The following is a 57,671-nucleotide window of genomic DNA, read 5'->3' on the forward strand; positions in this document are numbered from 1 at the left end:
TGGGCAACATCGACCGTAACCCCAGTTCCTTGATAATCTTGCGAATCGGGGCGCAAAATAATAATCAACGAATCGGAGATCGCAATCGAGAGCAAGGTTTCTTCATTCAAGCCCGGGTGGGTATCGATCAACAATACATCGAGGTTAAGTTCTTCGACCAAGCGATGAAACCCATCGTTGAGCAAACCCACATCGTAGCCTTCGCGCAGTACGCGGGCAATTTCGCCAGCCTTGATGCTCGAAGGGATGAGGAAAATGCGACCTGAGCTCAAGCCTTTGACGGTTGAACTGACATCATAGGCCGCTTGTTTGATTTCGCATTTGCCCCATAGATAATCGTTGAGCGAATATTTCATGTCATCTTCATTCATGCCGAATAGGACGTGAATGCCAGGCGACATAATATCGGTATCAATTACGCCAACTCGGCGACCAGTTGCGGCGATTAAGCTGGCAAGGTTAGCGGTCGTATTCGATTTACCCGTGCCACCCCGAAACGAGTGGATTGAAATTATCTTTGACATGCAGGTGCTCCTGTAAAAATGGCAAGTGCTGGTGTACACGGAGGGTAACGTGGTTCATCATAGCGCATCATAGCCCAATAATCAACGCGCTTAATACCTACCCATATAGTATGCAATACCATTAAATAAATAGCTTCAAGATATTAAGTTTTGTAAGATTCTCAACAAGGGTGCTGATTTAGCTTGATTCTTTCAATCGCATATTAAAGACGTTGAGCATGGGGTTAGCATGATGAATTGTCACGAGGATTAGAATATTAAAGAGGATTGGGTGGTCTATGGTGTAATCAAGCCGAGTGGGTTGATTGCTCAAAACAACTACCCAGCAAGCGCACGGCATGAGTCAATACTTCTTCGGAGTAGCGGGCGAAACATAGTCGAATAGCATTATGCGTTGGATTGGCTTGATTAAGATAAAAGGCTTGGCCGGGGAAAATTACTATACCACGTTGCAAGGCGCGTTGAAATAACCGCATCACAGGCTGATCGGCTGGCAAACTCAGCCAACTATAAAAACCACCATCAGCGATCGTCGCCTGAACTTCGGCAGGTAAATAGCGTTGAATGGCCTCAAGCAGGGCATCGCGGCGTTGTTTGTAGATATCCGTAACCCAAGCTAATTGTTCGTGGTATTCGCCAGCATGCAGATATTCGGCCAACATTTGTTGGCTAAACGATTCGTTGCTGCCGCTCGTAATCGTTTTTAAACTGACAAGTTGCTGCTGAAGCAGGCCATTAGCAACGATAAATCCAATTCGTAGGCCTGGCATCAACGATTTAGAATATGAGCCAATGTAAATCACATTCGGATCAAAAGCCCGTAAGGCTGGCTGACTTGGGCCAGTTAAGCCTAAATCGCTATAGGTTGCATCCTCGATAATTGGGATGGCCTGCTGATTGGCCCAGTTTAATAATTGATAGCGTTGGTCGCTGGCCCAGCGCATACCAGTGGGGTTATGATAATCGGGCACAACTAAAATAAAACGTGGATGGCTTGAGCCTGTGTGCAAAGCTGCATTTAAACTTGCCCAATCTGGCCCATTATGGCTGACTGCAAAGCCATTGAGCCGAATGCCCGCTTGTTGTAAATTGAGCAAGGTCGTATGAAACGAGGGTTCTTCGATCAAACCGCTATCGCCTGCCACAGCTAATGCTTGAGTTACCAAATTAATCGCTTCGTTCGCTCCGTTAGTGATAATCAATTGTTCAGCACTGGTTTGAATGCCATGACGTGCTAAATCATTGGCAATCGCTTGACGTAATGGGTAAAAGCCCTGTGGATGGGTGTAATTCCAAGCAGTTTGGGGGTTGCGGCGGGCAATCCGTTGTTGTAACTGGGCAAAGCGCTGGCTTGGAAACATATCTGGGGCTGGTACGCCTAAGGCCAGCGAAATCATGCCCTCAGCATGGTTTAATCGCCACAATTCAGCAATCAGCTGATCGTTGGCTAGCGTTGGGGTAATTAATGCTTGGGGTTGGGGTGCTTGCAGAGTTTGATCAAACAAGCCTGAGCAAATATAACTGCCGCTGCCGTGCAGGGTCTGAATGATGCCGCGTGCCCGTAGTTCATCAAAAGCGGTTACTATCGTTGAGCGATGTAGATTCAGGTGCTCGGCCAATTGACGAGACGATGGCAGTCGTTGCTCGGCCTGCAACTGGCCAGCCCGCGCCAATGCCGTAATATGATCGGCTATTTGCAAATACAATGGGCGAGTCAAGTTGGGGTTGAGTGGAATTGCGAGCATGCAAAATCCTTTTTTGATCCACAAAGAGCACGAAGTTTTATTTTAGCCACGAATTGCACGAATGACACGAAACATTGTATAGCTACAGATTGATAGCAATATTTGTTCTCTATTGGTCAATGCGCTCTAATCCCTGATCCCTGACTCCTCGCCCCTCACCTTCTCTACGTCAAAATCTGATCTCCAGTCCCCAACTCCTATGTTCTTTGCTCTATGTTCTATGTTCTCTTGCAACCCATTCTATTGCCTGCCAAGCTAGCTCAACATCGGCGGCTGTGGTGCGCCAATTTGAGAAGGCCGCGCGAATCGCTGGTTGCCCAGCATAGACGGTTGCGGTCATAAACACCGCTCCGGTAGCCCGCACTGCATCAAGATAAGCCTGAATTGTAGTGCTATCAGGATTGCCCACCAAACTGAAACAAACGACGTTCATTCGCACAGGCGCGACCAAGCGAAACAGCGGCGAATCGCTGATATAGCTAGCCAGTAGTTGGGCCAAATCGCAATCGCGTTCAACCATTTCTTGGTAGCCAGCCGAACCATAAGCCATAAGCGTAAACCATGCTGGCAGTGCTCGCCAACGACGTGAATTTTCGGGCGTGCGATGAAAAAAGCCTGGATTTTCGCCAATTGGGCTGAGATAGGCCGCGCTATTATGAAACACTTCAACTTGCAAGGCGCTATGGCGAGTGAATTGCATGGCTGAATCATACGGCACATTGAGCCATTTGTGAGCATCGATCGTCAGTGAATCGGCATGCTCAAGCCCACGCACCAAGTGAGCAAAACGCGGCGAACAGGCGGCAAAGCCCCCAAAGGCCGCATCAACATGCAACCAGAAATTGAATTCCTGCTTGAGTTCCGCGATTGCCATAAGATCGTCAAAATCGACACTATTGACCGTGCCTGCATTAGCAACAACGATCGCTGGTTGATTGGCTGGCAAGGCTTGGAGTGCTTGGCGCAATGCTGTGATATCAACCGCCTCGCGTTCAGACTGCAAGGTGATTGTTTGTAGCTGTTGGCGACCCATGCCCAACATTGACATGGCCTTATAAATGCTTGAGTGGGGTGCGCCGCTCAATACAGGAATTGGCGCAAGCCCCGATAATCCCATACGGGCAACATCGTGGTTGAGTTGCTGGGCTGCCCATTGCCGCCCAATCGCCAAGCCCACAAAATTGGCCATGGTTGCCCCAGAAACGAATGCGCCGCTAAAACTCGTGGGCAAGCCAAATAATTCGCGCAACATGCTGATGGCTTCATTTTCAACCCGAATCGCGGCGGTTTCGGTTGTGCCACTCGGATTTTGATCGAAGGCACTGACCAGCCAATCGCCCGCTAGCGCTGCTGGAGTCGCGCCGCCAGTCACGAAGCCCCAATAGCGTGGGCCAGTGCTACCAGTTAATGTATCGCTGTAGCGAGCCAAAAAATGCTCAAGCGTTTGTTCGGCTCCTAAACCATTGGTTGGTAATTGATCAGGCTGATCGATTTGCGATGCAACCCCAACCGGACGTTGTGGTAAATCGTGCAGAAATTGTTTGGCGGTGGCAAGGGTCTGCGCTAAAATGTGGTCGATTTGGGCGGCATCGTGAGCTAAAACTGGATGCATTGGGCTACCTCAATTAATTCAGAACTAGCTTGAGCATAACAAACACAAGTGGCTTGGTTAAGCACCACTTTTGAGCATTTAACCAAACCACTTTTGATCCACAAAGGGGTCAGGGACTAGGGATCAGGGGTCAGGAAATTTCATCTAGGTTGAATTTAATCCACGAAGGACACGAAGAATTATTTTAGCCACAGATTAGCCACAGATTATGATGATTATTTTGCTGTTCCCCAAACCTTGTACCAGCTTTGAATCCTAACTCCTCACATGCTCTGCGCCTCTGCGTCAAAATTTAATCCCTAGTCTCCTGACCCCTAGCCCCTGAAACCTGACCCCTAACTTCTATGTTCTTTGCTCTATGTTCTATATTCTCTAGCCCCTGAAACCTGACCCCTAGCCCCTGCTTGACAATCGTGCTGAGGTTTTGTATAGTGTTCATCGAAGCGTTTCGACTATGCGTTTCGACTACACGCTTCGATAAACTAAGCTAAACGCCACAAGCGAGAACGGGGGGCATTGTGCCAACGATGGTCGATGTCGCGAAACGAGCCGGGGTTGCGCTCAGCACCGTCTCATATGCACTCAATGGAACGAGGCCGATCTCTGAAGAAACCCGCCAGCGGATCTATGCCGCAATGGAAGAGCTGGGTTACAAGCCCCATGCCTTAGCTCGCGGTTTGGCCAGCAAGCGCAGCAAAATTATTGCCCTGCTTTTCCCCACGCCTGAACGCGGCTTAGGCTTAACTGAGCTTGAGTTCGTGACCAGTGCGGCGGAAGCGGCCCGCAATAAAGGCTACCACTTGGTTTTATGGTCGTTGCCCACCGATTCCAGCGAGCTACGCCAACTCTTGCAACAAGGCCTTGTCGATGGCGTGTTGGTGATGGAAGTCCACCTCAATGATCCACGGATTGAATTACTGCGTGAACTTGAATTTCCCTTCAGCATGATTGGACGTTGTGCCGAAAGCAATGGCATGAGCTATGTTGATATCGATTTTGATCGCACGACCCAACTCGCCGTAAATTGCCTCGCTGAGCTTGGCCACAGCCAAATTGGCTTTATCAATCATTCGCAAGAAGCGTTTGAGGCTGGTTACGGCCCGACCGTGCGGGTGGCGCAACGCTTCAATGAGGCGATTGCTGCCGCTCAATTACAGGGTGTGAGCAGCTTTTGCCACGATTCAGTTGCCGCAGGCTACGAAACCTTCAACCAACTGTTAACCGATCATCCTGATTTGAGTGGCTTGATTGTGATGAATGAACGGGCGATTCCAGGCATTATTCAAGCTGTCAGTGAACGTGGCTGGTCAATTCCTGACGATATTTCACTGATTTCGCTGGTTTCTTCGGCACGGGTTGCCGAAATGACCTTACCAACCTTGACGACTTTAGAGCCACCAATCGCCGAGCTTGGGGCGTTAGGGGTCGATTTACTCATCCAACAACTCGAAGCCCAAGATCGCGAGTTGCCTCAAGCACTCTTGCCATGTCAATTAGTTGTGCGCGGTAGTACCGGTCAAGCGCGGCGCACAGAACGATAGTTCACCACCGCTCACTCGTCGGCTGAAATTAACAATGACTATGGTAACGCTCCCAAGGAGGACACAGATGTCCACATCGAAGTCAACGTTCCGACTCTCTTTTATCTTAGTGTTGGTTTTGCTCACCAGCATCTTGGCGGCTTGCGGCTCTGAGACCGCTACCACTGCGCCAAGCGGCAGCACCACCAGCAATGAGCCACGCACAATTAAACTTTGGCACTACGAAGGTGCTAACAGCGCCATGGGCATCGCTTGGGCTGAGTCAATCAAACAATTTCAAGCATCACACCCTGGTGTAACGATTCAGTTTGAAGAAAAAGGCTTTGAGCAAATTCGCCAAACCGCTGGCATGGTGCTCAACTCTGATGAAACCCCCGATATTTTGGAATACAACAAAGGTAATGCAACTGCTGGCTTGCTTTCCACCCAAGGCTTGCTGACCGATCTTTCTGAGGTGGCGACCCAACGCGGTTGGGATAAATTGCTCAGCTCCAGTTTGCAAACCACCGCCCGCTACGATGAAAAAGGCGTGATGGGCGCTGGCAAATGGTTTGGCGTGCCCAACTATGCCGAATATGTCATGGTTTATTACAACAAAGATATGTTCGCCAAGGCCAACTTGCAAGTGCCAACCACTTTGGCCGAATTTGAAGCCGTCATGGATGCCTTTGTGCAACAAGGGGTCACGCCGCTCTCGGTCGGCGCTGCTGAATATCCCGCCCAACAGATTTTCTATGAATTGGTGCTCAGCCAAGCTGATCGCGAATTTGTTAATGCCTTCCAACTCTATCAAGGTGATGTCGATTTCCGTGGCCCCGAGTTTACCTATGGCGCAGAAAAAATGGCCGAGTGGGTCAGCAAAGGCTATATCAGCAAAGATGCAACGGGCATCAAAGCCGAAGATATGGGCGTGGCCTTCACCAATGGCACATTCCCAATCATGATTTCGGGCAGCTGGTGGTATGGTCGCTTTACCGACGAAATTAAGGGTTTTGAATGGGGCACGTTCTTGTTCCCTGGTAACAAATTGCACCCCGGCTCAAGCGGCAACATCTGGGCCGTGCCAACCAATGCCAAAAACAAAGATCTGGTCTACGATTTCATCGATATCACGATGAGCCAAGATATTCAGACCTTGTTGGGTAACTCTGGTGGCGTGCCAGTCAACGCCGACGTGAGCAAAATCACCAACGAAAAGAACAAAGAGTTGATTCAAAACTTCGATGCAATCTCCAAGGCCGATGGCTTAGCCTTCTACCCCGACTGGCCAGCCCCAGGTTTCTACGATGTCTTGGTTGCCAATGTTCAAGAGTTGATCGATGGCACCAAAACACCCAGCGAAATGCTCGATGCAATCGCTATTCCATATCAAGAAAATCGGGCAACCTTAGGTAAGTAGGGTTTAGAGGCCAGCTGTCAGGAGTCAGGGGTCAGGACAGTAATCCTCAGTCTGCTCCCTCACCCCCAGCCCCTCTCCCACTGCGGCGGGAGAGGGGAGCATCGAGCGCGATTCCCCCTCGCCTCGCGGGCGGGAGCGGGGGTTAGGGGGTGAGGGCATGCAGTTCATTGCCAAATCAATGAACCATTACAACTAATACATAGGGTCTTTTGGCTAGGATTTAGGAAAAAGGATAGCGATTCTGACCCCCGACCCCTAGCCCCTGACCCCTGATTTTCCAATCGAAAGGTTACGGCAATGATGCTTAAACGTTCAACAAACAGCGGCTACTGGTGGTTTTTGCTACCTGGCTTGATTTTGTTTGTGATGGTTATCGCCATTCCCTTCTTGATGAATATTGGCACAAGTTTTACCACGTGGCAGGGTGTCGGCACGCCAAAATGGGCTGGTCTCGATAACTATGCCCGCTTGTTCCGTGATAGCACCTTTTGGGCATCATTCCGTAACAACTTGGCGATGCTGATTGCCATGACGATTGTGCCAACCTTGCTGGGTTTGTTGCTGGCAGCGGTGCTCTACGATTACATTGGCAATAAATTTGGCTCTGGCACGGCTAGCTTTTTTCGCGCAGCCTTTTATCTGCCGCAAATTTTGCCCGTGGCGATTGCTGGCGTGGTTTGGGCTTGGATTCTGCACCCCAACTATGGGGCGCTGAATGGCTTTCTCGAAACGCTTGGCCTCGAGAATTTGACTCGCAACTGGCTTGGTAATCGCCAAACTGCCTTGCCCAGCGTCATGATGATTATGGTTTGGTTCCAACTGGGCTATCCGCTGGTGATTTTCATGGCTGGTTTGCAGCGCATCGACCCTGAAATTTACGAGGCAGCGGTGCTCGATGGCGCAAGCTGGTTTGATCGCTTTCGCTTTATCACGGTGCACCTAATTCGGCCTGAGATTTTTGTCGTGCTGCTGACCACCACGATTGCCTCGCTTAAAGTTTTTGGTCAAATTTATGTGCTGACCCGTGGCGGCCCGGGCAATGCCACCTTGGTTCCCTCTTACTTTGCCTATCAAAACTTCTTCGAGAAGGCTAATGTTGGCTATGGTGCAGCGATTGCCACCGTCATGACCTTGATCATCATAGTGCTGACGATCATCTTTATTCGTCGCCAATCCGCCGAGGAGCTTTAAGATGACCAGCCTACCTTTGAAATCAACCCTCAAAAAACCACATCAGGCTGGTTTTGGCCGCTATCTTGTGTTGGCTGCCTTGATTATTGCTGTGCTGATTGTGCTGTTGCCATTTGCAATTGTGGTGATCAACGCCTTTAAAACGCCAACCGATTATGCTAGCAACGGCCCACTGAGTTGGCCAAGCGAATGGTCGATTGATGGGATCGTGGCGTTTTGGCAGCGGGTCGATTATAGCCAGAAGTTGCTTAATAGCTTGTTGATTAGCGCTAGTGTGGCGGTGATAGGTGTGCTGTTGTCGTTGCTGAATGCCTTTGCGCTTGGCATTGGCCGAATCAAAGGCCGCGTTTGGCTGTTGATTCTATTTATGGTTGCCAACACCCTGCCCCAAGAATCACTGGTTTATCCGTTGTACTACCTCTCCAAAGAATTCGATCTCTACAACACGCGCTTTGTAGTGATCTTGATTTTCTCAGTGATTCAGAGCGCCTTTGGCACTTACTTGCTTTCATCAGTATTCAGTACGTTTCCCAAAGAGATGCTCGAAGCGGCAATGTTGGATGGCTGCAACAAACTGCAACTCTTGTTTAAGATTATTGTTCCGGTCAGTCGGCCAACGCTTTCGGTGCTCTTCACCTTCTTTTTCATCTGGACATGGAATGAATTTTTCCTGCCGTTGATTTTGTTGATTAGCAACGATCGCCAAACGGTGCCGATTGCGGTGGGTGTGCTGCAAGGCCAACGCAACATGGAAGCCACCTTATCCAGTGCTTCAGCCTTGTTGGGGATTTTGCCATGCTTCATTTTCTTCTTGATCTTCCAACGCACCCTGACCAAAGGCATCGCCGCAGGCAGTGTGAAGTAGTGACGAGGGTTCAGGGTTCAGGGTTCAGGGTTCAGGAAATAAAGATCAGGCAACATAAAACATAGGGAGCCTTAACGCATAGGCGCAGAGAACGAAAGGATGAAGGATGAACCCATTGTTCTTCGCGTTCTTCGCGCTCTTCGCGGTTCCGCCCTTCGTGTCCTTCGTGTCCTTCGTGGATCAACATAAGGATTAAACAATGAAATTTACTGATGGGTATTGGATGATGCGTGAGGGCGTTAATGCGCTCTTTGCATCACAGGCCTATGATGGCCAAATAAACGATACAACGCTGACGGTCTATGCACCAGGCAAACGGATTAATCATCGGGGCGATACCCTGAACCTAGGCACAATTACTGCCCGTTTTTCCTCGCCCATGCCCGATGTGATTCGGGTCAAACTAACCCATTTTGAAGGTCAACGTTCACTTGGTCCCAATTTTGCCATTGCTGAATCGGCTAATGAGAGTGTTAGCACCAGCGAAGATCAACAAGAATTTCGCTTGACCAGCGGCAAATTGAGCGTGCAAATCCCCAAAACTGGCGATTGGAGTATTAATTTTTGGGCTGAAAACCGCCGCGTCACCAGCAGTGGGCGCAAAGGCGTTGGCTACATTAGCATGGCCGATGCTGGCGAATTTATGCACGAGCAATTATCGCTCGGCGTTGGTGAGCAAGTTTATGGCTTGGGCGAGCGTTTTACCGCCTTCGTCAAAAATGGCCAATCAGTCGATGTTTGGAACCAAGATGGTGGCACTGGCAGCGAGCAAGCCTACAAAAATGTGCCATTTTATCTGACCAATCGTGGCTATGGGGTATTCGTCAATCAGCCCGAAAACGTCGCTTTTGAAATTGCCTCGGAAAAAGTTTCGCGGGTGCAATTTAGCGTACCAGGCCAAAGCCTCGAATATTTTGTGATCTATGGCCCAACCCCCAAGGAGATTCTCGAAAAACTTACCGCCTTGACTGGCCGCCCAGCCTTGCCGCCAGCATGGTCATTTGGTTTATGGCTCACCACCTCGTTTACCACTTCGTATGATGAGCAAACCGTCACCAGTTTTATCCAAGGTATGGCCGACCGCGATTTGCCCCTACACGTCTTCCACTTCGATTGTTTTTGGATGCGCGAGTTCCACTGGTGCGATCTCGAATGGGATTCACGCACCTTCCCTGATCCTGAGGGCATGCTCAAACGGCTCAAAGATCGTGGTTTGAAGATTTGTGTTTGGATTAATCCTTACATTGCTCAACGTTCGGCGATGTTCCGCGAAGGTATGGAGCATGGCTACTTGGTGAAGAAACCCAACGGCGATGTGTGGCAATCGGATATGTGGCAATCGGGCATGGGCTTGGTTGATTTTACCAATCCCGCAGCTTGTGCTTGGTATGCGGCCAAACTCAAAGGCCTGCTCGATATGGGCGTAGATTGTTTCAAAACCGACTTTGGCGAACGGATTCCAACCGATGTAGCCTATTTCGATGGCTCCGACCCGCAGCGGATGCACAATTACTACACTCATCTTTACAACAAAACCGTGTTTGATTTGTTGAAAACTGAACGCGGCGAAAACGATGCAGTAGTGTTTGCCCGCTCGGCAACTGCTGGTGGTCAGCAATTCCCAGTGCACTGGGGTGGCGATTGCGAATCGACCTTCGAATCGATGGCTGAAAGTTTGCGCGGCGGTTTATCGTTAGGGCTTTCAGGCTTTGGCTTCTGGAGCCACGATATTGGTGGCTTCGAGGGCATGCCACCAGTTGAAATTTACAAACGCTGGATTGCCTTTGGCATGCTTTCATCCCATAGCCGTTTGCATGGCAACCATACCTATCGTGTGCCATGGATTTACGATGAAGAAGCGGTTGATGTGCTGCGCTACTTCACCAAACTCAAATCACGCTTGATGCCATACCTCTATGGTGCTGCTGTGACCGCTTCCAACAGTGGGATTCCAGTGATGCGGGCCATGTTGTTGGAATTCCCCAACGACCCGACCTGCGATTTCCTTGATCGCCAATATATGTTGGGTGATTCGTTGTTGGTTGCGCCAGTATTCGCCTACGACAACACCGTAACCTACTATGTGCCTGCTGGGCGCTGGACGCAAATTACGACTGGCGCAGTCGTCGAAGGCCCACGCTGGGTCACCGAAACTCACGATATGCTGAGCCTGCCATTATTGGCTCGCCCCAACAGCTTGATTGCGGTTGGCAACAACAGCGAGCGCCCCGACTACGACTATAGCAGCGGCGTGACCCTGAATTTGTACCAATTGGGCGATGGTCAAGCAGCCTACACCATGGTTCCTGCCACCAATGGCGATATTGCTGCCTCGTGGAGTGCTCGCCGCGATGGTGACACGATCAGCATCGTACAAGAAGGCCAAGCCAGTGATTGGCAAGTCGTGCTGGTTGGCGTGCAACAAGTCGCCAGCGCCGATGGAGCCTTAGTCGAGCAACATCCGTTGGGTATCCAACTTACCGCCCTCGATCAAGCAACCAATTTGGTGGTGAAGTTGAAGTAGGTTTTAGGGGTCAGAGACCAGGGGCTAGGGATCAGGCTATAGGCTATGGATTAGAAGCGAGCATCGGTGAAATTTGTGGCTGTCTTGCCTCCTGACCCCTGACAACTGGCATCTTCGTGCTCTTCGTGGATCAAATTAAGGAATCAATATCATGACACAACATAAATTTACCTTCGGATTATGGACAGTTGGCAATGTTGGGCGCGACCCATTTGGCGAGCCAGTGCGCAAAACGCTCTCGCCAGTTGAGATTGTACATCTTTTGGCAGAAGTTGGGGCGTGGGGAGTTAATTTTCACGATAATGATTTAGTGCCGATTGATGCCAATGCCAGCCAAAAAGCCCAAATTGTGGCCGATTTCAAGCAAGCGCTCAAGGATACGGGCTTGGTTGTGCCGATGGCAACCACTAATTTATTCGGTCACCCAGCCTTCAAAGATGGCGCGTTCACCAGTAACGATCCAGCAGTACGAGCCTATGCCTTGCAAAAAACCATGGCCGCAATGGATTTAGGCGCTGAATTTGGGGCTAAAACCTATGTTTTTTGGGGTGGGCGTGAAGGCAGCGAAACTGATGCTTCGAAAAACCTGCTCGAAGGCTTGAAGTGGTTCCGCGAAGCGCTGAACTTTTTGTGCGAATATAGCAATGCCCAAGGCTATGGCTATCGGTTTGCCTTGGAAGCCAAGCCCAACGAACCACGTGGCGATATCTTCTTGCCGACCACCGGAGCAATGTTGGGCTTTATTCAGACCCTCGATCAGCCTGAGATGGTGGGTGTGAATCCCGAAGTTGCCCACGAAACCATGGCTGGCCTGAATTTTACCCATGCCGTGGCGCAGGCGCTTGACGCTGGCAAATTGTTCCATATCGATCTTAACGATCAAAATAGTGGCCGCTACGACCAAGATTATCGCTTTGGAGCGCAAAACTACAAACAAAGCTTTTTCTTGGTGAAATTGCTGCATGATGCTGGCTACGATGGCCCATTGCATTTCGATGCCCATGCTTACCGCAGCGAAGATCTTGAGGGAGTTAAAGATTTTGCCCGTGGTTGTATGCGCACCTACCAAATTTTGGCCGAAAAAGTTCAGCGTTTCAACGCCGACCCAGAGATTCAAGCCTTGTTAGCTCAAATCAACGCGCCAAATGCCGATGTTGAGCAATTCCGTGGTGGCTACACGCCCGAACGTGCCGCTGCGCTCAAAGCCTATCAATTTGATCGTCAAGCGCTTGGCGAACGTGGCCTCGGCTACGAAAAGCTCGATCAACTGACCTTTGAGTTGTTGATGGGAGCCAGATAGAAAGTCAAAAGGCAGAAGTCAAAAGTCAAAAATAACTACCAATAGTCGTTCTTTGTGTTCTTCGTGGTTTCGCGTTATTGATCCACGAAGAGCACGAAGGTTATTTTAGCCACAGATTTCACGGATTTATCTAGGTTAATGTTCCGATATATAGCCCAAAGCTTATAGCCTCATATTCTCAGCGCTAATATCCTGACCCCCAGCCCCTGATCCCTCGCCCCTCACCCGCAAATTGCCAAGATATGCTATGCTAGAAGCTACAATGTTGCTTGCAATGGGGCAAACAACGAGCTATACAGCACACACGAGGTAGAACAAGCCATGATTGATTGGACCGAAAATTACGGGTTTTTGCTGAATGAACAGCACGATATGCTGCGTAAAACTGTGCGCGATTTTGCTGAAAAAGAAGTCGCACCCTACATCCAAGAATGGGATCGTAAGGGCGCTGGTGAGCATGCCGGAACTGCCGAGCATATGTTGCCAATTATCAAACGCATGGGTGAACTCGGTTTTCTCGGGGTGTGTCTACCACAAAAATATGGCGGCGCAGGCTTCGATTATTTGGGGCTAGCAGTCGTTTGTGAAGAATTAGAGCGGGTTGATACATCGCTGCGGGTGATTCTCAGCGTGCATACTGGCCTCAACTCATTAGCCGTATTTCAATGGGGCACTGAAGAACAAAAACAAAAATATCTTGTACCTCAAGCGACTGGCGCAAAAATTGCTGCCTATTGTCTGACCGAGCCAAACGCTGGCACCGACGTTGCTGGCATGCAATCAACCGCTGTGCTCGAAGGCGATCACTATATTCTCAACGGCGAAAAAACCTGGATTAGCCTCTCGGATTTGGCCGACCATTTCTTGGTGGTAGCCTACACCGACAAAGGCAAAAAACAACGCGGCATGACCGCGTTTATCGTCGAACGCAGTTTTGAAGGCGTTTCAACCATGCCAATTCATGGCAAGTTGGGCGTGCGGGCTGGCAACACTGGTAGCGTCGTATTCGAAAATGTGCGCGTACCGGTTGCCAATCGCTTGGGCGAAGAAGGCGAAGGTTTCAAAATTGCTATGACGGCGCTGGATAATGGCCGCTACACCGTGGCAACTGGCGCAACTGGCTTGATCCAAGCTGCCTTGGAAGCATCGGTCAAGTATGCCAAAGAGCGCGAAACCTTCGGCGTGCCGATTGGTCAACACCAATTGGTCAAGCGCATGATTAGCCATATGGTACTGAAGTTGGAAACATCCCGGTTGTTGTGCTATCGCGCTGGCTGGCTCAAAAACCAAGGCATTCGCAACACCCGCGAAACTACCTTGGCCAAATGGCATGCCACCGTCGAAAGCTTCAACTGCGCCAACGATGCAATTCAAATTCACGGTGCTTATGGCTTTAGCGACGAGTATCCAGTTGAACGCTATTTGCGCAATAGCCGTGGCGCGGTGATATACGAAGGAACCCGCGAGTTGCAAGAATTGTTACAAGCAGATTTTGCGCTCTCAGAGCGGGAAAACAAGCCTTTGCGCTGTGAACTCCCAGCCTATGATGAAGAGGCTTGGAACGCCTAAACAGCCTTGGCTGTCGGAGCGAACACCACCGCGAGCAAGGTTTTTTGAGCTTGTTCGCGGTGGTCGTGTTTTTAAGGAGGAAGTATGTCGCGTTGGATTATTATCGTTGTTCTGATCTTTTCAGGTTTTTCTGCTCAATTTGTTCAGCAAGCGAACCCTGATCTCTCCCCTAGTGCCGTTCCGGCTGGCTTCACCCAAACCGTGGTTGTCCCCGCTAGTAGCCTTGATGCCCCAACCGCGTTTACATGGCTGCCCTCTGGTGAGATGTTGATTACTCAGCAAAATGGTCAGTTGTTGGGTTGGAATGGCACAAGCACGCGCACCGTAATGAGCCTTGGCAATCGAGTTTGCTACGATTTTGAGCGAGGTTTGTTGGGCATCGCGGTTGATCCGCAATTTACCACTAGCCGCCCATATGTGTATGTTTACTATACCTTCAATAAATTTAACCAGACTTCAAACAACTGCCCTCGTCAGAGCACAACCGTTAATCCAGTGAATCGTGTTTCACGCTTTACTTGGAGCAATAATGTACTCGATATCAACTCAGAATCGGTCTTGATTGATAATATTGGTTCATACAACGGCAATCATAATGCTGGCGATGTTGCGTTTGGCAAAGATGGCAAGTTGTATGTGAGCGTTGGCGATGGCGGCTGCGATTATCTTGATAGCGGTTGTGGTGGCTCAAACGATGCTTCACGTGAACAACACACCTTGCTTGGCAAAATTCTGCGCATCAATCCCGATGGCACGATTCCCAGTGATAATCCGTTTATTGGCAGTGGTACGGCGCGTTGTAACACTGGCTCAGTTGCCAGCGGCACGATTTGCCAAGAAACTTGGGCTTGGGGTTTTCGCAATCCCTATCGCATGACTTTCGATCCCAATGCCAGCGGCGTGCGTTTGTTTGTCAACGATGTTGGTCAAAATGTGCGCGAAGAAATCGACGAAGTTGTTGCGGGCAAGGATTATGGCTGGAATTGTCGCGAAGGTACACGGGTCAATAATTCGACTGGGCCATGTTCGCCAACGCCCGCCAATATGGTTGACCCGATTTATGAATATAGCCATGGCAACGCTGGCGCACCATTTACCAACTGCAATTCGATCACTGGTGGCGCTTTTGTGCCCGCCAATACCTTCCCCAGCAATTACAGCGGCTATATGTTTGGCGATTATGTTTGTGGCAAAATTTTTATGATTTCTGCCCAAGCACCCTACAATTCTGTCCTGACTTTCTCGGATGATCCTGGGTCGGTCACGCATATGGCATTTGGCCCTAACGGCGGTCGCCAAGCCTTATTTTATGCGACCTATGCCAATGGCGGCGAAATTCGCCGAATTAGCTATGATGGTAGCAGCAGCTTGAATTCAGCTTTTACAGCCAACCCCAGTTTTGGTGCGGCTCCCTTGGCCGTGACCTTCACTGCTAGCAATCCGAGCAGCGGCGCAAGCTATTTGTGGAATTTTGGCAATGGCACGAGCCGCGAAACCAGTACAGCCAGTACATCCTACACCTACAACAGCAATGGTACCTACACCGCAACCTTGTATTTGCGCGGCAGCAACGGTGATTTATCGAATGTGAGCCAGGCGCTTGTGCGAGTTGGGGCAACTGCACCGAATGCCAGCATTACCCAACCAAATTCAAACGCTCAATTTGCGGTTGGCCAAACAATCCAGGTGCGAGGGCAGGCCAGCGATGCTGAACAAGGCCAATTGCCATCCAGTGCTTTATCGTGGAAAGTGATTTTGCACCACGATACCCACACTCACCCCTATTTGACCCAACCAACCACCAATAGTTTTAGCTTTACTGCGCCAGCCCCCGAAGATTTGCTAGCGGCCAGCAATAGTTATTTAGAGCTTGAACTGACTGCAACTGATAGCAGTGGCTTGAGTCATGTGGTCACCCAAACCATCCAACCCCATAAAGTTGATGTGACCTTGGCTTCAACTCCGAATGCCAACGCCAATTTTGTGGTCAATAACGACCCAATCGAGGCCGATGCTCCATTTGTTTCGTGGGAAAACTACAGCCTACGAGTGACTGCGCCAGTCTATATTGATAACAATCGTTGGTGGCGGTTTGTACGCTGGAGCGATGATAACACCAGCAATCCACGCACCTTTATCACACCTGCGAGTGCCACGACCTACACCGTAGTCTACGAAGAATTTACCCCCTATCAGCTGTATTTGCCAATTGTGCGCAAGTAAAACCATTATTGTTCCCTCACCCCCAACCCCTTTCCCACTGCGGCGGGAGAGGGGAGTTTCAGTAGTTATGAAGGAGGTTTTCCCCCTCGCCTCGCTCGGCGGGAGAGGGGGCTAGGGGGTGAGGGAATACTTCAACGCCCTTTGATCGACATCATCAAAGGGCGTTTGTTTACGCTGCGCCAAAAGGTGTAGTGCTGGTTGGCTCAGCCTCAATTCGGCTCCAAACAGCTACATATCCAAGATACATCTTTTGCAGGCTGTCGATTGCAGTCTGAGCCAGCTATAGTTTGGCTAGTTTCAACCAGAGGAGCTAGCAATGCAAAATCCATCTTCATCGGCTTGGTTGGGTCGGTTTCTGAGTATTTGGCTGGGCCAAGTTTTTTCATTAGTCGGAAGCCAATTAGTTCAATTTGCGATTATTTGGAATTTAACCCTGCGCACTGGTTCGGCCACAACCTTGGCTTTTGCCACATTAATGGCGATGTTGCCAGCGGTGTTGCTTTCGCCGTTTATTGGCACTTGGGTTGATCGCATGAATCGCCAAGTGATTATGTTAGTTGCTGATGCCTGTTCGATGTTGGTGACGATCGGCTTAGCGTTGCTCTTTTGGCGTGAGGCTGATGCAGTTTGGCATATTTATCTGGCGTTATTGCTGCGCTCAATTTGTGAGCGATTCCATGCGACCGCCATGGGTGCTTCAACCGTCTTACTCGTGCCCAAAACTCACTTAGCGCGGGTTCAAGGCCTCAATCAAGCTTTGCATGGTGGTATGAATATTATTGCGGCACCGCTGGGCGCATGGCTGATAGCTAAATTCCCCTTGCAAGTCGTTTTATCAATTGATGTGGTTACAGCCATATTGGCAATTTTGCCCTTGCTGTTTGTGCGTATTCCCCAGCCACAACGTGATGCCGACCGCAACGTTACTTTTTGGCAAGATATGCGCGAAGGCTTTGCCTATGTAATTGGCTGGCGTGGCTTATTGATTAGCCTAATTATGGTGAGCATGATCAATCTGGTGATGACTCCGATTGGTTCGTTATTACCCTTGCTCGTGACCAAAATTTTTGGTGGCGGAGCTAGCGAGTTGGGCTGGATGGAAGCAGCACTCTCAATTGGGATTATTCTCGGTGGGATTTTACTGAGCGTTTGGGGCGGTTTCAAGCGCCGAATCGTCACAGCCCTCTTTGGTTTGGTGCTATTGGGCAGTTTCACCCTGTTGATGGGGATCATGCCAAGCTCATTGATTTGGGCAGCGATTGCTATGAATGGCTTGGTTGGTTTGAGTTTGCCAATTGTCAATGGCTCGTTTGGGGCGATGATTCAAGGCGTGATTGCTCCCGAATTGCAAGGGCGGGTGTTCTCGCTGGTTGCCAGCTTTGCCACCGCCATGGCTCCACTGGGCTTGTTGTTGGCTGGTCCAATTGCTGATAGCTTTGGCCTGCGAGTTTGGTACATTCTTGGCGGTGTCGTGACGATTGCGATGGGCGTGTTGGGTTTTGGGCTGCGCTCAGTTATGACTATGGAAAGCCAATCGCACGAGGCTGAACCCCCAATCGTCGAGACGAGCCTTAGCCAAGCCCAAGCCGAAGCGTTATAGGTAAAATAAAGGATCGGAAAATGGAACCGCGAAGCACACGAAGGTTAGGGATTTAGAACACATCTTGTCAATCTATCAAATAAATATTTGGGGGTGCAGGGGGCTGAAAACCCCCTGCATCTCCCGCTGGCGGGACGGAAGGGTGGCGCAAATCATTTAATCAAATTCAAATCTTTATCACGTAAGCCGACCAAGGCCATTTCTCCAGCCTCGTCGATATGCAGTTCAGCATAACGAGCCTCGGCAAAACGCTCGCCAGTACCTTCTTGAAAGAAGAATGTGTCGGCTGCTAACTGCACATCATAGCCTCTCGAGCGATATTTGAGCCGTTGTTGGTTGGCGGCCAAGGCTTGCTCACCATATTCAAAATGCGAAAATGTGCCAATATGCTGCTGATCGACTGTGAGCACCAACACGCCTTTACTTGAAAAAGCTTGATCATAGGAAAATGGGAGGGTATCGTAATTCAACTGCATATAATCACCTTGCAGCAACGAACGTGGGTCAACTGGGGCTAATTCAAGATAGACCACGCGCCCAGTATTGATTATTGCTTCTCGTTGCACCACACTGAAATTAACCAAGCCCAAACAAGCCACCAAACTGAGGATAATTAAGCCATAACGAATACTCATACAGCTTCCTTTTGATTCAATTTCAGCACCAATGCCCGAATTACCAGTAATATCATTCCAGTGCCAAATAAAATGATTGATTTGTAGAGCAATAAAATATTAAGATTGTAGTAATACAAACTCAATGCACCAATTAATGCTAAACAACCAAACCCAAACATTACCGGATAACCCCGCCAATAGCTGAGCAAAATAATCAACAGGGCAATAATGATCGCTGGAGTGTTGATCCCAACAAAGGTGATGAATAATAAGCCAAGACCGATACATCCCAGTTGAATTAGCCCCAATTTATACTCAAATTCATTGACAATCATCCAAATCGTTGTACCCAAGCAGATGATCGCGACAATCGCTGGCAGAATAAAGAAACTACCACGCCCAACGAATTCATCCCAACTGAAGTTGATTAGCAGGCTAGAGATGCCCATAAACAGCAGTATACCGTAGGCTATTGGTGAAGCACTTGACCAAAGCTGATCTTCATGGATTTTTGGTTCAGACCACATCAGGAGCGCAAAGCTAATGATCATAACGCTCAACAGCAGATACATATAATTGAAACTCTCGACCCAATTGCTCAGATCAGCTGCAATCACATGAATGGCGGTAATTACTGCCAAGGTTGAGATTAATCGTTGGGTGAAATCGCGATGGGCGACAAATAGGGCTATTTCTAAGACAATCACCCCAAGCGCCGCAACTATCAATGAGTCAACAATCTCTGTCCAGCCGCTGATTGCTAGCAGTTGACCAGTGATGCTGATAGCTAGGGCGAGTTGACGTAAAAAAGTTGATGGTTGATTGCGGCGATTAATCCCAAGCGCAGCGGCACATAATCCCAATCCAACAACCAATGCCCCAAATTCATTGGTAATAATGCTGGTAATGCCCAAAAAAGTAAGAAACATGAGTGCAGCGAACCATGCTCCAATCCCAGCAAAAATCCGCATATACCATGGATCGTCGCTGGGTGGTTGAGCTGCCAGCACAAATGTTGGTGGCTCGAGCTCAAGATCAGCGAATAATTGACGTAAGCTATAACGTGCAGTGCTCATGCATGGCCTCCTAGCAGTTGTTGACGTTGGCGCACCCAGAGAATTGAGCCAACCGTTTGGCCCAAAATGATCATGCCAGCGAGCAGGAAGGTTGCTCCAGAATCATACGAAAGCCATTCGAACAGCCAGCGATCGACAAAAAACCAGATCGTACCAAGGCTGGCCAAGGCCAATAGCCCATCAAACCTCACAAAATGGTGGTAGGTTGTCATGCCAGCTAACACCACAATTGCTAGGAGATAGAGGATTACCCGGGCAGGATTAAGCTCGTTCGACCCATAGCTGAAAAATCGATCACCAAAGTTAAAGCTGATCAGCACTAGCACCCATAGCAAACCTAACCCAAGCACTCGATGCAACCAATTGGTTTGTAACCAAGCCAATTTGCGTTGGCGTAGGCCTTCAGCAAGCGCAAAACTTAGCCCATTGAAGATCAGCAAGGCGAATAAATCGTTGGTTTGGCGAAAATTACCAGTTTGATCGTAGTAAAGCACAATCGTAAGGTTCCAAAGCCCCCACCATAGCAGCCATAATGGCGCAAAATTGCCAGCAATTGCCAAGCCTGTGATTACTAAGGCCCAATTCAAAAAGAGGGTGTAGGCATCAGCACCTGTTTGATAAATTTGGCCGAATAACGCCATCAGTGCGCCAACCAAACAGGCACTAACCATGAGCAAAATCTTGCCTTGAATCCGTTCTAAGCCATACCACAAGGCAGCAACAGTTGAGATTACCAGGGCACCTTCAACCAAGCCTAGTTTGGCGAAGCGATGCATGCTGGCCCAATTGAAGGCAAAGAAGAAATAGACCCCACAAACTGCCAAGCCAGCACCCAGCACTAGCAAACTAAGATTAAAGAAGCGCACCCACGCTTGGGCAGTTGGCGTAAACCCGCTTAGTTGTAAGGCACGTTTCATGGTTGCCCGATTAAGGATTCTCTCATCAACGTAATGGTGGAGCAGATCACGGGTTGGGGCTTGATCAAGTGGATCAGGAAGTTCGATCATACAAGCCTTTCTTTCTATCACTCTATTGGTCTATGCATATTGTATGCCTAAGCCGCTCCTATCGAATGTAACCAAAGGTACACTTGCTGGGTGATTCTCGGGCTAAAACGTTTGACGAAAATATGTTTCGTGGTTTATAGTACAATCTTACTAATCCAATTAGATTTGACATAATTGCTCTATTCTGGAGGATTAAATGACTTTTGGTACATTTAAATTAAAGCCCAAACCAGAACATTTGGAAGGTGTCTTGAACGTACTTGCACAAAAAAATTTTGCAAGCCCCCATATTATTGCCAAAGAAAGCGGATTATCGCTTACTGCCGTAAAATGTGCATTGGCTCAACTAGAACAAGAGGATCAATTAATTATTAAACATCAGTTAACCAGCCCGAAGTTGCAAGTAGCGTTGAAAGATAAATCTAGCGATGTAAATATCTCTACTACTTCAGATTCTGAATAAGCATATTTCAGGCTTGAATTGAAAGGACGAATGGTTTGAACTATCAACGTAGCTTTGAGGATTTAGAATCTAATGCTATTAAGTGGTGGCCACAAGAATTATCAGCTATTGTTGCACAAACAAGTATATTTCCTATATTAATTGAATCTCAAGAAAAATTTATTAAGATTCTTAAATTACCAATACATTATCCAGAACAAATATTTGAAGCTATAACTTCAGAAAATATGCCTGCTAATCTCTTTTTAAAACATCTTGTTGTTTTAGCTGATTATGGCGGAGAAATGATTCAACGTTTAGTCAAAGATTTTCAAGAAATTTTCCCTCAAGATATTTCTACTTCTAAATACTATATGGATTACGTATATAATAGTAATAAATATAGATATATATTTAAAGATCTTCCTACAGGAGGGATGGGAAATAAAAAACTAGCTATAGATGGAAAATCGATTATTTTAGAGAGAAGTTTATCAAATATATATTATGATATGATTATGATTTTGCTTTATGGTTCAACAACCGAACAGTTTAATTTAGCAGGGTTAGAGAAATGTGAAATAGGTATGATATTAGGTAACAATCACCTTGTTGATACGTATATGAATCAAAAATATATAAATGTAAGTCGAATTACGAATGGCGCAAAAGCTAATTCTCTTGGACAAATAGCACAGACCTACGTTTGTGATATTTTATCTAAATATCTACCTAATGATTATAATATTACACGAAACGGGAGAATTCTATTAAGCGATTTGAGTAATCCTGATTCGACTAAAACACCATTTGATATTTTAGTAGAATTTGCAGATAAAAAAGTCGGGATAGAAGTTAGCTTCCAGGTAACTACCAACAGCACAATCGAACGTAAGGCAGGTCAGGCTCGTGATCGGCAAAATCGTATGCATGCCCAAAATTATTGGATTGCCTATGTTATTGACGGTGCTGGTAATTTTGATCGGCCATCTGCGATCAGAAAAATCTGCCAGTATAGTGATTGTACTGTGGCTTATTCCGAAAGTGAAATAGCAGTTCTGGCTGCATTTATCCAAGAGAAGTTCAATGCTTAAGTTTATCGATTTATTTGCTGGTATTGGCGGAATGCGACTCGGATTCGAGCAAGCAATGCATGAATTAGGAATAGAGACTGCATGTGTTTTATCCTCGGAAATCGATAAACATGCCCAAACTACCTATGCTATGAATTTTCATGAACAATCTCAAGGAGATATAACTCAAATTCAAGATTTCCCAAGCTTTGATTTTTTATTAGCAGGCTTTCCATGTCAACCATTTTCTTATGCAGGTAAGCAAAAAGGCTTTGGCGATACACGTGGCACACTCTTTTTTGAGATTGAGCGAATATTAAAAGCTTATCGACCCAAAGGGTTTTTGCTAGAGAATGTACGTGGATTAACCACTCATGATAAGGGACGAACGTTTAAGACAATTTTACAAAAGCTGCATGAATTAAATTATGGCGTAGCCTATTTGATTTTAAATAGCTCAAATTTTCAAGTTCCTCAGAATCGGCTACGAGTATACATCGTTGGGCTTGATCAATCACAGCCAGAATTAACCATTACTTCTCACATCGGCGCAACTGACTCACATAAATTTAAACAACTATCAAATCAAGCTAGCTTATTTGATACAAACAAGATAATGTTGGTAAGAGATATTTTAGAAGATCATCCACTGGATAAATATAACTGTTCTACTGATTTTGTTAATAAATTATTAGCATTTATTGGACATCCAATCAAGCTCAATGGAAAAAGACTAATTGATTATCGTAATGGTAATTCTATTCATTCTTGGGAACTTGGTATTAAAGGTGAATGCACGTCAGACGAAATTCAATTTATGAATGCTTTGATTGCGAACCGGAGAAAGAAGCACTTTGGTTCACATCAAGATGGTAAAAAATTAACGATTGAGCAAATAAAAACTTTTTTTGAGCATGATGACCTTGATTCTATTATGCAATCGCTGATAACCAAAGGCTATTTGCAAGAAGTTAATGGCCGTTTTAATCCAGTTGCCGGAAATATGTCTTTTGAAGTCTTTAAATTCTTAGATCCCGATAGTGTCTCTATTACTTTGGTTAGTAGTGATGCCCATAAAATAGGGGTCGTTCATCAGAATCGTATTCGTCGTATAACTCCACGCGAATGCGCTCGGTTACAAGGCTTTCCTGATTCGTTTCAATTTCACCCCAAAGATAGTCTGGCGTACCGCCAATTTGGCAACTCCGTATCAGTTCCCGTAGTTAAGGCTGTAATTCTTGATCTCTTTAAATCTGCTGATTTAGCTTCCTGTTTCTAGATTGAAAGAATAAGGATTAAAAACCCTTTTGTTTTAAGATCGCATCAACTTCTATTTTTGCCAATCTGCCACAAATTGGCGTTGTAGATCATTGCTTGGCGAGGGATAGCCTGAGTCGCGCGTGGCTTGGCGTAATCTCGTGATCTGCGTCAAGGCTTGGGTATATTCCCAACCCTGTTCGACAAGCAGGCAACCGATGATAGTTCCAGTTCGGCCCAGCCCACCCCAACAATGCACATATACGTTTTGCTGCTGATCAAGGGCATCGATTATTTGAGCCAGAATTGCTCGCATCTGGGAAACTGATGGACTACTCATATCGGGGATTGGGAAATGATAGCGAACAATCGCTTGATTTGATTGGATTTGGCGCAGCGCCGTGCTGTAATCGCCCAATTCTTGAGTCTCGGTTTGCTCAGTGAGATCGATAAAAACATTGATTTTGGCCTTGCTAAAGTGCTGTAAACGCTCATGCAACGGCTCTTTTTCTAGCAGCATGGGATGTTCGCCCGCCAACAAGCGTTCTGGCAGTACCCAATAGGATGCTGCGATCGGCGTAGCAGGCCAATTTGAATGATCTGTTTGTTCATTGGTCATCTATAACTCACTTATTGACTGAGTTTAGCCGAATGTAGCCGCCGCAAGTGCTCGGCGGTGGCCGCATTGGCCGGAAAAAAAGCTTCAATCGCCAATTCTGAAACTGTCACGTCAATTGGTGTGCCAAAAACCATGGTTGTGCTAAAAAAGCTGAGCGTGCCATGAGTAGTGCGTAATGAGAAAGGCAAAGCAATGTCCATAGTTTCATGGTAGGGCGGAATCGGCGTAGAATGAGCTTGGTTGGTAGGATAGGCTGCCAATTCATGATACAGCTCATCCAAATAGTTGTCGGCGGTTAGCTCGATTTGGTGGCGCAAACGGGCCAATAAATGAGCTTTCCAAGCCGCTAAATTAACAATTTGTCGGGCTAAGCCCTCAGGATGCAGGCTCAAGCGCAAGACATTAACTGGTGGAGTTAACAAATCTGCCGCTACGCCTGCCAGAAAATAATCAATACAATTATTGGCCATAATCATCTGCCAATGGCGATTAATCGCGATCACTGGATATGGCTCGTGGCCGTGTAACACATGCTGAATGGCCTCGCGAGCAGGATCTAAATCAACATCATCAAGCGACCGTTCGCTGAACAACGGTGCAAACCCTGCCGCCACCAACAGCACATTTTGCTCACGTAGCGGTACTTCTAAGTGTTCGGCCAAGTGCAAGAGCATATCGCGGCTCGGCAATGAACGCCCAGTTTCCAAGAAACTCAAGTGTTTGGTTGAAATATTGGCATCGCTGGCCAGATCAAGCTGGCTCAGATGGCGACGCTGCCGCCAAGTACGAATCAGTGAACCAATTGCTACTTGTTTCATTGCCGCATCTTAGCACAATTTAGGTAGTTGCTACGATTACCTCTGAGGTAATTGTGTTACCAACCATCAGCACCTATGCTGCAGCTAGGTTCTTCAAACCTGACGCTGTTGGGATTTGACACTAGGTACAACAAAGGAGCAATGGTATGCGTTGGTTACAACATCCTCAATTATTACGTTATGCAATTCGCTTTGATGGAATGAGCGCTGGAGGCTTGATGGCTGGCTTGTTGGGCTTGAATCAACCGCTGGCTGAATTTTTTGGTTTGCCAAGTAGCTTTTTGTGGTATGTCGGCTTGGGCTTGATTCCATGGGTGAGTTGGTTGGTGTGGCTCTCGTTTCGGCCAACAATCAAACGTGGCGCGGCTTGGTTTGTGGTGGCGGTCAATGCCTTGTGGCTGGCCCAAAGCGTCTGGTTGATTGTTGGGCCTAGCTTTGATCCAACGGTTTGGGGCTATGGCTTTCTCATCTCACAAGCGATTTTGGTGCTGCTGATTACTGAAACCGAAATTATTGCCTTGCGACGCAAATTAGTGAATGCCTAAGCCTAAAAAGAGGCAGGATGGCACTGCTGTCGAGGCCATCCTGCCGGTCGGATTAATTCCCTGCAATTTCGAGCATGCGTTCGAGCGCCAAACGGGCTTTTTGCTTGATGGCAGTTGGCACAGCAATTTGATTGACTACATTGCCCTCAACCAAATTCTCCAAGACCCAACATAATTCCTCAGGATCGATCCGATACATGGTTGAGCAAAGACAGGCAAACGGTGAAACTGAGACAATCGTTTTATCGGGATTGTTAGTTTGCAAGCGATTGACCAAATTGATTTCGGTGCCCACTGCCCACATACTGCCTGCTGGAGCCTCGTTGATCGTTTTGATGATATAGGCGGTTGAGCCGACATAATCGGCCTCGTTGGTCACGCCCAAGGTACATTCAGGGTGTACAATCACATTAATTTCGGGATGCTTTTCGCGCCAAGCTTTGATATAGGCTGGGCGGAATTGGGCATGCACCGAACAATGACCAGCCCATAGCAAGACTTCAGCCTCGCGAATGGCCTCTGGGGTATGCCCACCATAGCGCAAATTAGGATTCCAAACCAACATTTTATCGAGCGGAATACCAAGTTTGGCAAACGCGGTATAGCGGCCAAGGTGCTGATCGGGCAGGAATAGCATTTTGGGGCGCAGATTTTTGGCCCAGCGCACAATTGGCTCAGCATTGGATGAGGTACAGCAAGCTCCGCCATGTTCGCCGACAAAGGCCTTGACGGCAGCTGATGAGTTGACGTAAGTAATCGGCATGACTTGAGCCTCGGCATCGCCCAAAATCTCGTCAAGCTCCTCCCAGACTTCTTCAAGCTGTTCGATGTCGGCCATATCGGCCATCGAGCAGCCAGCAGTATGGTCGGGTAGAATCACCGTTTGGTCGTCACGCCCAAGAATATCGGCGCTTTCGGCCATGAAGTGAACTCCACAAAAGACAATATATTCGGCAGCGGTTTTCCGCGCATCAACCGAAAGCCCATAGGAATCACCACTTAAATCGGCATGCTTGACCACATCATCACGTTGATAGTGGTGACCCAGAATAACCAAACGTTCGCCCAATTTGGCCTTAGCCGTAGCAATCCGTTGATCCAATTCCTCGATTGAAAGCCCTGCATAGTCCTCGGCATGTTCATGTGCCACGCCAATTGCTTCGGCTGCGATGATGGTCATGATGACTCTCCATTGGGTAAATATCTAGTAAGTGTCATTTTGACACTATAAATCGTGAGAAAAAGAGCGGGACGTATCAAACGCCCCTAATAATGTCATTCTAACACAATGATCAGTAGTGTCAAGATGACAATTTTATGCGAGGGGCTAGTTGTCAGAGGTCAGGGATCGGGATTTAGAATCATGCTGATTTAACTCTTATGCTTAGCCCTTTGTGCTCTTCGTGTCCTTCGTGGTTAAAAGCAAACTCCCCGACCCCCAACAACCGATCCCCAATTTTAACCTGGCAAACAAAAACGCTCTTGGGCACCATGGCCAGCGGTGAAAACCAAGCCACGATTGCGCAGATCGCGCAGTAGGCGAGTGGTGGTGGTGCGATTGACTCCGATTGCCGAGGCGAGTTGTTCATGGGTTAAGCGAATATCAATTAATATGCCTTGCTCGGTTGGCTTGCCAAATTGCTCGGCTAACAGCCCCAACAAGCCTAAAATGCGCTGATCGCTATAGCCATTGGCTTGCATCGAAGCCCAACGCTCCATTTGGCTTAATCGGCTGCGTAGGCGTTGCAATAATGATGGATGCTCGGCGACTTGCGCCCAAGCATAGACTTGACCAAGCACATCGCTATGGGCATATAGCTGAACGCTTGATTGTTGTTCGGTGCTATACACCAACTGTTGCGGGCCGCATAGGCTGACCAACACCTGCGAACCATCGCTATGCAAGATGGCTAAACCCACCACACCTTCATTAATTAATAAGATATGCTCGGCTGGTAGGCTGATTAATGTGCCTCGTTGATAATGGCGTTGGCGCTGTTTGACGATGGGGTCGCTCTGGCCAGCGATGTAGTTGCTGCGTTGGCTAAGCACATTCAGCAACAATTGCTCGGTGCAACTATCAGTCAACACAATATCGGCGCTGGCTTTGTAGGCCGCAATCGAAAGTTCGATCTGGCCACTCAAATTCCATCCAATCCATGGCGTATTCCAGCTTGGCAGGGTTGTGGTTAGTTGTTCAAGCTCGGTTTGGTTGTTGAAACAGGCGACAACGATGGTTTGGTGTGGGAGGGCTGGCAATTGGGCCAATTGATTCAACGGCAAAAGCATTGGAATATAGCCATGCTCCATCAACAGGTTGGTTTGAATGCTGGCGGTGCTGGTGTGATTAATTAACAAAATAAATGAGGCTGACATGCTGCTTCCTTTCAAAATCATGCCACAACAACTCAACCGCAGTTGAGCTTCTCGGATCTTGACATCATGAATTGAATGGTTAGGCAGAACGTGGCGGGGGTAGCTTGGGTAGTACATCAAATGAGGCTAAACGCAGCCGTTGGTGATAGATGCGCTGGGTTTGCGGTTTGACATGGAGCAATAAATTCAGGCCAATCAGCACCATTGCAAACAATGCCACTAGTTGATGGCGATGGATCGCAGTGCTCAGCATGTGATCTGCGGTGGGGCTGCTGGCTGGGGGCGTTTCGAGCCGACAGACAAACAGCACTGCGCTAGGATTGGCTTGAAGATGGGCGGAATTGCTGAAACTTAATTCATGGATGATACAAGCCATGGGGCAAATTAGCGCTAGTTGTACAATAAAGTAGCAACAGCAAAACCAGCCCCAACGGCTGAGCGTGCTGTGCCGAATAGTTTGGCCCAATTGTTGGTTTGGATCTGCCATGAGCTTGTTCCACCAAAACTAGTGGCATCATAGCATATTATTTAAGCTTTTGGTGCAGAATTGGCTCAATCATTAATGGTTGTAAACGGGGCCAGCAATGCCAAGCCATGGCAATTGCCGCCATGCATTCAAGGCTGCTGGCGATGAAAATCGCTGCTGGCCACGGCCAAATACTGGCCCAAACCAGCACTGCCAGCGCACTATGCAGCAAGCCGCTAGCCGACCAAACCAGCCACGGCGAGCCACGCCAGCCATTGGCATCAAGCCGCGGCAAAATCCAAAAGGCCACGCCAAAAATTAAATTCAGCAGCCAACCCACCAGCATGGCATGAATGTGGGCGGTGCGCCAATACCAAATCCATGGCCAAACCCCAAATGCCTTGCTTACCAATAAGATTCCACCAACGCTGCCGCCAATCACCAAATAGAGTAGGGCAGCCCGAATGCTGATTTGACTAAATGTTGGCATACTTCCCTCGTCTATTTGGCTTTGACGGCTTTGCCCTTGACCCGTGGCCAGAGCATCAGCAAAATCAGCCATAATGCGCCAACTTGCAAGATTGCCGCAACGACCACCGCCCAACTGACGATTGGACTTGGTTGCCATTGCAACATTGGCTCAACCACGCTGCGCAGCCCAAGCCCAAGATTAAAGGTGATATACGCAGCCCACGCGATTCGTTCGTTGCCGCGTGGCTGCTCACGGCTATGCACTGGAAATAGCCAAATCGCCACGCCCACAATCAACTGGGTGACCCAACCAACCATTAGGGCGTGATAAAACACGATTTGCAAGGCTGCTAATGGATTAGTTTTGAAGCCCCATAGTTGACTGGTGAGCATGGCGCTGCCTAAACCGAACGCCAGCACCAACCAAACAAATGCAGTGCGAATATAGTAACGAGCAAGTGTTGGCATAGTGCTGGCTCCTCGAAATTAGGCTGTTTTGCTCAAAATAGCAGTTAAATCGGCGACAATCGGCGCTAGCTCAATTTGATGAGCTTGGGCGGCTTGGCTCAGGCTTAATCCGCCGCCGCAACACAAATCAAAGCCATGTTGACGTAAGACAGCCATCACATCGGGGTGAGCTTCGGCTAAAGCAGCCAAGGTGCTTTCGGCGATGACTTCAGGGGTTACAGTTGTGGTTGACATAAATTGGATGCTCCTTACAACAATATATCTAGGCCTAGCATAGCTAATCCCTGCATAACGAGCAGCGACTTTTCTCACAAGCAGCTAGCTAGGCATCATGCGAGAAAAGTCACAGCCAAACCAATTGTGAGGTTCTAAGCTAGCGCTATGTAATTACAACGGCTGGCCAACATCCAATTGCATATCGATCACTGGCGATCCCCAGCATCGATTGATGGTTCGCTTTCAAGCAAGGAGCGTCGCAATGAACCGCCGATCATTCACTATGGTAGTGATTTTTAGTCTGTTATTAGCAAGTATTGCCGCCTGTAGCGATCAAGCTGATCGTACCAGTTCACTGGCCCCAACCACTTCGATCAAACCCGAAAGCCAAGTTGTGAGCCAACAAGCCAGCCAACCAGCTAGCAAGGAAGTGTTGGAAATTCATTCGTTTGATATGGGCTTCAAACCACAGAATCTCACAGTGCCAAGCGCTGGGGTCTATACGATTAAATTAGTTAATGATGGCGTGATTCCTCACGATATTACCTTTCCGGATGGCACAGTGATTAGTGCTAAGGCCAACGAAACGGTGACTGGCGAGGTTACGATTCCTGCTGAGGGCATGAATTTTATTTGTGCTGTGCCTGGCCACGAAGCTGCGGGCATGAAAGGCTCAATTCAAGTTGCCTCGGCTGATGCTGCTGCCATTACCCCAACCATGATGGATGACCATAGCGGGCCTGCGCCTGAAAGTGATATTGTTGCTGATGAGTCGGCTCCAGAGTACACCTTGTACGATGCTAAAGCTCCAACAGCCTTAGAAGGTACGGTACATGAAGTCGAATTGGTGGTTGAAGAAAAAGATATGACCGTAGCTCCAGGCTATGTTCAACATGTCTGGACATTTGGTGGCACGGTGCCAGGGCCAGTCATTCGGGTGAAGGTTGGCGATACTGTGCGGATTCAGCTTAAAAATCCTAGCTCTAACAAAGTACCGCACTCAATCGATTTTCACTCGAGCGAGGTTGCTTGGAACGATGAAATGACCTCGATTAATGTCGGCGAAGATAAGGTTTACGAATGGAAAGCTAATTATGCTGGCGTTTGGATGTATCACTGTGGTACAACTCCCGCGCTGCATCATATTGCCAATGGGATGTATGGGATGGTGATTGTTGAACCCAAGGAAGGCTTGCCAGCAGTTGATCATGAATTTGCCTTGGTGCAAAGCGAATGGTATCTCGGCCCTCAAGGCGATTTGGTCAGCCTCGAAAAAGCTGCCTCAGCCGCTCCAGCCCCTGAATATGTGGTATTCAATGGCGTTGCCAATCAATACAAAGATCATCCATTGGAAGTTAAAACCGGGGCAAGTGTGCGGGTGTTTGTGCTGAATGCTGGCCCAAGCATCGATAGTTCGTTCCACGTAGTTGGTACCATTTTCAACACGGTTATCAAAGAAGGTGTGCAATTACGACCTGAAACTGCCAATGGCTATGGCTCGCAAGCTGTTGATTTAGCCCCAGCGCAAGGCGCAATTGTCGAATTTACGACCGCTGAAGATGGTTTATACCCAATCGTGACCCACGCCTTCAACTTTGTCGGGCGCGGAGCTTTGGGCTTATTCCAAGCAGGCGATGGCGACCCCAAAAACTAAATGGTCTGTCCTCACCCCCTAGCCCGCCGTGTGAGACGAGGGGGGAACCACCAAACCATAAGCCCCTCTCCCGCCGCAGTGGGAGAGGGGTTGGGGGTGAGGGAACGTTAAACTACCCCTGTACCTTAGCCCCCTAGCCCGCCGAGCGAGGGGTCGGGGGTGAAGGGCCGAATGAATTGTTACAGCTACCGATCGGAGTTGGTGATGCTATTACCTGTGATTAATGTGCAACGTTGTATTGCTTGTGGTGTTTGCGAACGGGTTTGCCCAACCGCCGCAGTCAAGATCGAACAGCAGCATGCAGTCTTAGTTAAGCCCGATGCTTGTACCTTCTGTGATCGCTGCGAAATTGCCTGCCCAACCGAAGCGATTAGCCGCTCGTTTGCGATTCGCTTTGCCCCAAGTAGCCAGCCATTAACTAAAGCTCAGCTTGGGCAGCTAAACCTTGGGGATTGATAATTTCGATCATGCCGCGCTCAAGCCGAATTAAGCCTTGGGCATCAAAGGCCTTCAAGGCTCGCCCGACCATCTCACGCACTGAGCCAATATGCGCGGCCATTTCAGCTTGGGTTAAAGGTGCAAGATTGGGATTTTGTTCGGCTAATGCGGCTTGTTGCAACAATAAACGAGCCAAACGCCCGTTGACCGTATGCAAGGCCAAATTTTCAACTAAGCCAACCAAATTATGCAAGCGGTTGGCAAACTCGCCCAAAATTGCTAAGGCTAATTCAGGGTGTTGCTGGGCGACTTGGCGTATATGTTCGCGCGGAATCGCCAACAATTGGCTAGTAACTAAGGCTTCGCTGGTGGCTGGGCAGCGGGCTTCACGAAACATCGGGACTGTATTAAAATGATCATAGGCCTCAACTACGTGTAAAATATGCTCGCGGCCCTCGATTGAATGCCGTACAACCTTAATTCGCCCGCTATACACCAGATACATTGCCACGGCGGGGTCACCCTCAAGCGTGATAATCTGGCCACGCTCGATGGTTTGTTCATTGGCATGACTGCTCAGCGCAGCAATAATCGTTGGCGATAGATCGCGAGTGAAACTGACATGGGCAAATAAAACATTTCGATCCATCAGCGTATCCTCGTCGCACTAGAACTGGACTGCCACCATAGTACAAGGAATTTGCCCAATGCATGCATTACTATCACAATTGATTGTTGGTACCTTTCCTCCCTTGGATTTGGCGCAACTGCGCGACCAAAGCGAGCTTGATGGCCCGTTGTGGAGCTATACCACCGATCAACTCAACCTCAATTTGTTGCGTTTTCGCTTTGGCGATGGTATTCCCAACCACCAAAATCACGAAGTCGATGTGCTGTTGATTGTGCTCGAAGGCACGGCTATTTTAGAGATCGATTTGGTGCAACAACCAATTGGCGTTGGCTCGATCGTCTGTGTGCCGCGTGGTGCAGCTCGTTCAATCCAAGCCACTAGTGACGAATTGATCTATTTTAGTTGCCATCAACGGCGGGCTGGCCTGTTTCCCACAATCACTAAGCACAACGCCATGTGAGAAATATCGCTGTCTAACGCGCTCCATTTGGCTACACTAGCCTAAGAACTGCTAGTTGATGGAGTGATCATATGGCGCGGCATAGTAAATTATTTTGGCTTAGTGGCCTGCTGGCCTTGTTGCTGGCGACGATTGTGCATTTGGCTTTGACGGCGGCTGGCCCACAGCGCTGGGATGCTTGGGTGCATCTGCTGTTGTATGGCTGGATCAGTTGTAGTATTTTTGCAGTGAATTACCACACAACTCCGGTATTCAGTGGCCGCAATTTCCCCAAACCGGCGTGGTTGGAGTTGCATTGGTTGGTTTGGAGTTTGGGTGTCGTGCTGGCCAGCAGTGGCTTGGTTTGGTATAGCCAGCTCAGTTATCGCGTAGGCTTGGGTTTGGAGTGGCTGGGCAGTTGGTTGTTCATGTGGAATATTATGCAACTGTTGCGCAGCCCTAAATTGCGCCCAAGCATGCCATCATCGCCCTTGCAACAACAAATCGATCGACTCTCGACCCTCGCCACCAAAACCTCTGGAGCCAGCTTACCCCTAGCGCTGAGCTTAATTTTGGCCCGTGAATTTGGCCTGATTCATGCCCGTTGGCTGTTGAGCGCTGAACATTTATTGACCCTTGGTTGGATGCTGTTGATGATTATTGGCGTGGCCTGCCATGTCTTGCCGCGTTGGTCGGGCCAAGCAACCCGTGATCCGCATTGGCTAAAAGTGGGCTTGAGTTTGCATCATGGCGGTTTGCTGAGCATTGTGCTTGGCTTGGGCTTTGATCTGCCTGCCCTCTTTGCGCTTGGAGCTAGTTTAATTTTAGCTGGCTTAGCTTGTTGGGTTTGGCTGTTGATTCCAGCCTTAGCTACTCCGACTGCCAAACAACCAAGCCAATTAAGCATTGTGCAACCACGCCGGATCGGCCCCTTGACCATGTGGTCGATTCGTGCGGCAGTTTTTTATTTGGCGGTTGGGATTGGCTTGGGCATTAGTTTTGCCTTTGATCGCGCTTTGGGTGCGCAATTACGCCCAATCCATGTTGAATCGAATTTAGCAGGCTTTGCAACGATTTTAATCTACGGAATGGCCTATTTTATGATTCCACGCTTTATGGGGCGACCCTTGGGTTTAGCTAATATTGCCAATTGGCAGGTGTTTTTGGCAATTAGCGCGGTAGCAATGATTGATCTTGGGTGGGCTGGATTAGTGGCTGGCTTGGTTTGGGCACGCTGGTTGCTGGTGTTTGGGGCTAGTATCCATGGCTTGGCGGCGTTGCTATTTAGTTTGAACATGCTAACGACGATCTATCGGCCTGTGCCCTTGCAGCGTTTGGCGCATAAATCTTAACTCAGCTTTAATTCTTGGGCTGGCGTTGTATCGTATAGTGGGGCTGTGTTGAATTGAGGGTTGTGCAAATGTTCTGTGCATTGCCCCAACTAGAAGGATGTTGCGATGCCAGCCCCGATTGTGCAAATTGATTATGACCTGATCAAGCAGGTTGCCCAGCGGTTTCAGCGCCAAACCGAGCAGGTGCAAACAATTCGCCAGCAAATTCAACAGGTTGCCGAGCCGTTAATTGCTGGAGCTTGGCAAGGCGCTGCGGCAACAGCTTTTGCTAACGAATATCAAAGCCAACTGCTGCCTGCGCTGCAACGCTTAACGCTAGTTTTACGCACTGCTCAGCAAGTCAGCCTTGAATTGAGTGGGGTGTTGCATGAGGCTGAACGCGAAGCCGCTAGTTTGTTTCGCGCCGAAGTGGTGCTCAATCAAACCACTGATCAGGCTGGCAAATACAAAGATGCCTATCTTGAGATTAGCGAAATGCGCCCAGTTGAGGGTGAATTATATTTAGCTGGCGGGGCCGATATGCGCCAAGGCATTCACCCTAGCGATGCTGATCAAGGCCAGATTGGCAATTGTTTTGTGGTAGCTTCGCTGGCAGCGGTGGCCCAAAATAACCCCGATGTGATTCGTAATGCAATTGAAGATAATGGCGATGGCACCTATACCGTCACATTTTATCAGCGCGAAGCTAATAGCCGTTTCAACCGCTTAAATAATTGGTTTGATAATGGTTTTGATCCGGTGAAAATCACCGTAACCGCTGAATTTCCAGTGCTAGCTGATGGTACACAGCCCTACATCCACGAAAATCAAGAAGTGTTGGATGGCAAACGTGAATTATGGCCAGCGATTATAGAAAAAGCCTACGCCCAATTTCTGAGTCAAAGCAGCAATCCAATTGATATGTATAGCACGCTCAATAAAGGTGGCAACCCTGCCGATGTGCTTGAGGCGATTACTGGCCAACGTAGCGAGATCAACGAACCTCAAACCTACAGCATTCATCAACTAGCCACGATGCATAACAATCAGCAAGCGATTATTTTTGGCACGCCTGATCCAACCAATCCTAGTGTCAATCAACCAGCGTTTGTCAATAAACAGCTGCAACCGAAGCATGCCTACTATGTTAGCCATATCGATCAACAGCGCAATCGGGTGACCCTGCGTAATCCATGGTCGTGGGATGAACCACCAGTCACGGTCGATTATGCTGATCTTGAGCAGGTGTTTAATGTTGTTATAACCAATCCAATTGATTAATTGGCGGGGGTTGCATGCGTTTTTGCTGCTTATTGAGCTGGATTATAGTGTTATTGGTAGGTTGTCAGGCTAAGCAAGATCCGCTGGCCGACCCAGAACAGGAAACTTCAATGTTAGCAATTGATCAAGCAACCGTGGTGACCTTACGCGAAGGCACGGATTTGCATATCGAAGGTCTGAATCTTGGTATTTTGCAAATTTTATATGCTGCCGAGCAACCGCAGCAGCCGATTGGCGTGCGAATTCGTTTTTTAACTAAACCAGCGATTTTTAATTACCACACCAAATTAATGCTTGATCAGACGATTACGGTGGCAAATTACCAAGTTCAATTACTGTCAATCGAGCAAAGCTCAATTCAAGTGGCCATTCGTTTAACTGCTGAACAAGCACCTAGTTTGCCAATTAAAGCCCTTGGTCAAGAACAATTATTGATTGCGCCTGCCAATAGTAGCGTTGGCGATGGCTATCTGACAATTACAATTGGCGATTATGATTCTGTCACTGCCCAAGTTGAATTGAGTTTTTGGGTTGGTAGCAGCGTGCCCGAATTAAAACAAACTGCCACACTTGGTCAAGTCATTGAATATCAAGGCTATCGGGTGCGAGTCTTGTGGCTGCCCAACGCCGCCTATCCCATGGTTGCGCTTGGCTTGCAAGCCGAATAAGCCAGGGTTTGGGGGCTTTTGGAATTCTAGCACTCACAAATTGCAATTTAGGGGGTGTAGGGGGATTATGGGGATTAAGGATAATTTCCGTTCCCTCACCCCAACCCCTCTCCCACTGCGGCAGGCGAGGGGTGTTCCCCTTTGATGATTGAAGACAGTTCCCCCTCGCTCGCCCGGCGGGAGAGGGGGCGAGGGGGTGAGGGAATGCTAGACGCTGTTGATGCTATGAACCATTACATCTAAACGATAGTCCATAACAGGGACGGAAGGGTGGCGAAACAAAAAATTCCATAATTGATTGAGCATTCTTAACTAATCACAACGTGTTACGCCTGACGAGTAGGCAGAAATATGCTACAATAAGCGCTGATGTTTAACTTTGAGGTGACATAATCCACGATGGCACGCACTACTCGCGCGATTCCACAACGTACACTTTCTGCTGAAGATCGGGCTACATTTGAGCGGATGGCTGAGGGTATCCGTTCGTTGGTTGGAGTGCACATTAATCAACAGCCTGGGCGTTTTATGTTGGATACGCGGATTATGCTCGATTTGGTGCGTTTTCCGGTGATGCGTCCGACTGGTGGGCGGGTGACGTGGGGCGGCTATTTTACCTATTCGCCAACCTATGCCTCATTAACCCCCGAACAACGTTGGAATTATATTGCTTGGTTGGCTGGCGATGAGAGCGGGGCGATTCAGCTTTTTCGGATTATGCGGCTCTATGCTTTGTGTGCCGAATTAACCACTCCCCGCCGTGATGAAGCAATTAGTGCTATGCGTCAGCTCTATGATTCGAGCACCAATGATGCAGTTGCCCAAAGCTCAATCGGTAATGTGTTGACCTTGGCCTATGCGGCTTCGCAACCAGAACTATTGGGCGAATGGCTTACACTTTACACTCCCTCAAATGCGATTCCTGCTGATGTTTTGATTCGTTGTTTTGCCTTAGCCTCGATTGAAGCTAATGGCCCGTTGTTGTTTGATATTGCCTCGCGCTGTAATTTCAAGCTTGGCCGTGGTTTAGGTGGTAAACGCGCCGCGATTGAGCAGGCCATGCGCGATATCGCTGAGCGCTGGGGCGAGCGCCATCAAACCACCGTCATTCGCACCATGGTCGAGCAAACCCCAACTATGCCCGTGGCCTTGAACTACAGCGATACTTTGGTGATGTGGGTTGCCCGTGCTTTGGAGCTTTCCCAAGGCGTATTTTTATTTGATCGCTCCGATGCTGCCAGTTTTATTCGTGGTTTAGCCGCTGCCGCTCAGGAGCAAGTGCGCTCGAACAAAAAAGGCAGCACCCCGCTCGATGGCCTGGAATTGCTCGATGGCATTCTCAAGGGCGATGGCGGTGTGGTGCAATTCGACCTCTCTGGCTCGGCTGAATATGTGATGACCGAGGAAGAAGAGGCCATCCTCGAGCAAAAATTGGCGCGAATTCAAAAAGTGCCTGGGGTCAAAATCGTCAAAAATGAGTGGGATGTGTTTTCCTATTGGAGTGGTCGCCAAAACACCTCACCCGATGCTGTGTTGATTCGTAGCTTATCGATTAAGCAGCCAAGCTCGCCTGAACCATGGAATGCCCCAACTCCGCCGACCTATGCCGTTGCTTCCTACAAAACCCTTACGCCTGAACAACGCTGGTGGTATTTAGATTGGCTGGCAGGTGAGGATATCAAGCCCTTGGATGTTTTTTGGGCAGTGCGTTTCAAAGGCCTAGAAGCATCATTTGCCCGTTTATCGCCCCAAAAAGCTCAAGAACAAACCGATTCGTGGTTTGACGAACGTGATCCACGCTTGCTTAAACATAACATTGTAGGCATGCTCGAAACGATTTTCGACCAAACCAGCGATGAATCGTTGATGCGAGCTGGACTAGATTTGTTGATGCCACTGTATAGCGATTTTGGCGATGTCGAACGCGCAACCGCTGCCTTTAATCGCACGCCAATGAACCCCGACCAAGCTACACGCCTGTTGGAATTGCTCTGGAATACTGGCGGGGTGGTTGATGGTCGGGGTTTGTTGTATGTAGCACGAGTTGGCGGTTTCAACCATACGCCATTAACTCGCGAATGCTTCGACCAAATTGCTGAACGTGCTGAGCAATTGCTCAACGAATGGGAAATGGATAATGGCCCATTGAGCGATTTGCCAATTGTCAATTTCAGTTATACCCGTTCTAAGCGGCGGGTGGTCAGCGCAGTTAGCGTTGCTGCCGATGTAGCCCGTCAAGCCCAAGAAGAAATTAAAGCCCAGCGTCGTTCGGCTCCACGAACTGCCCGCATGAGCGCCGAAGAAATCGAGGCCGAACAAGCTGAATTGGCGGAGTTGCCAACCAATGCCGGCGATGGTCCAGCTGAGGCGATTTATGTCCAATTGGCCAGCGATCCGCAATTGGTCGAACTTTATTTGAGCTATGGAGCCAACGCCTTGGATCAAGGTCGGCCAACTGAGGCGGTGGCCTTTTTGCGCCGTGCCGCCGAACTCGACTCACGCAGCCATGCCAGTTTGTTGTTGCCCTTGGCGCGTTTACGCCTAAGCGAAGCTGCTCACGAACCGAAGCCGAATCAGTAGAAAATAGGTTTTTACCAATGGATGAATTACGTCGCCAGCGTTATCTTGAGATTCTGGCCAGCCTGCCTGAGCCAACCTTTGAGCTTGAGCAGCTTGTGCAAGCACTGCCTGAGATTGATCAGCCGGAAGTTGAAGCTGATCTCTTGCACTTAGGCTTTGAGTTAGATGAGCATTTGATTCGAGCTGATTTTGAATCGGCTTTAACGCCCAATACTCGGGTAACTCGTCCGCAAATTCCGGTAGCTGCGCCGCCCCGTTTGCAAGCCTTGCCGCCAATTTTGGGCGAATTGCGCTTTCGCCCGCCAACCGATGGCGAACGTGCTCGCTTGCTGAGTGGCCACGTTACCCCAGCTGATCGTTGGTCTGTGCGCGAGCAGGCCGAACACTATACCCTCAAAGGTGGTTTTGATCACCTACTTTCGCTCGAATACGCGGCGATTGATGCTAAAGAATATCAATTACGGGCTGTGCGGCGAGTTTTGGGCGAAATGCATGGCAACGCGATTTTGGCCGATGAAGTTGGCTTGGGTAAGACGATCGAAGCAGGCTTGATCATCAAAGAATATCACTTGCGCGAAATGATTCGCACGTGTTTAATTTTGACCCCTGCGCCACTCTCTGAGCAATGGCTCGAAGAAATGCACGATAAATTTGGCATGAATTTTCATCGTTTAGGCGATGATAGTGATATTGCCCAATATCCTTTGGTGGTTGGCTCGATTGATCGCGCTAAAGGAGCCTATCGTAAAGCTTTGACCGACCGTACTTGGGATATGTTGGTAATTGATGAATGTCATATGCTCAAAAATCACCGTACTGGGCGTTATAAATTTGTTTTCAATTTAAATCGTAAGCATTGTTTGTTGCTCTCAGCAACGCCAGTTCAAAATGAACTGCGCGAATTATATAATTTGATTACGGTTGCACGACCTGGCCATCTCAAAGGGCCACGTCAATTTCAAAAATTGTTTATGGAAGATCGGCGACATGCCCGCAATGTTGAACATTTACGTGCTTTGCTGAATGAAGTGATGATTCGTAATCGCCGTTCAAATACTCTGACTGAATTACCACCACGCCTGATTCATCATTATGAGATTGAATTGACTGATGATGAGCACGATTTTCACGATGCCATGGTACGTTTCTGCAAGCATATCTATCAACGTTATGTTGAAGGTGATATTGTTTTGCAAAGCATCGATGGCAAAGTTGTGGTTTCGAAATTGGTGTTGGTGCTGATGACCTTGCTCAAGGAAATGACTTCGAGTCCTCGGGCGGTTGGGCATACCTTACGTGGGGCGATGTCGGCGCGTTTGGGCAAGATGGATGCTGCTGATAATGGTGAATTAGAACGTTTGCTCAAAATTGTCGATGAGATGCAAATTCCATCCAAAGCTCGCTCATTGCTCAAAATTGTCAAAAACGATGATAGCAAAATCATCGTGTATACCGAGTTTGTGGCAACTTTAGAATTCTTGCGCGATTTCTTGGTTGATCACGGAGTTGAATCGGTGCTCTTTCACGGTGGTCTGAGTGGCATGCAAAAACGCAATGCTGTTGAACGCTTCCGTGATGGCAAAGCTCAAGTCTTTTTATCAACCGAAAGTGGCGGCCAAGGTCTTAACTTACAATTCTGTCATCGCCTGGTTAATTATGACTTACCATGGAATCCAATGCGGATTGAGCAACGAATCGGGCGGGTGCATCGCTACGGTCAGGAACGACCAGTTGAAATTTATACCTTGATTTTGCGTGGCACAATCGAAGAATATATTTTACACGTGCTAACTGGTAAAATCGATATGTTCCAAACCGTCATTGGCGAAATTGATGCAATGCTTTCGTTTATGCACGAACAACAAAGCCTTGAAGTACGCATAACCGATATTATTTTGCATTCGAAAAGCTTTGATGAAATTCGTGCTCAAATGGAGCAACTTGGCGAAGAATTGCGCAAAGCCAACGATACGCTCAACGAAGCCGAAAAAACCAACGCCGCCTTGTTGGATAGTGTGTTGGGCTAGGGGTCAGGGGCTAGGGGCTAGGGATCAGGAGCTGTTCTATGAGGCATGGGGAACACGAATCTGACCCCTGATCCCTAGCCCCTCGTTAAGGAAAATTGCCATGTTTACTGGGATTGTTGAAGAAATTGGCACGATTTTGGTCGCAAATACGGGCCTAGAGCGCGATAATACGCTGCGGATTGGCTGTAAACTGGCGACCAGTGATGCTCAATTAGGCGATAGCATTGCGGTCAATGGGGTTTGTTTGACCGTAACCGCCTTTGAAACCGATTGGTTCGAGGTTGGTTTGGCTCCCGAAACCTTGCGCCGCACCAATTTGGGAGAACTTAAGGTTGGCAGTTCGGTCAATTTGGAACGAGCTTTGGCGGCTGGGCGACGCATGGGCGGCCATTATGTGCAAGGCCACGTCGATGGCACTGGCGAAATTATAGCGATCGAACCCGATGGCGAATCCAAAGCGATCACGATTCGGGTGGCTTCGGCCTTGATGCGCTATATCGTCGAAAAAGGCTTTATCGCTGTTGATGGCACGAGCCTGACGATCACGCGCACCACCGATGATAGCTTTGGCTTGGCGATTATTGCTCATACTCAGGCTTGGGCGATTATCGGCCAGCAGCAGATTGGCGATACGGTCAATATCGAAGTTGATATTTTGGCCAAGTATGTTGAAAATATTGTGCGTTTTGACCGCAAGTTGCTAGCCGAATAAGCGGCGCTCGAAATTAGTTGGAATAGTTCAATGATGTACAACGATTATGCCCGTTACTATGATGACGGGCAACTCCATTTTAGCGTCCTGATGTTTGATTATTTGCAGCGGGTGCTGGAGCGTCATCCTGTACCTGGCCGTTCGATGATCGATTTAGCCTGTGGCACAGGAACGTTGGCTTTATTACACGCCGATTTAGGCTGGGATGTGTTGGGGATTGATGCCTCGCGTGAGATGCTGCGGGTCGCGCAACGCAAAGCTCGTGGCGATCTGACCCAACAACGCTCAATTCGTTTTCGCCGTGCCGATATGCGCGATTGGCAGGTGAGCCAGCCAGTCCAATTGGTCACCTGTTTTTATGATAGCCTCAATTATTTGCTCGAAGAAGCTGATTTGAATGCAACCTTTGCATGCGTTGCGGCAGCACTAGAAACTGGCGGACGCTGGATTTTCGATATCAACACGCCCTATTTTCTAGAGCATATCTGGCAGCCAGTCGAAGTTGATGAGCGTGATGGCTACGTTCATATCATGCATTCAGAATTTGAGCCAGAACGTTGTATTTCGTGGTTGCAATTAACTGGTTTTGCCCAGCGCAGTGATGGCCTCTTTGAACGATTTAGCGAGCAACATGCCGAACGCGGCTATAGCCAAGCCACATTAGAGCAACTTTTACAGGCAAACGGGTTTACAATAGAGGCCGTGTACGATTGTTTCGTGCTGACTGAACCGACCCCGATGAGTCATCGGTGGTTGTGGGTATGTACCAAACAATGAGCGTTCTCATTGTCACAAAGGAGTGGAATCTATGCCGTTGGCAAGCATCGAAGAAGCACTGCAAGATTATGCAGCCGGAAAAATGGTGATCATCGTAGACGATGAAGATCGCGAAAACGAGGGTGATCTCGCGTGTGCTGCCCAGTTTGTTACGCCACAGGCAATTAATTTTATGGCCAAAGAAGGCCGTGGGCTGATCTGTTTAGCCATTACTGGTCAGCGCCTCGATGAGTTGGAAATTCCAATGATGGTGACCTCGAATAACTCCAAGTTTGGCACAAATTTCACGGTATCGATCGAGGCTGCTCAAGGCGTAACTACTGGAATTTCAGCCTATGATCGAGCGCATACCATCCAAACCGTGATCAATCCAAACTCCAAGCCCAGCGATATTTCGCGGCCTGGCCATGTGTTTCCTTTACGTGCTGCCGAGGGTGGCGTATTGCGGCGGGTTGGCCAAACCGAGGCCTCGGTTGATATGTCACGTTTGGCAGGCTTGTATCCAGCGGGCGTGATTTGCGAAATTATGAACGACGATGGCACCATGGCTCGGATGCCCGACCTTGAGATTTTCGCCGAAAAGCATGATCTCAAAATTATCAGCGTCGAGCAGTTGATTCGCTTTCGTCGCGAACGTGAATTTTTAGTCACGCGCACTGCCGAAGCTCGTTTACCAACGGCTTATGGCGAATTTCAAATCGTCTCATATGAAAGCAAAATCGACACGCCTGATCTGCAAGCCAAGGAAGCAGTGGCCTTGATTATGGGCGATATTTCAACCGATGAGCCAGTGTTGGTGCGAGTGCACTCCGAATGTTTAACTGGCGATGCCTTTGGCTCATTACGCTGCGATTGTGGCCCACAGCTTGAAAAAGCCATGCAACGGATTGCCCAAGAAGGCCGTGGCGTGTTGCTTTATTTGCGCCAAGAAGGCCGTGGAATTGGCCTGACCAACAAAATTCGCGCCTATATGCTGCAAGATCAAGGTTTGGATACGGTTGAAGCCAACGAGCGTTTAGGGTTCCCTGCTGATTTACGCGATTATGGCTTGGGAGCGCAAATGCTGGCCGATTTGGGTCTGCGCGATTTACGCTTGCTGACCAATAATCCCAAAAAGATCATTGGTTTTGAAGGCTATGGTTTGCATGTGGTTGAACAATTGCCCTTGGAAACCGACCCTAACACTGAAAACCAAGCCTATCTGCGCACCAAGCGCGAACGCATGGGCCATACGTTATCGAATTTGAATGCGGCGGAATAGCTTTATAACCATGCCAACCGCCGTTCGCGCATGCTGACCCAACGTGCTTGACCGATCACCAAATGGTCAAGCACGTCAATATCGAGCAGTTGCCCAGCCTGAATCAGTTGTTTGGTCACCAAAATATCGTCGGGCGAGGGCGTTGGGTCGCCGCTGGGATGATTATGCACCACAATAATTGCCGCCGCATTGAGCTTAATTGGTTCACGAAAAACCTCGGCAATCCGCACGCTAGCGCTATTTAACGAGCCAATTGTCACGTTTTCAATTTTCAGCACATGGTTTTTGGTGTTGAGAATCACCACCCGCAGATGCTCCTTATCCAGATGGCTCATTTCAACTTGCAATAATCCCACCACATCGGCTGGCGAGGTGATTTGCAGTGGCTGATTGGGCGCTGCCAGCAATAATCGCCGCCCAATTTCGAGGGCTGCTTTGATATGAGCGGCCTTGGCTTCGCCCATGCCTCGTACTCGACATAAATCGCTGAATTCGATTTTTTGCAGGCCATGCCAGCCGCCATGCTCACGCAGCAATAATTGAGCTAGCTGAATCACGTTCATGCCTTGCACCCCAACCCGCAGCAAAATTGCCAAAATTTCAGCATCAGATAGCGCTTGTGGCCCAAAGTCGCGCAGGCGTTCACGCGGCTGCTCGCTGGAAGGTAATTCTTTAACTGAGATAAAATAGTTGCTCATATCCTTGAACTCGCACTAAAATGGTTGCTAGAGTAGAGCCACAACTGTGGCAAATTTGGCATGGATATTTAGCCATTTGGTGAAATTGGCCAAAAAGGTGTTGATAATGAGCAATGATCCAGCGGTTTTGGCTCGTCGAAACCATGAATTGATGATTTTGAACCAAATTGCCGAGGCCTTGAATCGGAGCACTCAGCTTGATCAGGCTTTGCAAACCGTTTTGGAATTGGTGGCTGAGTTGTTGGAGTTGCACACAGGTTGGGTTTGGCTGTTGCGCGATGATCAAATGACCCATTATTTAGCCGCTGCCTATCATCTGCCGCCTGTGTTGTGCCACCCCCAAGCCTTAGAAGACGATTGTTATTGCTTGGAGCGTTTTCGCGATGATGATTTGGAACGCGCTGCCAACATTAGCGTGATTCGTTGCACGCGTTTGCGCCATGTGCCGCAAGGCACTGAGGTGCGTTTTCATTCGTCGATTCCGTTGATGGCCCATGGTCGCAAGCTGGGAGTTTTTAATGTGGCTAGCCCCGATTGGTGTGAGTTGAGCGCTGATGATTTGCGCTTGTTGCACACGGTCGGCGATTTGCTGAGCATGGCGATTGAACGTACCCGCCTCTTTGAGCGCTCGCTGAGCTTGGGTGCAGTTGAGGAGCGTAACCGCATCGCCCGCGAAATTCACGATACCTTAGCCCAAGGCTTGACTGCGGTATTGTTGCAACTTGAAACCGCCGATGCTCTGTTTGAAATTGGGGCAATCGAACGTGGGCGGGCTAAAATTCAGCAAGCCTTGCAATGGACGCGCTATAATCTTGACGAGGCGCGGCGTTCGGTGCTTGATCTACGGGCGGCTCCGCTCGAAGGCCGTAGTTTGGTTGAAGCCTTGGCAACTTTGAAGCATGAGCATGATCGATTTAGCTTTGATATCCAAACGATTGGTGCGTTGCAGCCGTTGCCCTTGCGGATTGAAGTTGGCTTGTTGCGGATTGTGCAAGAAGCCTTGAATAATGTGCGGCAGCATGCCCAAGCTAGCGCTGTGGTGATTGAATATCATGCTACGCCGACCCAGATTGAAATTTGCGTGCATGACGATGGCTGTGGCTTTGACCCAACCTTGCCCAAGCCCCAACATTTTGGCCTGATTGGCATGAATGAGCGTACTCGGTTGCTGAGCGGCAGCCTTGAAATCAAAAGTACCCTTGGCGCAGGGACTGAGGTTTGTATTGTTGTGCCACTGGGGAGTTCCAAATGATCCGCATTTTGGTGGTTGATGATCATCCGGTGGTACGCGAGGGCTTGGTGGCAATTCTCAGCACCCAAGCTGATTTTGCTGTAGTTGGCGAGGCTAGCGCTGGCTTGCAAGCCGTCGAAGTATGTCAGCAATTGCAACCTGATTTGGTGTTACTCGACCTTGAGTTGCCTGATCTCGATGGGGTGGCGGTGCTTGAGCGACTTGATTTGGCGGCAACCAACCTACGAGTATTGGTGTTTACCGCTTTTGACACCGATGAACGAATTATTGGAGCGGTACGGGCTGGTGCTCAGGGCTACTTGCTCAAAGGTGCTCCACGCGATGAATTATTTGCGGCGATTCGCTTGATTCACGCTGGTGGCTCGACCTTGCACCCTTTGATTGCCTCGAAATTGTTGCGCCAAGTGCAGCGCGATACAACCTTGGTTGAATTAACCCCGCGTGAGCACGAAGTATTACAGCATTTAGTCCAAGGCTTTGCTAATAAGCAAATCGCCTACCAACTGAATATTACCGAACGCACAGTTAAATTCCACCTGAATAGTATTTTTCAAAAGCTTGGGGCGCACAATCGCACCGAAGCTGTAGCAATTGCCTATGAACGTCAATTAATTTAGTAGGTTAATTCGATGACTCCAACTCGTTATCAAATTCCGGCGGCTGAGCATGAATTTGAACAAGATATCAAACATTCGCGCTTTATTGCGACGGTTGTGCATGCGCCAAGCGTAGCTGAAGCCAAACAAGCAATTGCCACGATTGTCGCGCGTTATCCTGATGCAACCCATAATTGTTGGGCGTTTCAAATTGGGCTTGGTCCCCAAGCCGACATTGGCTCATCCGATGATGGCGAGCCTGCTGGCACAGCTGGTCGCCCGATGTTGCAAGTGTTGCAGGGCAGTGGCATTGGCGATATTGCAGCAGTCGTAACCCGCTATTTTGGCGGAATCAAATTAGGTAGTGGCGGCTTGGTTCGGGCTTATAGCGGAACCTTACAAAAAGCCCTCAATCATTTACCAACCAAAGAGCAAGTCATTCGTCGTACTGGTATGGTGACGATTAATTACAATCAATACGAATTATTGCGGCGTTTGCTGAATACCTTTGATCCAGTGATTGAAAGTGAAGATTTTGCCAGCGATATTACCTTGATGCTGGCATTGCCTCAAGATCGCTGGCAAGAATGTGCGGCGGCTATTCGTGAATTAACCTATGCTGAAAGCGAATTAATCGCGCTTGATGATTAAATAATTGGCGTTGTATGATCCATTTCAAAGTGGATATTTTGAAATTCGCCCTGATCAGGCCGATCATCATAGATTTCAATGGTTGGGAGCGAACGCCAAAATTGCTCAGCTCCAGCAATTGCGGGGTTAGTATGCAAATAAATTGTACGATATGTGCCTTCCTGCAAAATCCAATCGCGGGTTAGGCTGACCAAACGGCGAGCCAAGCCAGCCCGACGATGGGCTTGATCAACATAGACCCGCACAAGTTGGGCGGTTGTGGCAGTGCTATAACGCTCAACCAGCCATTCTGGTTTGTAGGGTGGCTTAGGGCCGCCAGTTCGCACGGCGCAGGTTCCAACAACCTCGTTGGTTGCGCGAACGACCGCTACAAACAAGACTTGGCGAGGGTTATCCAAATAGGCTTCGGCTAAATTATCAACATCGGTATGCCATTTGGCGATATAGCCATAGCCAAAATCTTGCTCAAATGTGCGTAACATCAACTGGCGTGCGCCTGCTAAATCGGCGGTGGTGGCTTCACGTAGTGTATAGATCCCATGCTCAAGGCTCATGCCAGTACCTCATCCTAATTAATTTTACTGATATATTATATCAATAAATGACCAACTAATTTGCCAAAAAATCTAATATGCGCTATAATACCGCTCGTTGCGCCGAGGTGGCGGAATGGCAGACGCTGAGGTCTTAAACATCTCTCCTCGCAAGGGGGTGCGGGTTCGACTCCCGCCCTCGGCACCAACAACCGATGTGGCCGCGTTCACTCCTATGTGAACGGGGCTATCGGGGTACTTTGCACCAAGCATTTTGCTATTCAGTTGGTAAGGTGCGGGTGCTGTACCTTGGCGGTTCTCAACCAGCAATGTTGGCGCATCACTGGTTGCTCACGCCGCCTCTCTCGTCTTTGGCCGACGATGGGCCGTTGCTAACGGTTCAGCCCTCGGACTGCCTCACGATAGCGGTGAGGCCTGCGCTAGCTACGAGTTTGGTTCGTCGCTAGCGCTTCGTTTTTTAAATATTGCTGAAATTCAGGATAGCGGTCGAGATAAGCGTCAATTAGAATGTTTTGAACGTCGTCAACGGTGATACGATCGTCGGTGTGCTTCAGCGCTATAATCGACTTGATTTGCCGTAAACGGTCTGATGTATCATCAGTTAGACTGAGATGTACTAGTTTTTTCTTTGGCTTTGCCATTACATAAACCCCCTTTCGTTAGTGCTAACATCATATACAACATATATAATGTTATATGTAGTATAACATTATATATGTTGCTCGGCACTAACTATTTTGCCCCATCTACCAGTCGCCCTTGAGCATCGGTCTTAGATTTACAGTAACTACCATCGCCCATTTTCGCGACACAATAGAACGTGCCTGGGACTTTGGTAGACGGTTTCATGGCTCCGTGGTATGGGCAAACGGGTGCAGCCCGCTCTTGTTCGATTTGAGCCGCCTCAGAATGGCCCTTGGTTGGCGGCACTGCGCCGATGCCATCGAGTCGATCTATGATTTTATTTAGGTCGTCAAAATTTTCGACCTCTACCGCGATCGGATAATCGCGGTAGATTGCTTGGACGATAAACTTTGCCATAATCATTACCTCGCTATTACTAACTATGCTACACGAGCCGCGCGGCGCAACAACCCAGCTGCGGCTTTGTGCCAGCAGCGCAAGCCACGGCGTGCGGCCTCGCATTGGCACGGCTCACCACTCACCAACCGATATTGCTTGTTGCGGGTTGCTGAGCGAATGACTACCACGCTGCTGGTGAACATCCATTGGCCTTTGGCTAACTCATCGAGTGCCTTGGTTACTGCCCCACTCCATTCTGGAGCAATCTCGTAGGCATAGTCGGCAGCTTCAGCAACGCGCTCGCGGGTAATCGCGGCGGCTGGAGCTTCGGCAGCTGGGGTTGCTTCGGTCATTTCTTCGGCTTCGTTGATACTGTTTGGGGTGCGAGCGAGGAGATTGTAGACATACTCATTGGCTTTTGATTCAGCTTCCGAGTAGGAACCAGCGTAGCCAATTAATTCACCATTGACTTTGATTGAAAAATCTTTGGTAGCGCGATCATAGTCGATTTGTTTGGTATAATTCGTGGTGGTCATTGAAAGCCTCTAACTTTCTGTGACTATGCCCGTTGCGATCTGATTCATCGCTGCGGGCTTTTTATTACTTGTATATTATTATACTACTTTATACTATATTGTCAATACTCTTTTTTGGGGGGCCGCGCGGAACTGGGGGGCGATCCTTCCTCCTCCTCATAAGCTTGGTTATTCCACGATATTCGTTCATTAGTTGGTCACTCCATAAAAATCAAAATCAAAAAAACCTCCTCCTCCACCTTCTCGCTTTTTGCAAAATTTTCCTTTCTAATTTAGTTAACTACGATATAGGAGGTTAACCTATATCTGGTAGATCTCTTTAAAGGATGCATGGGAACGTACATTCCCATGGCATGGGAACGTAGGATCTCATGGGTATGAGCGATGGGAACGTACATTCCCATTGGTTAAAATGGATTTACCGTCGCTTGCTAACCAAAAAAGTCTATTCCTTGCCAGCCGAGATCTTAAACATCTCTCCTCGCAAGGGGGTGCGGGTTCGACTCCCGCCCTCGGCACCAACCACAGGCCTGTTGATCATATCGATCAGCAGGCCTGCTGTATTTAACCGCTGCAAAAGCCCGAGGTTTGGTATACTAGCAACGGAGTTTTTTAGCCGAGGATCTACTATGCGCCGTTGGATTTGGCTGTTGCTGCTTGTTGGTTTCTGGCCGCGAACTGCTGCTGCTCATAATTTGTGCTTTGTCGAAGTGAGCAACCCCTATTGTTTGGAAGAGCCATTCAGCGATTATTGGGAAGATAATGGTGGCCTGCCAGTCTTTGGCTACCCAGTTGCTGCTGCTAAAGCTGAAGCAAACCCCGATACTGGCATGAGCTACCATACTCAGTGGCTTGAACGTAATCGTTTTGAAGTGCACCCTGAGAATGCTGGTACGGCCTATGAGGTGCTGTTGGGTTTATTGGGCAAAGAGCGCTTGCAGCAACTTGGGCGCGGCATTGCCCCGCGCGAGGCTGGGCCACAAGCAGGTTGTTTGTGGTTTGAAGAAACTGGCCATAATGTGTGTGATCAAGCTAATGGGCTTGGTTTCAAAAGCTACTGGCAATCGCATGGCCTCAAAATTCCTGGCTTGGATAACTATGCCCGTTCGTTACAATTGTTTGGTTTGCCCTTGACTGGCGTTAACTTAGAAACCAACGCTAATGGTGATACGGTGCAAACCCAATGGTTCGAGCGTGCACGGCTTGAGTGGCATCCTAACAATCCTGATCAATTTAAGGTGTTGTTGGGCTTGTTGGGCAAAGAAGTGTATACCAATCGCTGGAATATACCTCAACCCCAACCGACTCCAACCCCGGCCCCAATCGTAACGCCTACGCCTGCACCGCCACCACCATCATTTAATAATTGTCAAGCTGATCCAACCGTCGCGAGCAATTTCCCAGTGAAAATTGTCAGTGTCGATAAACGCGCTGAAACTGTTGTGATTCAGAATCTGAGCAATGCCCCAGTGGCAATTGATGGCTGGAAAATCTGTAGCATTCGCGGCAATCAGTTGCATGCAACCTTGGGTGGCAGCTTGGCCGCTGGCGAAACTCGCACGATTAATTCTCAGGCATCAGGGCCAATTTGGAGTAATAGCGAAAAAGATGATGCGTCGTTGTACGATGCCCAAGGAAGCCTAATTTCATTTTTGGAAGATTAAGTATAGCTCGCTATTACGATCTAAATTAGCAAAACGGCCCAACCAGTAATTTGGTTGGGCCGTTTTTGTATGCCTGAGTTTGGTTAATTAGTTCATGACGAGGGTTGCGATAAAGGCTAGATAGGTGATGCCTGCTAGGGCGGCTAGCAAGCTGGCCAAGGTTGAGGCTCCGACACTACGTAAAAAGATAAAGCCTGCAATCAAGACCCAAACTAGGGTATGGCCCCAACGCAAAATCAAATAGCGAATGCTGGTGGTATCGCCTGGCACTTTGTCACTTGGCCAGACATACACGAAGATTGCCGCAATCACTAACGCCAACATCGACCAAACCACCGAGGGGATGCCTAAAAATCGGGTGTTCACTTGGACTCCTTCACACTAAGGCTTCTCAGGTTGATTGACAAACCAGCCACACTACAGCTTTTGCCAAAAAACTGAGTCTTCATCAATTGGCTGCATGGTCACTTCTGCGCCAATTGATTCAAGATAATCATGCACGGCGTTGTAGCACTCTTCAAAGGTTGCATAATCATCAACAATCACATAGCCACCTTGAGAAACTTTGGGATACAAAGCTTCTAAGGCATCGTAGGTTGAATCATATAAATCGCCATCAAGCCGTAAAAGCGCTAAATTATCGATTGGAGCTTGATGCAGGGTATGGCAAAACCAGCCCTTGAGGAACTTAACTTGGTCGTCAAGCAGGCCGTATTGCTCGAAATGTTGGCGTACATCCTCGTAAGATGTGCCTTTCCAAAGTAGATCGAGAATATCTTGGATGGGCTTGGGTGGCGGCCCATGCTGATCTTGAGGCAAGCCAGGCGATTCGGTTTCGCCGAGCAGGCCTTCTTCTTCGTTTTTGGGAAAGCCTTGAAAGGAATCGGCAACCCAAACCGTGCGGTCATTGCAATTGTACGCTTTGAGAATGCCACGCATAAAGATCGTCGCCCCGCCGCGCCATACTCCGGTTTCGATCAAATCGCCTGGGATTTGCTTTTCGAGAATATCGGTGACCAAGCTTTGAATATTATTAAGCCGATGCATGCTGAGCATGGTATGAGCTTGGCTGGGCCATTCGTGGCCGTTAAGCCGTTTTTCACGGTCAAAGGTGCTGTAGGGGCCAGTGTAGGGTGCATTGATGCTAAATGGCTCATAGACAATATTGCGTAATGGCTGGTCTTCATAAACCAAGCCCATAATACAACGCTTCAATAGATCAAGGTAAAGCTGGGCTGCTTCGTTCGCCATTGGTTGATAATCTCCCTTGTAAAATGGTTGGTTGTATTAGAATGATTAATGCTCCTCACCCACTAGTCTCTCTCCGTGGAAGGGTAGGTTGTTCACCCCCCTTCCGTCCCGCCTCAAGGCGGAAGACGCAGGGGGCTTTAATCCCCCTGCACCCCCTCAAGGGCATTATGTGGTGGTCAACCATCTACCGATGAACTATGGATTCTGTGGTTCGCAGCGCAAACCTAGCCTTTTTTGTGTGCCAGATTAGTTAATAGCTCTATTACGCGCTCAGGGCCAGGTAGGGCTTGAATTTCGGCTTGAAAACGTTGGGCATTGTTGCGATAACGGGCGGTTTGTAGCAGCTCACGCACGCTAGCCCGAATCGACTCAACCGAAAATTCTGGAACCCATTGGTCGAAAAATTCCTTGGGTTGGTTGGGCAAGCGTAAGACTTTGCCTAAACCAAGCTCGGCGGCTCGCATGGCTCCAGCAGGCTCTTCACCTGCAACTGGAATCATCAGCAATGGCATGCCATGGCTGATTGCCGCCATGATTGTGGCAAATGGACAGTGCGTTATAAATAAATCGCAATAGGGAAACAGCAATGCTTGAGGAATGTATTGCTCAATGTACACATTCGCAGGTTGGGGGCCAAACTGCGCCGGATCTTGCTTGGTTCCGACGGTCAAAATCAGGTTAATCGGCTCATCGCGCAAGGCCTCAAGAATCATTGGGAAGATTGTTGGCGTATCGAAAACTGAACTCATCGAGGCATAAACGGTTGGTCGATCTGGTAGTTGGCTGACCCACGCTGGTAAATCGCCATCGCTAAACCGCGTAAAGCGCAATGGCCGTAACGATTCCATGGTTGGAATTTCCTTGGGCTGGAACGATTGCGGGGCGAAGGCTAAATATAACGCTGGATAGAGCATATCCATGGTTGGATAGGGTGCAAGGCCATAGGTGCTGCGCAAATAGGCTAATTCTTCGCCTATCAATGATTCGAGGGCATTGGCCGAAAGAAAATAGCTGATGCTGATTGTCGCTTGGGGAATGCCCAAAATTTCGGCGGCCACACAACTGCCAAACTCAAAATCGTTGCGCACAATCAGATCTGGTTGCCATGTTTGGCAAATATTCAGCAAATCGGCAACCATGGGGTGAGCAGCAGCATCGGCAAAAATGCTGCCCAAAATTGCCTGGCCTTGCTCGGCAAATGGTAGCTCGAAAATTTCAGGAAACGTTTGATCCATTTCGGAGGAAAGCCAGTTTAAGCCAGCAGCGAAGGTGTTAAACCCTTTGGCATTGATGCTTGGTAACATCTTCGGCGATGTAGCAAAGGCAAGATCATGGCCAGCCTCTTGCAAAATTTGCGCGACTGGCAACATGGGGTTTAAATGACCTATTCCAGGATTGAGAACAAATAATGCACGCATGAGCGTTCCTTTCTGGCTTGGTGGCGGAATTTCCGCTGTGAACAATGCTGGTCGCTACCTTCCGCTGAGCTAAAAGCTTATCGGTGATGGTTTATTAGATTAACAACCATTGCTCTCGTCCCTCACCCCCAACCCATGGGGTATACTATTCGAGCATTTCCCCCTCGCCTCGCGGGCGGGAGAGGGGGCTAGGGGGTGAGGGAATGCAATCCATTGTTAATCTAATAAACCATGACACTGATCCTATCGAATTGAATTGACTGAGCTGAGCACAAGTTGGAGTTGTTGGTTGACATGCTGTTGTAGCTCGTGCTGCGATGGATTGTGCAAATAAAAATGATCGCCAGCCATAATCTGTACCAAACACTCATTGCTGGTATGGTTGCGCCATAATTCAAGTTGCTCGGCGGCGACGCTTGGATCAGCTTGCCCACCATAAACCACCATTGGGCAATCAAGCACAATCGAGTCGTCATAAAGATAGGTTTCACAGACGGCAAAATCGGCGCGTAAAATCGGAGTCAACAAGTCAAGCAATTCTGGGTGTTGCAACACCTCTTTGGGTGTGCCATTGAGTTGTATCAAGCGATCCCAAAATTGCTGATCGGGTAATTGATGAATCACGCTTTGACGTGGGATATGCGGTGCGGCATGGCCCGAAACCAAGAGCACTTGCGGCTGGAGTTGATGATCCCGCTGCAAGCGCCGACTCAGTTCATAGCTGACCAACGCCCCCATACTATGGCCAAAAAAGACGAATGGTTTTTCTTCCAGCAGCGGTTTGAGCGCTGGAATCAAATCGTCGAGCACTTGCTCAATGCGGGTATAGGCTGGCTCCATGAAGCGTTTGCCACGGCCAGGCAGTTCGACGGCGCAAATTTCTACATCTGCGGCGAGCTGTTGCGTCCACTGGTGGGCACGTTGCGCCGTGCCCCCAGCATAGTGAAAACAAAAGAGCCGCAGGGCGGCGTTAGGTTGCTTGCGCAACCATTCAATCCATAATGGCGATTTCATTTGATCCTTCATGGTGTGATGTTGTCAAAGATGGATTTGCCGCAACGTTGTGTAACGCTACCGCGAGCTGACTAGCCAAGATTGGCAACGACGGTTCGTTCAACAGGGTGTTGTGCGTGCCTGGAATAGTTTGAACTTGAATTTGGCCTGTGACAAACTGGCTCCAGCCCAAATCGGCCATGCGGTAGGCTTCATTCAGTTGGTCGTCGTGCTCGCCTGCCAAATCGGCGGCCCGTAAAATCAGCAAATCATTGGGATATTTAACTGGCTGATAACTCCAAACTGCTTGCGAGTGGGTGCGGAAGGTGCTGACAAGGTGGCGCAAACGTTGTAAGGTGTAGCTTTCGGGCAAGCCAAGATGTTGCTTGATAATGCTCAGCAATTCGTTCCAAACTGCCTCACTGGCCGCAGCTTTGGGATCGTCGATACCTAAAATGTTGGCATCAACCCCAAGCATGGCGATCAACAGCTCCAAATCAGTTAATGTTGCTGGTGATGTACCAGTTAGTTTGGCGGGAGTGTCGATCAGGGCCAGCAAGCCAACTGTTTCGCCTTGGGCCACTAATTGGCTGGCAATTTCAAAGGCAATCGAGCCACCCATCGACCAACCACCAAGCAGATATGGCCCTTGCGGCTGAACCTGACGGATATCGCTGAGATAGCGTTGCGCCATGACTTTGATATCGTCAAGCGGCATTTCGGGATATTCCAAGCCAAAGGCCTGCACTCCGTAAAATGGGCGCTGCGTGCCGAGCAATTGGGCTAAGGCTGCATAGACATTGGCCATGCCGCTCATTGGGTGAATACAAAAGAATGGTGCTGCTTGGCCTTGTGGCTGCAGGCGTACCAACGACGATAATTCGCCTGCTTGATCAGCAGTTTGGGCTTGCACAAGTTGGGCTAGCTCAGCAATTGTTGGCGCTTCGAATAAACTGCGCACGCCAATTGTGGTATGCACTTTTTCGGTGAGATGGGTCGCAACTTGTAAGGCGAGCAGTGAATCGCCGCCCAACTCAAAGAAATTGTCGTGAATTCCAATCAGTGGCACGCCTAACACTGCACCCCATAGCGCGGTGATCATATGCTCAAGGTTGTTGCTGGGAGCCACATATTCGCTGGTCAGATTAGGCCGTTCGTAGCCAGCGCTGACCTCGGTTTGCTCGCTGGTTTCGGGCAAGCTATAACCACCTTGGGCCGCTTCGAGCAAGCTCGGGCCTTGGGTTTCAGTGTTGATAAATTGCTCGACCCAGTAGCGTTTGCGTTCGAAGGGATAGGTTGGCAGGGCCACGCGGCGACGCTTGATCTCGCTTAGTTTGGCCCAATCGATCGCCACACCAGCCAACCATAACCGCCCAACTGCATTCAACAAACATTGGGTATCAGTTTGTTGATCTTGGGGATGGCGCATCGACTGCGCTACCACCCGTTCGGCTCCAAAGTTGGCTTGAGCGCGAGTTAAGGTTGTGAGGGTTTGGCCAGGCCCAACTTCAAGAAATAGATGAGCTGGATTTTGCAAAAGTTGGCTCATTCCAGCGCTAAATCGCACGGTCGATTGTAAATGCTCAGTCCAATAATTTGGGTTTGACCATTGTTCGTGGCGCATCCAACCGCCAGTTACATTGGAAATATAGGGAATTGTGGCTGGTTGCATGTTGATCGTCTGGGCAAAGGCCGCAAATTCGGCCACAATTGGCTTGAGCAAACTGGAATGGGCAGCGACGCGAATTGGCAAACGTCGGTATTTGATCTCACGGCGTTCTAGCTCAAGCTCAAGCGTCTGAATCGCTGTAATCGAGCCAGCCACGACCGAATGTTCTGGACCGTTGACTGCTGCTAGCGAAAGTTGCTCACCGAGCAAGGGCAAAACCTCAGCTTCAGCGAGGGCAATGTTGATCATCGCACCATCTTCAAGCTGATCCATCAAGCGGCCACGTAGCTCAACCAAACGCAAGGCCGCCTCAAGCGAGATCGAGCCAGCCAAATGGGCTGCGGTATATTCGCCCAAGCTATGGCCAATCAAGGCGACAGGCTGAATGCCCCATGCTAGCCATAATTGAGCCAAAGCATATTCGCTGATAAAAATTGCCAACAAACTGTAGAGCATTGTCGCTAATTGTTGCTCATCAACCTTGGCGTTTTCGCTATATACCAACTGGCGTAGATTGGCGCTGGTTTCAGGTTTGAGCATGCCCAAACAGTGTTCAACCGCCGCACGGAACGTCGGCTGGGTTTGATAGAGTTCTTGGCCCATGCTGGGGTATTGCACGCCGCCGCCTGGAAACATAAACACTACAGCAGGCGTGGCCGCGCTGACTTGGCCGCTGATCATGCGCTTATCGCGTTGGCGCAAAATTTGGCTGGCTTCATCCAACGAGCGGCAAAGCAGCACCCGCCGATGATGAAAGGCTTGGCGACCAACTTGCAAAGTGTAGGCAACATCAGCCAAGGCCAATTGGGGATTGGCCTCAAGGTGCTCGGCCAGATTTTTGGTGGCCGCATTTAAGGTTGCCCGATTACGCCCCGAAATCACCAACATTTGCCAAGCATCAGTTTCCTCAGTTGCTTCAAGCGCTGGCGCTTCTTCCAGCACAATATGCGCATTGGTGCCGCCAATTCCGAATGAACTAACTCCCGCCCGCCGAATCGGCTGATCGCTTGGCCAATCGCTTAGTTCAGTATTGACATAAAATGGCGAGCTTTCAAGCTCAAGCTGCGGATTGGGGGTTTGGAAATGCAAGCTAGCGGGAATTTTGTTGTGATGTAGGGCCAGCACGGTCTTAATCAAACTGGTCACGCCCGCCGCTGTATCAAGATGCCCAAAGTTGGATTTGACCGAGCCAAGCATACAAAACTGAGTTTTATCAGTTTGTTGACGGAAGGCTTTCGTCAAGGCGGCAACCTCGATTGGATCGCCGAGGGCGGTGGCTGTACCATGAGCTTCGATATAGGAAATCGTCGCCGGATCAACCTCGGCCACCGCTTGGGCGGCCTGAATCACGGCGGCCTGACCATCGATGCTCGGTGCGGTGTAGCCAATTTTGAGCGCACCATCGTTGTTGACGGCTGAGCCTTTGATCACCGCATAAATTGAATCGCCATCGGCGAGTGCATCGTCAAGCCGTTTCAAAACCACGATACCTGCGCCGTTACCGTTGAGTGTGCCTTGGGCTTGGGCATCGAAGGTGCGGCAATGGCCGTCAGGGGCGAGAATGCCGCCTTCTTGAGCCAGATAGCCTTGATGTTGCGGCACGGTGATCGAAATTCCGCCAGCTAGCGCGATATCGCATTGGTAGCCCAACAGGCTTTGGCAGGCCAAATGGGTTGCTACCAATGAAGTTGAACAGGCACTTTGCACGCTAAAACTTGGCCCGCGCAAATTCAACTTATAGCTGACTCGGGTGGGCAAAAAGTCTTTGTCGTTGCCCATGATCAATTGAAACAGATCGGGAATTGTGCCCCGGCCTTGTTGGCTAGCAAGGTTACGCAGCAAGTAGGTATTGAGGCTGGAGCCAGCAAACACTCCGATCAAACCGGGGTAGGTTGAGGCGTTGTAGCCTGCATGCTCCAAGGCTTGCCAAGCACACTCCAGAAAAATTCGTTGCTGCGGATCGAGCAATTCGGCCTCGCGTGGCGAATAGCCGAAAAAAGCTGCATCGAATAGCTCAATGCCT

Annotated in this window: 53 protein-coding genes and 1 tRNA gene (2 of these 54 running past the window's edge); 29 read left to right on the top strand and 25 right to left on the bottom strand. The window is 48.9% G+C overall.

Annotation, left to right across the window (positions count from 1 at the left end):
• The 3 genes from ABEB26_RS12835 to ABEB26_RS12845 form a co-directional block, all read right to left on the bottom strand.
• Positions 1-524, bottom strand: the 5' portion of a protein-coding gene (locus tag ABEB26_RS12835) for a MinD/ParA family ATP-binding protein (protein ID WP_345722414.1). It extends 229 nt beyond the left edge of the window; 524 of the gene's 753 nt are visible here — the first part of the coding sequence; its start codon is at positions 522-524; its stop codon lies off the left edge, out of view.
• A gap of 287 nt (positions 525-811) precedes the next feature.
• A complete protein-coding gene (gene pdxR / locus ABEB26_RS12840) occupies positions 812-2,269 on the bottom strand; it encodes a MocR-like pyridoxine biosynthesis transcription factor PdxR (protein WP_345722415.1) in 1,458 nt (485 codons plus the stop codon).
• A gap of 211 nt (positions 2,270-2,480) precedes the next feature.
• Positions 2,481-3,881, bottom strand: a complete 1,401-nt coding sequence (locus ABEB26_RS12845; RefSeq protein ID WP_345722416.1) for a pyridoxal phosphate-dependent decarboxylase family protein — start codon at positions 3,879-3,881, stop codon at positions 2,481-2,483.
• A 527-nt stretch (positions 3,882-4,408) separates the two neighbouring features.
• Between ABEB26_RS12845 and ABEB26_RS12850 the strand changes: the two genes are divergently transcribed.
• The 9 genes from ABEB26_RS12850 to ABEB26_RS12890 all read left to right on the top strand — a co-directional run bounded on the left by ABEB26_RS12850 (position 4,409) and on the right by ABEB26_RS12890 (position 18,093).
• Positions 4,409-5,422, top strand: coding sequence for a LacI family DNA-binding transcriptional regulator (locus ABEB26_RS12850; RefSeq protein WP_345722503.1), 1,014 nt, complete (start codon positions 4,409-4,411; stop codon positions 5,420-5,422).
• 67 nt (positions 5,423-5,489) lie between these two features.
• Entirely contained in the window at positions 5,490-6,821 is a 1,332-nt protein-coding gene (locus ABEB26_RS12855; protein ID WP_345722417.1) for an extracellular solute-binding protein, read from the top strand.
• Between the two features lie 297 nt (positions 6,822-7,118).
• Positions 7,119-8,012 (top strand): carbohydrate ABC transporter permease, encoded by an 894-nt coding sequence (locus tag ABEB26_RS12860; protein ID WP_345722418.1) that lies wholly within the window; start codon positions 7,119-7,121, stop codon positions 8,010-8,012.
• 1 nt (position 8,013) lies between these two features.
• Positions 8,014-8,877 (top strand): carbohydrate ABC transporter permease, encoded by an 864-nt coding sequence (locus ABEB26_RS12865; RefSeq protein ID WP_345722419.1) that lies wholly within the window; start codon positions 8,014-8,016, stop codon positions 8,875-8,877.
• Positions 8,878-9,076: 199 nt separating this feature from the next.
• A complete protein-coding gene (gene yicI, locus ABEB26_RS12870) occupies positions 9,077-11,401 on the top strand; it encodes an alpha-xylosidase (RefSeq protein WP_345722421.1) in 2,325 nt (774 codons plus the stop codon).
• Between the two features lie 151 nt (positions 11,402-11,552).
• Positions 11,553-12,701: a xylose isomerase gene (xylA, locus tag ABEB26_RS12875; protein WP_345722423.1), complete on the top strand. Its 1,149-nt coding sequence runs from the start codon at positions 11,553-11,555 to the stop codon at positions 12,699-12,701.
• A 321-nt stretch (positions 12,702-13,022) separates the two neighbouring features.
• Complete coding sequence (locus ABEB26_RS12880) at positions 13,023-14,270, top strand: acyl-CoA dehydrogenase family protein (RefSeq protein ID WP_345722424.1); 1,248 nt, start codon at positions 13,023-13,025, stop codon at positions 14,268-14,270.
• A gap of 84 nt (positions 14,271-14,354) precedes the next feature.
• Positions 14,355-16,493: a PQQ-dependent sugar dehydrogenase gene (locus ABEB26_RS12885; protein ID WP_345722425.1), complete on the top strand. Its 2,139-nt coding sequence runs from the start codon at positions 14,355-14,357 to the stop codon at positions 16,491-16,493.
• 316 nt (positions 16,494-16,809) lie between these two features.
• Positions 16,810-18,093: an MFS transporter gene (locus ABEB26_RS12890; protein WP_345722426.1), complete on the top strand. Its 1,284-nt coding sequence runs from the start codon at positions 16,810-16,812 to the stop codon at positions 18,091-18,093.
• A gap of 152 nt (positions 18,094-18,245) precedes the next feature.
• Here the strand turns inward: ABEB26_RS12890 and ABEB26_RS12895 are convergent, their stop codons facing one another.
• Genes ABEB26_RS12895 through ABEB26_RS12905 form a run of 3 tightly spaced genes read right to left on the bottom strand, consistent with a single transcriptional unit; the run spans position 18,246 to position 20,793 of the window.
• A complete protein-coding gene (locus ABEB26_RS12895) occupies positions 18,246-18,728 on the bottom strand; it encodes a GDYXXLXY domain-containing protein (RefSeq protein WP_345722427.1) in 483 nt (160 codons plus the stop codon).
• On the bottom strand, positions 18,725-19,786 hold the full coding sequence (locus tag ABEB26_RS12900) for a DUF4401 domain-containing protein (protein WP_345722428.1): 1,062 nt from the start codon (positions 19,784-19,786) through the stop codon (positions 18,725-18,727). The genes ABEB26_RS12895 and ABEB26_RS12900 overlap by 4 nt, the downstream gene beginning before the upstream one ends.
• A complete protein-coding gene (locus ABEB26_RS12905; RefSeq protein WP_345722429.1) occupies positions 19,783-20,793 on the bottom strand; it encodes a DUF2157 domain-containing protein in 1,011 nt (336 codons plus the stop codon). Before ABEB26_RS12905 ends, ABEB26_RS12900 begins: the two co-directional genes overlap by 4 nt.
• Positions 20,794-20,989: 196 nt before the next feature.
• Here ABEB26_RS12905 and ABEB26_RS12910 point away from each other — a divergent pair, with 196 nt between their 5' ends.
• Genes ABEB26_RS12910 through ABEB26_RS12920 form a run of 3 tightly spaced genes read left to right on the top strand, consistent with a single transcriptional unit; the run spans position 20,990 to position 23,587 of the window.
• Positions 20,990-21,256 carry a hypothetical protein gene (locus tag ABEB26_RS12910; protein WP_345722430.1) on the top strand — a complete coding sequence of 89 codons (267 nt, stop codon included), beginning with the start codon at positions 20,990-20,992 and terminating at the stop codon, positions 21,254-21,256.
• 35 nt (positions 21,257-21,291) lie between these two features.
• A complete protein-coding gene (locus tag ABEB26_RS12915; protein WP_345722431.1) occupies positions 21,292-22,329 on the top strand; it encodes a restriction endonuclease in 1,038 nt (345 codons plus the stop codon).
• Positions 22,322-23,587, top strand: a complete 1,266-nt coding sequence (locus tag ABEB26_RS12920; protein WP_345722432.1) for a DNA cytosine methyltransferase — start codon at positions 22,322-22,324, stop codon at positions 23,585-23,587. The genes ABEB26_RS12915 and ABEB26_RS12920 overlap by 8 nt, the downstream gene beginning before the upstream one ends.
• Before the next feature lie 51 nt (positions 23,588-23,638).
• Here the strand turns inward: ABEB26_RS12920 and ABEB26_RS12925 are convergent, their stop codons facing one another.
• Positions 23,639-24,184: a protein-tyrosine phosphatase family protein gene (locus ABEB26_RS12925; protein ID WP_345722433.1), complete on the bottom strand. Its 546-nt coding sequence runs from the start codon at positions 24,182-24,184 to the stop codon at positions 23,639-23,641.
• An 11-nt stretch (positions 24,185-24,195) separates the two neighbouring features.
• Entirely contained in the window at positions 24,196-25,002 is an 807-nt protein-coding gene (locus ABEB26_RS12930) for a helix-turn-helix domain-containing protein (RefSeq protein WP_345722434.1), read from the bottom strand.
• Between the two features lie 146 nt (positions 25,003-25,148).
• Between ABEB26_RS12930 and ABEB26_RS12935 the strand changes: the two genes are divergently transcribed.
• Positions 25,149-25,547, top strand: coding sequence for a hypothetical protein (locus ABEB26_RS12935; protein ID WP_345722435.1), 399 nt, complete (start codon positions 25,149-25,151; stop codon positions 25,545-25,547).
• Between the two features lie 52 nt (positions 25,548-25,599).
• Here ABEB26_RS12935 and nadA read toward each other — a convergent pair whose 3' ends face one another.
• The 6 genes from nadA to ABEB26_RS12965 all read right to left on the bottom strand — a co-directional run bounded on the left by nadA (position 25,600) and on the right by ABEB26_RS12965 (position 29,562).
• Complete coding sequence (gene nadA, locus ABEB26_RS12940) at positions 25,600-26,727, bottom strand: quinolinate synthase NadA (protein ID WP_345722436.1); 1,128 nt, start codon at positions 26,725-26,727, stop codon at positions 25,600-25,602.
• Positions 26,728-27,005: 278 nt separating this feature from the next.
• Positions 27,006-27,923: a Crp/Fnr family transcriptional regulator gene (locus tag ABEB26_RS12945; protein ID WP_345722437.1), complete on the bottom strand. Its 918-nt coding sequence runs from the start codon at positions 27,921-27,923 to the stop codon at positions 27,006-27,008.
• A gap of 79 nt (positions 27,924-28,002) precedes the next feature.
• Positions 28,003-28,410 (bottom strand): hypothetical protein, encoded by a 408-nt coding sequence (locus ABEB26_RS12950; RefSeq protein WP_345722438.1) that lies wholly within the window; start codon positions 28,408-28,410, stop codon positions 28,003-28,005.
• Positions 28,411-28,447: 37 nt separating this feature from the next.
• A complete protein-coding gene (locus ABEB26_RS12955; RefSeq protein ID WP_345722439.1) occupies positions 28,448-28,879 on the bottom strand; it encodes a hypothetical protein in 432 nt (143 codons plus the stop codon).
• 11 nt (positions 28,880-28,890) lie between these two features.
• Positions 28,891-29,328, bottom strand: coding sequence for a hypothetical protein (locus ABEB26_RS12960; RefSeq protein ID WP_345722440.1), 438 nt, complete (start codon positions 29,326-29,328; stop codon positions 28,891-28,893).
• 18 nt (positions 29,329-29,346) lie between these two features.
• Positions 29,347-29,562, bottom strand: a complete 216-nt coding sequence (locus ABEB26_RS12965; RefSeq protein ID WP_345722441.1) for a DUF542 domain-containing protein — start codon at positions 29,560-29,562, stop codon at positions 29,347-29,349.
• 244 nt (positions 29,563-29,806) lie between these two features.
• Here ABEB26_RS12965 and ABEB26_RS12970 point away from each other — a divergent pair, with 244 nt between their 5' ends.
• Both ABEB26_RS12970 and ABEB26_RS12975 read left to right on the top strand, forming a co-directional pair.
• The gene (locus ABEB26_RS12970) at positions 29,807-31,198 is read left to right on the top strand and encodes a multicopper oxidase domain-containing protein (RefSeq protein WP_345722442.1); all 1,392 of its coding nucleotides are present in this window, start codon (positions 29,807-29,809) and stop codon (positions 31,196-31,198) included.
• 204 nt (positions 31,199-31,402) lie between these two features.
• On the top strand, positions 31,403-31,654 hold the full coding sequence (locus tag ABEB26_RS12975) for an ATP-binding protein (RefSeq protein WP_345722443.1): 252 nt from the start codon (positions 31,403-31,405) through the stop codon (positions 31,652-31,654).
• Here ABEB26_RS12975 and ABEB26_RS12980 read toward each other — a convergent pair.
• On the bottom strand, positions 31,617-32,285 hold the full coding sequence (locus ABEB26_RS12980) for a Crp/Fnr family transcriptional regulator (RefSeq protein ID WP_345722444.1): 669 nt from the start codon (positions 32,283-32,285) through the stop codon (positions 31,617-31,619). The two genes, ABEB26_RS12975 and ABEB26_RS12980, sit on opposite strands and share 38 nt — an antisense overlap.
• A 58-nt stretch (positions 32,286-32,343) precedes the next feature.
• Between ABEB26_RS12980 and ABEB26_RS12985 the strand changes: the two genes are divergently transcribed.
• The 9 genes from ABEB26_RS12985 (at position 32,344) to ABEB26_RS13025 (ending at position 43,343) form a co-directional block, all read left to right on the top strand.
• On the top strand, positions 32,344-32,727 hold the full coding sequence (locus tag ABEB26_RS12985; RefSeq protein WP_012188852.1) for a cupin domain-containing protein: 384 nt from the start codon (positions 32,344-32,346) through the stop codon (positions 32,725-32,727).
• Between the two features lie 71 nt (positions 32,728-32,798).
• On the top strand, positions 32,799-34,058 hold the full coding sequence (locus tag ABEB26_RS12990; RefSeq protein WP_345722447.1) for a hypothetical protein: 1,260 nt from the start codon (positions 32,799-32,801) through the stop codon (positions 34,056-34,058).
• A 105-nt stretch (positions 34,059-34,163) separates the two neighbouring features.
• A complete protein-coding gene (locus tag ABEB26_RS12995; protein WP_345722448.1) occupies positions 34,164-35,318 on the top strand; it encodes a WXG100 family type VII secretion target in 1,155 nt (384 codons plus the stop codon).
• A 110-nt stretch (positions 35,319-35,428) separates the two neighbouring features.
• Positions 35,429-35,986 carry a hypothetical protein gene (locus ABEB26_RS13000; protein WP_345722449.1) on the top strand — a complete coding sequence of 186 codons (558 nt, stop codon included), beginning with the start codon at positions 35,429-35,431 and terminating at the stop codon, positions 35,984-35,986.
• A gap of 399 nt (positions 35,987-36,385) precedes the next feature.
• Positions 36,386-38,566, top strand: a complete 2,181-nt coding sequence (locus tag ABEB26_RS13005; RefSeq protein WP_345722450.1) for a hypothetical protein — start codon at positions 36,386-36,388, stop codon at positions 38,564-38,566.
• 17 nt (positions 38,567-38,583) lie between these two features.
• Positions 38,584-40,593, top strand: a complete 2,010-nt coding sequence (locus tag ABEB26_RS13010; RefSeq protein ID WP_345722451.1) for a DEAD/DEAH box helicase — start codon at positions 38,584-38,586, stop codon at positions 40,591-40,593.
• 100 nt (positions 40,594-40,693) lie between these two features.
• Positions 40,694-41,305 carry a riboflavin synthase gene (locus ABEB26_RS13015; protein ID WP_345722452.1) on the top strand — a complete coding sequence of 204 codons (612 nt, stop codon included), beginning with the start codon at positions 40,694-40,696 and terminating at the stop codon, positions 41,303-41,305.
• A gap of 30 nt (positions 41,306-41,335) precedes the next feature.
• Positions 41,336-42,082: a class I SAM-dependent DNA methyltransferase gene (locus tag ABEB26_RS13020; protein ID WP_345722453.1), complete on the top strand. Its 747-nt coding sequence runs from the start codon at positions 41,336-41,338 to the stop codon at positions 42,080-42,082.
• Between the two features lie 31 nt (positions 42,083-42,113).
• The gene (locus ABEB26_RS13025) at positions 42,114-43,343 is read left to right on the top strand and encodes a bifunctional 3,4-dihydroxy-2-butanone-4-phosphate synthase/GTP cyclohydrolase II (RefSeq protein WP_345722454.1); all 1,230 of its coding nucleotides are present in this window, start codon (positions 42,114-42,116) and stop codon (positions 43,341-43,343) included.
• Positions 43,344-43,345: 2 nt separating this feature from the next.
• Here ABEB26_RS13025 and radC read toward each other — a convergent pair whose 3' ends face one another.
• Entirely contained in the window at positions 43,346-44,041 is a 696-nt protein-coding gene (gene radC / locus ABEB26_RS13030; RefSeq protein ID WP_345722455.1) for a RadC family protein, read from the bottom strand.
• 106 nt (positions 44,042-44,147) lie between these two features.
• On the opposite strand from radC, the gene ABEB26_RS13035 reads away from it, so the two are divergent.
• Genes ABEB26_RS13035 through ABEB26_RS13045 form a run of 3 tightly spaced genes read left to right on the top strand, consistent with a single transcriptional unit; the run spans position 44,148 to position 46,540 of the window.
• Complete coding sequence (locus ABEB26_RS13035; RefSeq protein ID WP_345722456.1) at positions 44,148-45,293, top strand: GAF domain-containing sensor histidine kinase; 1,146 nt, start codon at positions 44,148-44,150, stop codon at positions 45,291-45,293.
• Positions 45,290-45,910, top strand: a complete 621-nt coding sequence (locus tag ABEB26_RS13040; RefSeq protein ID WP_345722457.1) for a response regulator — start codon at positions 45,290-45,292, stop codon at positions 45,908-45,910. Before ABEB26_RS13035 ends, ABEB26_RS13040 begins: the two co-directional genes overlap by 4 nt.
• Positions 45,911-45,922: 12 nt before the next feature.
• On the top strand, positions 45,923-46,540 hold the full coding sequence (locus ABEB26_RS13045; protein WP_345722458.1) for a YigZ family protein: 618 nt from the start codon (positions 45,923-45,925) through the stop codon (positions 46,538-46,540).
• On the opposite strand, the gene ABEB26_RS13050 is transcribed toward ABEB26_RS13045, so the two are convergent.
• Positions 46,537-47,094: a GNAT family N-acetyltransferase gene (locus ABEB26_RS13050; RefSeq protein WP_345722459.1), complete on the bottom strand. Its 558-nt coding sequence runs from the start codon at positions 47,092-47,094 to the stop codon at positions 46,537-46,539. The genes ABEB26_RS13045 and ABEB26_RS13050 overlap by 4 nt on opposite strands.
• Positions 47,095-47,195: 101 nt before the next feature.
• On the opposite strand from ABEB26_RS13050, the gene ABEB26_RS13055 reads away from it, so the two are divergent.
• Positions 47,196-47,281: transfer RNA gene (locus ABEB26_RS13055), tRNA-Leu, on the top strand.
• Positions 47,282-47,513: 232 nt separating this feature from the next.
• On the opposite strand, the gene ABEB26_RS13060 is transcribed toward ABEB26_RS13055, so the two are convergent.
• The 3 genes from ABEB26_RS13060 to ABEB26_RS13070 all read right to left on the bottom strand — a co-directional run bounded on the left by ABEB26_RS13060 (position 47,514) and on the right by ABEB26_RS13070 (position 48,653).
• Entirely contained in the window at positions 47,514-47,735 is a 222-nt protein-coding gene (locus ABEB26_RS13060; protein WP_345722460.1) for a hypothetical protein, read from the bottom strand.
• A 91-nt stretch (positions 47,736-47,826) separates the two neighbouring features.
• On the bottom strand, positions 47,827-48,135 hold the full coding sequence (locus ABEB26_RS13065; protein WP_345722461.1) for a hypothetical protein: 309 nt from the start codon (positions 48,133-48,135) through the stop codon (positions 47,827-47,829).
• 23 nt (positions 48,136-48,158) lie between these two features.
• Complete coding sequence (locus tag ABEB26_RS13070; RefSeq protein WP_345722462.1) at positions 48,159-48,653, bottom strand: hypothetical protein; 495 nt, start codon at positions 48,651-48,653, stop codon at positions 48,159-48,161.
• Positions 48,654-49,282: 629 nt separating this feature from the next.
• Here ABEB26_RS13070 and ABEB26_RS13075 point away from each other — a divergent pair.
• Positions 49,283-50,317 (top strand): lamin tail domain-containing protein, encoded by a 1,035-nt coding sequence (locus tag ABEB26_RS13075; protein ID WP_345722463.1) that lies wholly within the window; start codon positions 49,283-49,285, stop codon positions 50,315-50,317.
• An 87-nt stretch (positions 50,318-50,404) separates the two neighbouring features.
• On the opposite strand, the gene ABEB26_RS13080 is transcribed toward ABEB26_RS13075, so the two are convergent.
• From ABEB26_RS13080 to ABEB26_RS13100, 5 genes are all read right to left on the bottom strand, one after another.
• A complete protein-coding gene (locus ABEB26_RS13080; RefSeq protein WP_345722464.1) occupies positions 50,405-50,683 on the bottom strand; it encodes a hypothetical protein in 279 nt (92 codons plus the stop codon).
• A gap of 51 nt (positions 50,684-50,734) precedes the next feature.
• Complete coding sequence (locus ABEB26_RS13085; protein WP_345722465.1) at positions 50,735-51,568, bottom strand: TylF/MycF family methyltransferase; 834 nt, start codon at positions 51,566-51,568, stop codon at positions 50,735-50,737.
• Positions 51,569-51,792: 224 nt separating this feature from the next.
• Positions 51,793-52,986, bottom strand: coding sequence for a glycosyltransferase (locus ABEB26_RS13090; protein WP_345722466.1), 1,194 nt, complete (start codon positions 52,984-52,986; stop codon positions 51,793-51,795).
• 243 nt (positions 52,987-53,229) lie between these two features.
• A complete protein-coding gene (locus ABEB26_RS13095; RefSeq protein WP_345722467.1) occupies positions 53,230-54,000 on the bottom strand; it encodes a thioesterase II family protein in 771 nt (256 codons plus the stop codon).
• Positions 53,978-57,671, bottom strand: the 3' portion of a protein-coding gene (locus ABEB26_RS13100) for a type I polyketide synthase (RefSeq protein WP_345722468.1). The gene runs 215 nt beyond the window's last position; the window shows 3,694 of its 3,909 coding nt (coding positions 216-3,909); its start codon lies off the right edge, out of view; its stop codon occupies positions 53,978-53,980. Before ABEB26_RS13100 ends, ABEB26_RS13095 begins: the two co-directional genes overlap by 23 nt.

The sequence above is a fragment of the Herpetosiphon gulosus genome (assembly GCF_039545135.1).
In the GTDB taxonomy this organism is placed as follows: Bacteria; Chloroflexota; Chloroflexia; order Chloroflexales; family Herpetosiphonaceae; genus Herpetosiphon; species Herpetosiphon gulosus.

Coding starts and splice junctions, on each gene's coding strand:
- pdxR (WP_345722415.1), bottom strand. CDS start 2,269: ATGCTCGCAATTCCACTCAACCCCAACTTGACTCGCCCATTGTATTTG.
- ABEB26_RS12845 (WP_345722416.1), bottom strand. CDS start 3,881: ATGCATCCAGTTTTAGCTCACGATGCCGCCCAAATCGACCACATTTTA.
- ABEB26_RS12850 (WP_345722503.1), top strand. CDS start 4,409: ATGGTCGATGTCGCGAAACGAGCCGGGGTTGCGCTCAGCACCGTCTCA.
- ABEB26_RS12855 (WP_345722417.1), top strand. CDS start 5,490: ATGTCCACATCGAAGTCAACGTTCCGACTCTCTTTTATCTTAGTGTTG.
- ABEB26_RS12860 (WP_345722418.1), top strand. CDS start 7,119: ATGATGCTTAAACGTTCAACAAACAGCGGCTACTGGTGGTTTTTGCTA.
- ABEB26_RS12865 (WP_345722419.1), top strand. CDS start 8,014: ATGACCAGCCTACCTTTGAAATCAACCCTCAAAAAACCACATCAGGCT.
- yicI (WP_345722421.1), top strand. CDS start 9,077: ATGAAATTTACTGATGGGTATTGGATGATGCGTGAGGGCGTTAATGCG.
- xylA (WP_345722423.1), top strand. CDS start 11,553: ATGACACAACATAAATTTACCTTCGGATTATGGACAGTTGGCAATGTT.
- ABEB26_RS12880 (WP_345722424.1), top strand. CDS start 13,023: ATGATTGATTGGACCGAAAATTACGGGTTTTTGCTGAATGAACAGCAC.
- ABEB26_RS12885 (WP_345722425.1), top strand. CDS start 14,355: ATGTCGCGTTGGATTATTATCGTTGTTCTGATCTTTTCAGGTTTTTCT.
- ABEB26_RS12890 (WP_345722426.1), top strand. CDS start 16,810: ATGCAAAATCCATCTTCATCGGCTTGGTTGGGTCGGTTTCTGAGTATT.
- ABEB26_RS12895 (WP_345722427.1), bottom strand. CDS start 18,728: ATGAGTATTCGTTATGGCTTAATTATCCTCAGTTTGGTGGCTTGTTTG.
- ABEB26_RS12900 (WP_345722428.1), bottom strand. CDS start 19,786: ATGAGCACTGCACGTTATAGCTTACGTCAATTATTCGCTGATCTTGAG.
- ABEB26_RS12905 (WP_345722429.1), bottom strand. CDS start 20,793: ATGATCGAACTTCCTGATCCACTTGATCAAGCCCCAACCCGTGATCTG.
- ABEB26_RS12910 (WP_345722430.1), top strand. CDS start 20,990: ATGACTTTTGGTACATTTAAATTAAAGCCCAAACCAGAACATTTGGAA.
- ABEB26_RS12920 (WP_345722432.1), top strand. CDS start 22,322: ATGCTTAAGTTTATCGATTTATTTGCTGGTATTGGCGGAATGCGACTC.
- ABEB26_RS12925 (WP_345722433.1), bottom strand. CDS start 24,184: ATGACCAATGAACAAACAGATCATTCAAATTGGCCTGCTACGCCGATC.
- ABEB26_RS12930 (WP_345722434.1), bottom strand. CDS start 25,002: ATGAAACAAGTAGCAATTGGTTCACTGATTCGTACTTGGCGGCAGCGT.
- ABEB26_RS12935 (WP_345722435.1), top strand. CDS start 25,149: ATGCGTTGGTTACAACATCCTCAATTATTACGTTATGCAATTCGCTTT.
- nadA (WP_345722436.1), bottom strand. CDS start 26,727: ATGACCATCATCGCAGCCGAAGCAATTGGCGTGGCACATGAACATGCC.
- ABEB26_RS12945 (WP_345722437.1), bottom strand. CDS start 27,923: ATGTCAGCCTCATTTATTTTGTTAATTAATCACACCAGCACCGCCAGC.
- ABEB26_RS12950 (WP_345722438.1), bottom strand. CDS start 28,410: ATGGCAGATCCAAACCAACAATTGGGCCAAACTATTCGGCACAGCACG.
- ABEB26_RS12955 (WP_345722439.1), bottom strand. CDS start 28,879: ATGCCAACATTTAGTCAAATCAGCATTCGGGCTGCCCTACTCTATTTG.
- ABEB26_RS12960 (WP_345722440.1), bottom strand. CDS start 29,328: ATGCCAACACTTGCTCGTTACTATATTCGCACTGCATTTGTTTGGTTG.
- ABEB26_RS12965 (WP_345722441.1), bottom strand. CDS start 29,562: ATGTCAACCACAACTGTAACCCCTGAAGTCATCGCCGAAAGCACCTTG.
- ABEB26_RS12970 (WP_345722442.1), top strand. CDS start 29,807: ATGAACCGCCGATCATTCACTATGGTAGTGATTTTTAGTCTGTTATTA.
- ABEB26_RS12975 (WP_345722443.1), top strand. CDS start 31,403: ATGCTATTACCTGTGATTAATGTGCAACGTTGTATTGCTTGTGGTGTT.
- ABEB26_RS12980 (WP_345722444.1), bottom strand. CDS start 32,285: ATGGATCGAAATGTTTTATTTGCCCATGTCAGTTTCACTCGCGATCTA.
- ABEB26_RS12985 (WP_012188852.1), top strand. CDS start 32,344: ATGCATGCATTACTATCACAATTGATTGTTGGTACCTTTCCTCCCTTG.
- ABEB26_RS12990 (WP_345722447.1), top strand. CDS start 32,799: ATGGCGCGGCATAGTAAATTATTTTGGCTTAGTGGCCTGCTGGCCTTG.
- ABEB26_RS12995 (WP_345722448.1), top strand. CDS start 34,164: ATGCCAGCCCCGATTGTGCAAATTGATTATGACCTGATCAAGCAGGTT.
- ABEB26_RS13000 (WP_345722449.1), top strand. CDS start 35,429: ATGTTAGCAATTGATCAAGCAACCGTGGTGACCTTACGCGAAGGCACG.
- ABEB26_RS13005 (WP_345722450.1), top strand. CDS start 36,386: ATGGCACGCACTACTCGCGCGATTCCACAACGTACACTTTCTGCTGAA.
- ABEB26_RS13010 (WP_345722451.1), top strand. CDS start 38,584: ATGGATGAATTACGTCGCCAGCGTTATCTTGAGATTCTGGCCAGCCTG.
- ABEB26_RS13015 (WP_345722452.1), top strand. CDS start 40,694: ATGTTTACTGGGATTGTTGAAGAAATTGGCACGATTTTGGTCGCAAAT.
- ABEB26_RS13020 (WP_345722453.1), top strand. CDS start 41,336: ATGATGTACAACGATTATGCCCGTTACTATGATGACGGGCAACTCCAT.
- ABEB26_RS13025 (WP_345722454.1), top strand. CDS start 42,114: ATGCCGTTGGCAAGCATCGAAGAAGCACTGCAAGATTATGCAGCCGGA.
- radC (WP_345722455.1), bottom strand. CDS start 44,041: ATGAGCAACTATTTTATCTCAGTTAAAGAATTACCTTCCAGCGAGCAG.
- ABEB26_RS13035 (WP_345722456.1), top strand. CDS start 44,148: ATGAGCAATGATCCAGCGGTTTTGGCTCGTCGAAACCATGAATTGATG.
- ABEB26_RS13040 (WP_345722457.1), top strand. CDS start 45,290: ATGATCCGCATTTTGGTGGTTGATGATCATCCGGTGGTACGCGAGGGC.
- ABEB26_RS13045 (WP_345722458.1), top strand. CDS start 45,923: ATGACTCCAACTCGTTATCAAATTCCGGCGGCTGAGCATGAATTTGAA.
- ABEB26_RS13050 (WP_345722459.1), bottom strand. CDS start 47,094: ATGAGCCTTGAGCATGGGATCTATACACTACGTGAAGCCACCACCGCC.
- ABEB26_RS13060 (WP_345722460.1), bottom strand. CDS start 47,735: ATGGCAAAGCCAAAGAAAAAACTAGTACATCTCAGTCTAACTGATGAT.
- ABEB26_RS13065 (WP_345722461.1), bottom strand. CDS start 48,135: ATGGCAAAGTTTATCGTCCAAGCAATCTACCGCGATTATCCGATCGCG.
- ABEB26_RS13070 (WP_345722462.1), bottom strand. CDS start 48,653: ATGACCACCACGAATTATACCAAACAAATCGACTATGATCGCGCTACC.
- ABEB26_RS13075 (WP_345722463.1), top strand. CDS start 49,283: ATGCGCCGTTGGATTTGGCTGTTGCTGCTTGTTGGTTTCTGGCCGCGA.
- ABEB26_RS13085 (WP_345722465.1), bottom strand. CDS start 51,568: ATGGCGAACGAAGCAGCCCAGCTTTACCTTGATCTATTGAAGCGTTGT.
- ABEB26_RS13090 (WP_345722466.1), bottom strand. CDS start 52,986: ATGCGTGCATTATTTGTTCTCAATCCTGGAATAGGTCATTTAAACCCC.
- ABEB26_RS13095 (WP_345722467.1), bottom strand. CDS start 54,000: ATGAAATCGCCATTATGGATTGAATGGTTGCGCAAGCAACCTAACGCC.